Source organism: Shewanella benthica KT99 (assembly GCF_000172075.1).
GTDB lineage: Bacteria > Pseudomonadota > Gammaproteobacteria > Enterobacterales > Shewanellaceae > Shewanella > Shewanella benthica_A.
Genome location: NZ_ABIC01000003.1, coordinates 115,343 through 167,569, shown reverse-complemented (window position 1 = coordinate 167,569; position 52,227 = coordinate 115,343). Strand labels below are relative to the sequence as shown.

Here is a 52,227-nt window from a genome sequence, read left to right as displayed (position 1 = left end):
GAGAGAAGGTAAACGCGGACGTGGAGCCGCAGGGAAAACACCTGTGTTAATTGCTGTTGAAAGCAAAGGGAAACGCGCGGGATTTATCGCTATGCAGGCCGTCGACAGTGTTTGTCATGAAGCCGTTAACGATTTTGTTGCTAGGCACTTAAATGCACAGCAAGAAGTTCATACTGACGGACTAGCCGCTTTGAATATCATAGATAACACTCAACAGCATGAAGCTAGGGTTACACCGAGTGAGTTGGTCGATGAATGGTTGCCTTGGGTTCATATTGCAATAGGTAACTTAAAAGCCTTTTTACTCGGCACATTTCATGGAGTTTCGGGAAAATACCCTCAAGAATACCTTAGTGAGTTCTGTTATCGGTTTAACCGAAGAAAAATGGAAAAAGAAATCCCTAATAGGCGGTTAAATCTGGCAATAATTCATGCGCCTGTACATTCGTACTGAGTGAGGTACATAAGCATGAAAACCAATGAAATTACTGCCATTCCTGAGCTGCTGGCGATGCTAGATATAGAAAACAGCATCATCACGCTCGATGCTATGGGATGTCAAAAAGAGATAGCAAAGCTAATCGTTAAGCAAAAGGCTGATTATATTCTAGCGCTTAAAGGTCATCATTCTGGTCTACAGGGTGAATTAGAAGCTTGGTGGCACAAGTGCCAGCGTGAAGGTTTTACAGCCGATAATTTTGATGAACATACGACCATAGACAGCGGTCACGGGTGAATTAAAACAAGACGTTGTCAGCAAGTGCTGGTTAATAAAAGTTGGTTAAATAATAAATATCAGTGGGTTGGCTTAAAAAGCATTATCAAAGTGACATCAGACGTACATGAAAAAACGACAGGTAAAGAAACCACTGAAACACGTTGGTACATTAGCTCATTAGATTTAAATGCAGAGCAGGCGTTATCTTCTGTGCGAAATCACTGGCAAGTAGAAAGTATGCATTGGGTGTTAGAGATGACATTCAGAGAAGATGAATCACGGGTCCGTAAAGGCCGAGGTCCGCTTGCTTTTAATGTGATGAGAAAAATAGCAATGACCTTGTTCAAGCAAGACCAGACAAAACGCGCGAGTATAGTGGCTAAAAAGAAGATGGCAGGGTTGGACGACGAGTATCGCTCAACCCTGTTAGAGTCAGGGATTAAAATGCGCTAGCCGTGTATGATGATCACAATTAGATCATATTTTTACTTAGAATGGTATTATAGTGAAAAAGCCACCTGAATAAGGTGGCTTTTTTGTACAGGAAGTACTTATCCTTGAACGCCAAGGATGGCGTAGGAAAGGGTTTGCGTCTGGGATTTAATAAAGTTTTGGCTGTTTAGCTCGAGCTTATCAGTACAGATATCAGGTGACTTATCCACTTAGAAAGGCATGAATGCCTACCCCCGATGAGCTTGGTCAGAAATTGCATCCATGCATTTCTGACATTCACCACATCCATGTGGCTTGCTCCCCAGTTCAGCAACTACGTTGCTTCTCGCTACAAAACAGTTGAATGCTGCGCATTCAAAGCACTGGTTTTTTCACCCCCATGTGTTCACTTCGTGGATCGAGTAGGGTGAAGACCTTGTGCTTATCAAACGTAGTTTGATGCAGGGTTGGTAGAAAAACGTTCCAGACATTTTCTACATTCCTCACATCCTTGTGAGTCAACGCGAAGGGCTTCGATAACTGCTCCTGCGTTATTCTACTTACCGCCATCCTTGGCGGCATATCCGAAGCCGGGCCATTGGCAGGCGCCTGCGTTTTTTGTTCCAAACTACTCATGCTGCGCATTCAAAAAGCACTGCTTTCGGCCCTCATGTACAAGGTTGAGATTTTATCCTCGTCCCTAGCATCCAGCTCTACCTTTTTATGTCCTATATCTTTGTAGATCTTCTATACAAACATTGGCTGACAATGTACTAGGCCTATAAAAGGGAGTTATTACAGGATATTAGTTGATTGTTTAACTGCATCTGCAACATTTCAATCGATAAATAGTGTATCTTGCTATAGCTTAGCTTGTTAAAATTTACCGCTTCTTAGTAGAGCGTTTGTTCGTATCTGTTTTTACTTTAGTTTTAGGTGCTGTTAGATTTGTTAAAAATCAATCGACCCTCTTTGGTTTTTGTTGTGCCCATATTCGCGTTTATTCTATATCTCTGTTTAATGTCTGCAGATTTTTTTTATGAGCGTAGTGAAAGTCAGGCGAAAGCTCTATCTCAAAGCCAAACTAGAATTGAGCAGCATCTGATTCGAATGAAGTATATTGTCGAGTCGGCATTGGCTATTCAGGACACTGGGCGTATAGAGCAAGAGATCTCCTTGGCCGCCACAGATCTTGATGTGGTTGTTTTCACTGTTTTATATCAGGATGGCGAGATCCGGTTTGCTAATCATCTGGTGTGGCGTGGGAGTCATGCTCAATATGTCATCGATGGCTATGAGCCAAGTGTCCACAGTAAAACCACTCAAGCTGATACACCGACTGTTCTGTTTAATCCTGCTCGTCTGTCTATTCAGGCATATTACCCTATCGATAACATCACGACTCTGACTAAAGACCTGGGTAATATTATCTATCTGGAATACGATGTTTCTCCTTTGCTTTCAGAAGTTAAAGAAGCAAGTTTTCAGAGTGCTATTCGTTCATGGGCTGTCAGTCTTCTTGGTTTAGTACTCTTCCTGTTTTTCCTTCATTTATATCTGATACGTCCCTTGAGGCTTATGGCCCTGCAAGCTAACAAGGTGAATGATGTTAATGGCTCTTTGCCTAAGTGGCAAGCTTCTCCTGTTACTGTGGCATTTAGTGAATTAGAGGCGATTAGAAATCACTTTATCAATTTTTCGGACAAGCTTAAACGCAGTGAAAAGCAATTGGAGGATAGCCAGCAAAGGTGGTTATTTGCCATTGAAGTGTCTAGAAATGGCATATGGGATTGGAATTTTGCCACCGATGAGGTGTTCCTCTCTGATCGCTGGAAGGAGATGTTAGGTTACTCTGAAGATGAATTAGCCAATGAATTGTCGACTTGGGAAGCTTTATTACATCCGCAAGATAAGAAGGATGCATTATTTAGCCTAAACCAATATCTAAACAACGAGGTGGATGAATTTGAGAATGTTCATCGACTCAGACATAAGCTGGGCCATTATATCTGGGTTTTAGATAGAGGCATGATTGTTGAGTGGGATGAGAAAGGCAAGGCCACTCGAATGATCGGCACGCATACCGATGTAACCAGTGACGTGATAAATAAACAGGTCATTCTTCACCAGGCAAAGCATGATTTGTTAACAGATTTACCAAATCGTAGCAGCTTACTGGATGCACTATATTCTCTTAAGGAGAGTAAACAAGAGGTGTCAGCGGGTCTGTTTCTTATCGATTTAGATAATTTCAAGATGATCAATGATGCCCTGGGGCATCACTATGGTGACAGGTTACTGATCCAGGTTGCAGCGCGTCTCTCCAGCTTTTTTGCTACTAATTCATTGATAGTTAGATTAGCTGCCGATGAATTTGTCGTCTTGGCTAAGAATCTCCCTCAGGATAAAAACTCTGCTAAGCGTCGAATTCATGCGTTGGCCAGCCAAGTGCGTCAGATTATCGGTCGTAGTTTTCATATTAATAATCAGACCTTCAGTGTCTCTGCCAGTGTCGGAGCTTGCTTCATCGATAGTCAGATTGAAATCGAGCCTGAGTTATTACTCAAACAAGCAGATGTGGCCATGCACCAGGTAAAGGAGCGAGGAAGAGATGGGTACTTGCTTTATAGTGCCGAGATGGAGGAGGTTGCCCAACATAGTCTGTTTATACAGAGTGAGTTACGCGGTGCTATAGCGGAGAAGCAACTTTCTTTGGTTTACCAACCGATAGTCGATTGCAGGGGGCTGGTCGTTTGCGTAGAAGCTCTTCTCAGGTGGAATCACCCTCAGATGGGCAATATTCCACCATCGACCTTTATTCCTCTTGCCGAGGGTAGTGGTTTAATTGAAGAGTTGGGCGAGTGGGTACTGCTAGAGGCCTGTGCATTCATCAATACTCTTCAGGAGACAGGTGTGCTCTTAGATGCGGTTGCTATTAATGTCAGCGCCAGACAGTTTAACCAAGGAGAGTTTGCTGAAGATCTGTTAAAGGTTCTACACAGGCTTGGTATTAAGCCTAATGCTATCGAATTAGAACTGACTGAGTATGCCCTATTGACTAATTTAGACGTCGTTAAGCAGGCGATGGATAAGCTGAGGCAGGCTGGAATATCCATCGCGATAGATGATTTTGGCACCGGATACAGTTCATTAAGTTATTTGCAGAGTCTTCCTTTGTCTAGGCTGAAACTTGATGCGTCTTTCGTCAGTAAGATAGATGTAAACGAGTCATCAAATGCCATCGTCAAGGCGATCATCGACATGGCTCATGGCCTGAATTTAAACGTCGTTGCTGAGGGAGTAGAGACCCAAACGCAATATGAGTTTTTACTGCAGCATGGATGTGATTCATTTCAAGGCTACCTCTTCTCTCGGCCATTAAAGCAAGCTGACATCGTTAATTATATAGAGTCGGTTGCTGTTAATGGGCACGCTATGGCTTAGTGGCAGTGGTGTGAGGCTAAGAACTTAAGCAGTTTATCTATGGCAAAGTTGCGGCTTTCATCCATCTCCATAAATATCTCATGACGGGCATCGGGAATATTGATCAGTTCGCACAAACCTCCTACAGCATGATACTGGGCGAAATTATCGACAACCATGTCCTCATCGGCCTGAAGGATCAACATAGGTGTCTTAGTTGCTTTGGCTGCTTTTATCGTTTTTGCACCGGCGTCGATAGATTCGACTAGCCAGTGGTTGGTGGGCGAGCCAAGTTGCAGCTCCGGACGTTGCTGATAAAGCTTACGATAATCTTCATAACGTGCCTGGCTCTTAGTCAGATCATTGTTGGCGAACTCATCGTCGTGATAGTCCTTACCGCCCAATACATAGTTAGGCTCAGCGCCATTTTTCGTGTCCAGTTTATTCGCTAACCAGCGGATGAAACGGCTGCTGACTGGCAGTTTGATGCCGTACATAGGTGCAGAGAAGACGGCCGCGGTGAAGGTGTCAGGATGCTTGTCCATATAGAGAGTGCCGATGGTTCCCCCCATAGAGTGGCCCACTAGGAAAAGCTCTTGATACTGCTTAGGGGCAACCACAGTGTCGATAAAAAAAGCGAAGTCATCGACATAAGTACTGAATTTATCGATATGGCCGTGATGAGGATTGCTTGTGGTGCGAGTGGATAACCCCTGGCCGCGATGATCCAGCGCGAAAACACTGTAACCCTGATGGTAGAGGTCGAAGATAAGCTCTTTATATTTAAGGTAAGACTCGATGCGACCACTGCTGATCACTATGGCTCGTGCACTGCCAGGATGTTCAATGTACATGTAGGCGAGAGAGATATTGTCATCAGTGTTTATATCAGACTCTGTCACCTTATCCCAGAATGCGACCTGCTCATGGGTGTTGAGCATCAGCTCAGAGGAGAGTGGTTTAGTTTGAACGTTAACTTGATCATTTATTTGTGATTCGACGGCTATCGACATGATATCTACTGTGCTTATGTATGCTGTTTGCCAGTGTAGCACAGAGTAAAAAGCCGCCGCGAGTCACGTCTTGAAGCTGAAGCTCCCATTGACGGAATACCCGTTACTCTGTAGCTTGATTAACTTTTTTCTGCGCTTTTTTCAGAGTAGATAAAGTCTATGATCTGTTGCTCTAGCACTGACATGGGCACAGAGCCATTGGCTAAGATGGCATCATGGAAGGCTCTGATATCAAACTTTTCACCTAGCTCCTCTTCAGCCTGAACTCGCAGACGCTTGATGGTGAGTTCGCCAATCTTGTATGACAAGGCTTGGCCCGGCCATGGGATATAACGTTCTATCTCTGTGGTGACATTGTGCATGGACAGAGCCGTGTTATCGGCCATAAAGTCCAGCGCTTGCTGTCGATCCAGCCCTTAGCGTGCATGCCTGTGTCGACGACTAGGCGAGCCGCACGCCACATCTCATAGGTCAGGCGGCCAAAGTTGCTGTAGGGGTCTTGATAGAAGCCTGCTTCTAAGCCCAGATACTCTGAATAAAGACCCCAGCCCTCACCGAAGGCCGAAATATAGCTATAACGGCGGAAGTTCGGCAGATTGGTGAGCTCTTTATTGAGGGAGATCTGTAGATGATGACCGGGTACGGCTTCGTGCAAGGTCAGGGCTTCCAGTTCATATAGAGGCCGTTTATCTAAGGCATAGGTGTTGACCCAGTAGTAACCCGGTTCATCGTCTCTGCTGGAACCTGAGTAACGTCCGGTGGTGTACTTAGGCGCTATCTCGGCCGGAACGGCTTGAATGCCGTATGGGGTTCTTGGTAGTTTGCCGAAGTATTTAGGTAGCATGGCATCGGCTTTCTTGGCGATGAATGCAGCTTCTTTCAATAGTTCTTCGGCCGTTTTAGGGTAAAACTGAGGATCGGTACGCAAAAAATGTAAGAAGTCGGCGAAACTGCCCTCGAAACCGAGATCGTCGATGATGGTCTGCATCTCTGCGCGGATACGTTTTACTTCTTTAAGGCCAAGTTGATGAACTTCATCGGATGTCATATCGAGAGTGGTGTAATAACGGACTCGGTTTTCATAGAAGGCGGCGCCATCGGGGAGGCTGGCACTGGCGATATATGTACGGGAACCTGGAATGCACTCCTTGGTCATGAAGTCATAAAACTGCTGATAAAGCGGCAGTACCTTGTGTTCTATGATTTGTTTGCCTCTGGCCGTTAGGTCATCTTTCTGAGCCTGAGTAAAATGCTTCGGATAGTGAGTGAAAGGCCTGAAGTAGCTGGGGAGGTTTGATAATTTGGCTATATAGTGTTGGTAATCTTGCTCCGTTGCGAATCTTGCCTTAGCAATGGAGGCGATATAAGCATGAAAACCGCTCTCGGCGGTGATGGGCAGATAGTGATCCTTGTATCGATACAGGTCGACACTGTTTTGCAGTTGTCCCTGAAGGATCTGGGCATTAATTTTGTCCTCTTTCGAGAGGGTATCTCTGTCTAATGCTTTGAGTATGGTGAGCAGCGCTTGCTTTTGATGATTGAGTGAGGCTAAGTTAGCCGGAGATAGATCGGATAATTTACTGGCTGCACTGGCATCACCCTCGGAGAAAGCCAGTGATGGGTCACTATCGAGTTGAATCAGCCAGTCAGCCTCGATTATGCCTCAGACTAGTTAGTGAATAAAATGGTATATAAAAAATTTTACAAAATAGAGAGACAAAAAAGCCGACTAGATGTCGGCTTTCATTTAGCTATCTCGAGACCTTGAGAATTGCTGCTGACGAGCCTTCTCTTGGTTAGATATATTGAGCCCGCTATTAAATCACCCTTGAGAATTGCTGCTGACGAGCCTTCTCTCGGTAATAGACATCGAAACAGATACAGATATTACGGATTAACAGTCGGCCTGTGGGGCTGATGGTTATTTTCCTGTCGGTGATGTCGACTAGCTTATCATCGATAAATGTTTGTAGTAGCTTGAGATCTTCTGCGAAGTAGTCTTCGAACTTAATCTCTAGCTTGTCATCGATTTGAGCCATATCTAATACGAAGTGGCAGATAAGCTGTTTAATGACCACGCGGCGGATTTCATCGTCACGGTTTAGGCCACAACCTTTCCACAACGCATGACCATTAGCATCGATAGACTCGAAGTAAGGACGGATATCTTTCTGGTTCTGGGCATAACAGTCGCCAATCTGGCTGATCGAAGAGACGCCCAGGCCTAATAGGTCACATTCTTCTTGGGTGGTGTAGCCTTGGAAGTTTCTGTGGAGTCTGCCTTCATTTTGCAAGATAGATAGCTCATCATCGGGCTTGGCGAAGTGATCCATGCCTATGTACTGATAACCAGCATCGGTTAAGGTTTCGATTGTCTGGTGCAACATCTCTAGTTTCTGCTGTGGTGAAGCTAGATCTTCATCTTTTATCTTACGTTGAGCCGCGAAACGAGAAGGTAGGTGCGCATAGTTAAATACAGAAAGACGATCCGGATCCAGATCCAAGACTCGCTGCATGGTTTCTGCAAAGGTTTTCGGTGTCTGGTGAGGCAGACCATAGATCAGATCTATGTTGGTTGAGACGAAGCCCAGCTCTTTGGCCTTAGCCATAAGATCGAAGATGAACTGCTCGTCTTGCTCGCGGTTGACGGCAATCTGTACTTTCTTGTTGAAGTCCTGAACGCCGATAGAGATGCGGTTAAATCCCGCCTCTTTAAGCGTATCTAACATGGTGAGCTCGATTTCACGGGGATCGACTTCAATCGAGTATTCGCCGACTTCGGCTACGTTGAAGTTGGCCTTGATTAGCTCTGATAGCTTGAGGATCTGATCCGAGCGCAGGAAGGTCGGCGTTCCACCGCCCCAATGGATCTGGGTGACGAGGTAGTCCTTAAATAGCGGTGAGCGTTTGACAATTTCAGTTGCCAGATACTCAAGATATTGGTCGGCTTTATGCTGATGACGAGTGATGACCTTGTTACAACCACAGTAGTAACAAAGCTTGGCGCAGAATGGAATATGGATATAAAGAGAAAGCTTATCACTCTTGCTGTTCTTAATCGAAGTCAGCAGTTTTTCTTCGGTGAATGAGTCATCGAACTCAAGCGCCGTCGGGTAAGAGGTATAACGGGGACCGCTGTAATTGTATTTTTCGATCATTGACTGATCCCAACTAATTTGGGTGGGCTGCTTCAAGGCGTGTCCTCCAGAGTAATAGTCTATACCAATCCCGCTAAATAGGTGATTAATTCAGAGCCATTCAGGCTTTTCAATTCAAGGCGCATTGATGAGGAAATGGTTATTCCCTTTTAAGTCAATGCAACGCCGAAGTGGAATGCCTGAGAGGCTCACATAGTGCGGGTTTCAAGGCCCTTTATTCTGCGTTAGATGCTTTCGATATAGAATAACTATTAGCTTCAAGCATCCGCCTTGCCTACAGCGCTTTGAACTTCCGCTGAAAGATCACAGTATTAGTGGGACTGGTATTAGCAAGATGTGAAGTATGCAAGGTTATTGGTTAAATAACCTTGATCCATGTTGTATAAATTGAAGCTGAATAAGCAATTCGAAGGAAATATCTACGAAAAGAGTACGTTTGTCTGTGCTCTTATGGAGATTTTGTGCACAGACTCACGGGATAGGGCTATTTAGGCTTATATAGAACCTGCTGAGTAGCAGAGCTTAACCGAGTTAATGCAGTGGGCTTGGTGTAAAACTGCTAAGTTGTTTCGCTTCTTCGAGAATATCGGCTTCGAGTCCGGCTTCGGAGCGCATGCGGGCAAAATCCAGTTTCATGCGTTGTTGCTTCTGCAGCTTTTTTCGTTGAGTCATGATGGGGTGAGCTTGGATCACCGAAAAATGTTTGAAAATAGCTGGATATTGAGCTTCTACCTGTTCCGACATAGATAAAATATTGAATAATTTGGCTATTCTCATTACGCCTTCTGAAAGCTCACAGCGATCTTCTAACATCGCGGTGGCAATGTAGCGGATGCTGTTCAAATGCTCGTCCAGGCGTGCCTGGTTTATGTCTTTAAATTCTTGTTGATGCTTCTTCTTGTGGATGCTTTGCTTACGCAGCTTAAGCAACAAAGCTGTGGCGTAGCCCGCAAGGGCGGTAATTAACAAAAAACCTATGACTATAAGCGCTGTTGTCATGCTCTGTCCCGTCGGTATAGATAGCGAATACTAAAAAAAGGCACCGATAAGATGCCGTTTTAATAGAGCACTAAGCGTTAATCTTTATTCTGATAGTCTTTTAGCAGATCTGCACCGGATTCAAACCTGTCTAACAAGTCGTCGTCGCTAACCGCAGCTGCTGACTCAATAACCTGACCAAGGTCGTCTTCCTCGGTGATCCCTAAGCGCTCCATGAGTGCTTCAATCTGATTAAACGTCTTATTGATCCATTTCTGCTCGTCTTGGCTTAGATCTTTACCTTCTTCGAGCATATCGAGTAGTTGATTTAGTCTTGGATCTTCTTCGAGCTTAAATAGTTTCTGCTCATCGGTCAGTTTTGGACCTTGCTCTTTCTTAGGGGCGATCACTTTGACTTGGCTTGGAAGATCAAGTTTTATTGCCTTCTTGCTACCATGTCGTGGATCTTTCTTGCTGGCAGCCGAACCATCTTTGCCACCGACAATATTTGAATTGTGACGGCTTCCTGCCTTGTTTCCTGATTTGTTCTTCTTGCCTGCAAGAGCACGATCACTCTTCTTGGTTCTTGGAGCTAACTTAGGCGCATTTTCATTGGCTTTACGGGATTTCTTAGAGTGTGACATGGCTTTTCTCAATAACTGGTAATACAAATTTAGATGTAAATGCGCTGATTACAGATCAATAAGCGAACTTGGGTCGCGTTTTATAGCAGATCCTGATGGTTTTTGCACCAAAATGAGATCATTTGCTGCGAATAATAGCCTAAAACCTGCCTGCTCGGCTAGAAACTCGAAGGTCTCTGGCTGATAAAAGCTGACATGTGTCAGGTTGTTCTTATGATGCCACCTTTCGAAAGCGTGGATTTCGGTGAGTAACTTAGTGTTTATTGCCAGCCAGGCGCCGGGTTTCAACAGTTTACACAGCAGTGACCACTCCTTGGATGGGAAGCGGAAATGCTCGAATACCCGATAACAGCAGATAAAGTCATATTCTTGTTTCAGCAGCCTATGATCGGGGGCAAAGTAAGGGTCATACTGACATAAGTCATGTCCCTGCGCTCGTATTGTGTCGAGTGTCTGAGAGTCGGCTAAACGGCCAAAGTTAAGCCCGATTAATGCTTGATCGGTTTCTTGTACGATCTGCTGTATCAAGCTGAGCAAAAACTGCTTCAGGGGCTTTTGGTATTTGCTGGCGCTCCTTTGGTATCGCTTTTTCTCTACCTGGGGCGGGAGATGAGAGTTAGCATCAGAAAATACCAGCTGACAATGGTGACAGGTATAGATACTGCGTTTCCTATCTTGATTAAATAGTGAGGTGTTTTCGTTGTGACAAAGAGGGCATCTAAGCATATAGGTATGGATCTGCTCACCATGATAAGAATAGTAATATTTTGCCATAAAAAAAGGCGACAGTACGACTGTCGCCTTCAAAAAGTGTCAGAGACACCAATTCTTATTCCAAGTATCCGTACTTGCTATGCGACTTTCCCGGTCAATTTCCATCTTTTTTTAGTCTGCTTTCCATGCATATTTTTTAGTTTTCGGTCTTCCAGACGCTTTCTTAATAGTCCTGAGTCTTCCTGACTACAGCTTCCGTAGATGGTCTTCATGACACATCACAATCCTATCGTCATCTTTGACGCCTAAGTTAACCATCCATGTTAAGGTTTACTGTTGCTTAGGGCTAGTGTTCTAAAACTGATACTAGGTATCGGCGGAACAACTTTCTCTAAACCTGCAAGGGAGTGCTATTATAGCTAAATGGCCTTCCTAACCAAGTTCCTTACAAAAAATTATTCTGACCTAGATTTCAATCGAAATCACGACTCATATTTTAGTGAGTGGTCTTAATTATATTATTGTTATTGAATCTATTTATTCTTATATCTTAAATGTCACTAATACCGAAAACTGTAAGTTATTATTTAATATTTTATACAAACAGATGGGTTCATCTCGGTACGGGCTTAATTAAACCTAAATCTGTGATCTCTGTCAAGTACATTTTTGCGGGCAGTTTACGTAAAGGTCAATCTGTGGGTATTAAAAAAAGGTGGGAGCACCACCTTTTTTAATATGCCTAAAGTTACTTAAGACTTGATATATAGCTAGATAATGCCTCGATATCATCGCTGGTAAGCTTCTTTGCGATATCTTGCATCATGCCATTTAAGTCGTTGTTACGGTTTGTATCGCTAAACTTGTTAAGCTGTATTTTTAGGTAATTGGCATGTTGACCACCGATAGCCGGGAATCCTGCTAGCTCAACCCCCGCACCTTCAGGGCCGTGACAAGCAATACAAGCGGTAATCCCGCGAGTCATGTCGCCACCCTTGTATAGCTGCTCACCTAGAGCCGGAATATCTTTTACTTCTACTACAATTTTTGTCTGTGAAGAGTAATATGCTGCGACATCTTCGATATCTTGATCGCTGAGCATAAGAGCCATCCCCCCCATAATCGGATCGTTACGACCCTCTTTCCCACCTGTTTTAGCCGCACTACGGAAATCGTGCAGTTGCTTAATCAGGTAGGTGGCTTGCTGTCCAGCAAGTTTTGGGTACATGTCTATCATGCTGTTACCATCAACACCGTGACAGGCAGAACAAACAATGGCTTTAGTTTTTCCCGCTTCAGCATTGCCTTCAGCCATTGCAGGCAATGAGATACAGGCTAAGACTGATAGCGCAAGAGCTAACTTTTTCATGGCGTTCCAACTTATTGTTAAATTTTTTGTCCTGAGCTTACTAGCTGAGCCCGCAAGCGTGATAAAATGCTACTTATGTGATCGGGGTAATATTTTACACGAAATTGTGAAAATGTAAGCAACTCTTCGATATTTATAATGCAAAACCTAATATTTTTGGAGTCAGTAGTGACTGAATCTCGTATTGATTTTCGTAAAGCTAAGTTTTTAATCAGTGCCCCCGACATCGCACACCTAAATGAGTATTTGCCTGGAGATGCTGGAATCGAAATAGCCTTTGCAGGGCGTTCGAACGCGGGGAAGTCTAGCGCTCTGAATCTTCTCACAGATCAAAAGAGTCTGGCACGAACCAGTAAGACACCGGGAAGAACCCAATTAATCAATGTATTCGAACTGGATGAGCATCGTAGATTGGTCGATCTTCCTGGTTATGGTTTCGCTCAAGTGCCTCTAGCCCTTAAGAATAAGTGGCAGAAATCTCTGGGAGAGTATCTACAGGAACGTCAGTGTTTAGGTGGCATGGTGGTCTTGATGGATATCAGGCACCCATTGAAAGATCTCGATATGCAGATGATTGAATGGGCCGTCGAGAGTGACATTCCTGTACTAGCTCTGTTAACCAAAGCCGATAAGATGAAGCAGAGTGAGCGCATGAAGATGGTTAATGAAGTCAGAAAGCATCTGGGTGATTTTGATGATCGGGTCAAGGTAGAGCCTTTCTCATCGCTTAAAGGCATAGGTAAGGCCAAGGTTTTAGACATCTTAAATACCTGGTGCCATCCTCAATGGTTGGTTGACGCATTAGCCGAAGCTGAGGCGGCGGAAGCAGAGGACGACAGTTCTGCTACTAAGGGTTAAGCCTTACCTTTAAAGTCGAAAGCTAGTAAAACAGCGCCTGCCATTTTTCATGGTAGGCATTTTTTTTGACTATCACTTTTTAGCTTGTTTAGAATTAAGTCGATAATTGAGGAGTTACAGGCAAAAAAATAGCCGACGGAATAACCATCGGCGCAATTAGCTCTTTTGGGGAGAAGCTAAATTCAACAAGACTCAAGCGCCACTAAGATAGACTCAATGACTCTTAATAACGACAGCATAGCGCGAATCAAATCACATTTAAAGTAAATACTCTAAAATTTATTTTTGGCGAAAAAAAGCCTCAGCAAATAAATTACTGAGGCGCCATAATTTGGCTGCTCATTTAAAAAATGAACTAAAAAGGTTTGAAAGATAGAACATCTTAACCTCTGTACCCTACGCAGAGAATAATACTCCATTGGGCGTTATTAGGAAAACAGTTTTTTATAAAAGGAGTCAATATTGTGACTCAGATCTAACATTTCCGTAGATAAAATGTTGTTTTTTGATCCAAAACTATCATTTTAGTGATTGTAATTGAATCACTTAGCGTATTAGGGGTGATAAATAATCATTTATTGATCTTTTTTCAACATTTAGAGTATTTGGCTAGTGCGCCTGTTCCCAATTGTCACCTATTCCAGCTTCAGCAAGCAGCTCGACATCCAGGCTGACCGCATCGGCCATCAGCTGACAAACTTTTTCTCGCATCTCCTCAGCCTTATCGCTGTCGACCTCGAACACGAGTTCATCGTGTACCTGCATGATCATCTCGATCTCACCCCGTGTCTCGGTAGCAATCCAATGGGCTATGTTGATCATGGCCTTCTTGATGATATCGGCAGCCGTGCCTTGCATTGGCGCGTTAATCGCCGCGCGCTCTGCTGCCTGACGTCTCATGGCATTTCTATCTTTAATAGCGGGTAGATAAAGTCGGCGACCGTAGAGCGTCGAGACGTAACCAAGATCTGCGGCTTCGGCACGAGTCTCTTCCATATATTTGAGTACACCCGGGTAACGTTTAAAGTAGGTGTCGATATACTTTTGTGCCTCAGGGCGAGAAATATCTAACTGCTTAGCGAGTCCAAATGCCGACATGCCATAAATGAGTCCAAAGTTTACCGCTTTGGCGCGACGGCGTTGCTCCGTGGTGACTTCATCGAAGTCCACATCGAATACTTCGGCTGCGGTTGCCCGATGAATATCCTTTCCTGCGGCGAAGGCGGTGAGTAGCCCCTTATCTTGGGACAGATGAGCCATGATACGCAATTCGATTTGTGAGTAATCTGCTGCGAGTACCTTCTTACCTTCTCGCGCAATGAAGGCCTGACGTATTCTGCGGCCCTCTTCGGTACGAATAGGGATGTTTTGCAGGTTAGGCTCACTGGAAGACAGGCGTCCGGTTGCCGCGTTGGCCTGATGGTAACTCGTGTGTATCCGGCCACTCTGAGCATTGACCATGAGGGGCAACTTGTCCGTATAGGTACTCTTCAGCTTAGCTAAGCTTCTGTGTTGCAGTATTATCTTAGGTAGCGGGTAATCTAAGGCTAACTCGACTAATACGTCTTCGGCAGTCGAAGGTGCACCCTTGGGCGTTTTCTTGATAATGGGATAGCCCAATTTTTCAAAAAATAGTGCCTGAAGCTGCTTAGGTGAACTTAAGTTGAATTTCTCACCGGCGATCTCGAAGGCTTTTTGCTCTAATTCATCTATGGTCCTGGCGAGCTCTTCACTCTGCTGGCCTAACATCATGCCATCGATTAACACGCCGCCACGCTCAATATCTGACAGTATTTGAATGAGGGGTAGTTCAATATCGGTAAATACTGCAGCCAGTTGCGGCTCTTTTTCTAATCTTGGCCATAAGTGCTGGTGCAATCTAAGGGTAATGTCGGCGTCTTCTGCAGCGTATGGAGCCGCAATTTCCAGATCGATCTGATTGAAAGTGAGCTGTTTGACACCTTTGCCCGCGATCTCTTCGAAGCTGATATTCTTGTGACCTAGATATTTAAGTGCCAGATCATCCATGTTGTGCTTAGTTGCGACCGAGTTGAACACATAAGACTCGAGCATAGTATCGAAGGCTATACCTTGTAGCTTAATGCCCACATTGGCAAAAATACTGATGTCGTATTTAAGGTTTTGGCCTACTTTTTTAAGTTCGGGATTTTCCAACAAAGGCTTGAGTTTTGCTAAGGCTTCAGCTTGATCCAGTTGCTTTGGTGCATCGAGATAGTCGTGGCCTAATGGAAGGTAGGCGGCCTTACCCGCTTCTATTGCGAAGGAGATACCGACTAGCTTGGCTTCCATATAATTGAGACTGGTGGTCTCTGTATCTATGGCGATAAGGTCTGCATTGGTTAGCTTATCGATCCAGAGATCTAATTCCTCATGGGTGTAGATAGTGGTGTATTCGGTTTTAATATCTTGTTTAATCACCTCTTCATCGGTTGTTTTTTCGTCTTTACCCGAGCCTGTCTTATTATCAAGCACTTCGGCCAACCAACGTTTGAACTCCATTTCAGCGAAACATTTAATCAATTCATCCCTGTTTGCTGGCTCGATAGTGAGATCTTGCCAGTCTTGTTCGAGTTCAACATCTAACTTAATTGTCGCCAGCGCATAGGATAACTCGAGTATATCCCTGTGCTCGGCAAGCTTGGCAGGCATGGTCTTAGAGCCTCTGAAGCCAAGCTCCGGCATCTTCTCCGGAGCGGCAAGGATCTTATCTATGCCGCCGGCTCCGGTTAACATGGCTACGGCGGTTTTCTCGCCGACACCTGGAAGCCCGGGAATATTATCGGCCTTGTCTCCCTGTAGGGCTAATAGGTCGATAATGAGTTCGGGTCCGACACCAAATTTTTCGGTGACTTCGTCCGGCCCCATGATGGTATTAGTCATGGTGTTGATCAGCGTGACATTGTCATCGACGAGCTGGGCCATATCCTTATCGCCAGTGCTGATAAGCACGGATCTACCCTCTTTACTTGCTTGGGTTGAGATAGTGCCGATAACATCGTCGGCCTCGACTCCGGAAATACATACTAGAGGCAGTCCCATAGCACGTATAATTCTATGCAGAGGCTCTATCTGAGTGCGAAGATCATCTGGCATAGGTGGCCTTTGGGCCTTGTAATCTGCATACATGTCGTTACGGAACGTTTTACCTTTCGCATCGAAAATTACCGCCATCTGAGTCGGTTTATACTGTTTTAGAAGGCTGCGTAACATGTTAATTACGCCATAAACAGCGCCGGTGGCTTCACCCTTAGAATTGGTAAGATGTGGTGGTGAATAATAGGCACGATAAAGGTAGGAGGAGCCATCTACTAGCACTAACGGATTTTCGGCAATTTTAGGCATAATTTAGGTTTCGATTTAGGTTTCGAGAGCGGTGAATGACTCTGATTTTGAGTGCATTTTTGATAGTGACGCTAGCATGCCACAGAAGGGGATTTTCAGCCACGTCAAATAACCCGTAGCCTGTGGATAAGTCTGTGAGTTAAACTTTTCATTCGTTGCGAAACTGGCTGGTATAGTCGAAGTGCTATAGTTGTAACTGATTGATTATAAAGTTAAACTAAAAAAAGCGTGAACTGGGCATTAGTTCCTTGAAAATCATCCTGATTTGTGGACTTAATTATCCCCCTGCCTTTCTTGACTCGATTCTTGGCTAAATATTCAGCGCTTGGTAAAGTCGATGCACTAACCTAGCACGAAAAATAATCGGATCAAGGGCTTTGTAGTCATATTGTTAAAATAAAAAGATATATGGGGATTAGTTTTAATGAAAAAAAATAGCGGTCTTATTGAGTGGCTCCGGTGTATTCGATGGCATCGATAAGTTAGTGAAGCAAGTGGTTGAGATGGTTTAACGAAGGTTCTAGAACCTAGGGACTAGAACCTAGGATCTGCTATCTCTTAATTCTTTTACTATCAATCAGACCTTGTGCGAGTCCGACGAGTAATCCGCCTATGTGGGCACCATTGGCGATAGAGAGTCCGAACATATCGGTAAAACCAAACACTAACCAGACTAGCATGAAGCCCATGTAGGCCGGCGGCAGGCCAATGCCTAATTCGGGGCGCTTAGTGCCCATGATCCAGGTGTAACCGACTACGGCATAGACGACACCGGAAAGACCACCGAAGTTTGGTCCACCGACGAAGTACTGGGCTATGTTAGGTAAGGTTCCCGCAACGATCAGCAAGGTGAGTAGCGGAATTAGGCCTAATTTATTCTCTATCTTGCCTCCCAGGTACCACCACCAGAGCAAGTTGAAGATAATATGCAGGGCGGAGAAGTGCAGTAGACTTGGGGTGAACAGTCGCCAAAACTCACTCAGGCCAGATCCAGGCACGGCATTAAAAAATGACAGATGTTGGTATATCGGCTCGGCAAAGCCCAGATTAAACCCGGCGAATACTAAGATGCAGATGAAGATGATGCCTAAGGTCAACGGGCCTGCACCGGTAATAAATTGTGTGACCAGTTGCAGATAGGGGGAGCCGTAGTCGAGTTTAAGCTTGCTATCACCATTATCCCAGGAAGCCTGCAGATACTTAGGATCGTGAGGATTGTGGGTAAAACGTTCAAATTCCTGTCTGGCACGAGTACTATGATTCTCGTTGAGTACACAGATACTGACGCCCTGTTCTGTAGGCAAGATTTTACACTCAATCTTCTCGCCTTTAAGGTAATCGATCAGCGCTTGAGCGGCTCGCTCGTTGGGGAGCCTACCTATTTCAACCATAGAGTATCCTTAAGGAACTTATCTGTTTATGCGTGAGCTTGGTGCCAAGCTTGATAGCCACCATCTAGGCTATAGACATCATCGAATCCCTGCTCGACTAAATATTCTGCTGCGCCCTGGCTGCTGATGCCATGATAACAGACAACAATAAGAGGTTGATCCATATCGGCTTCTGCTACGAAACTCGCGAGGTTTTCGTTATTAAGATTGATGGCACCTTGCACATGACCCGAGGCAAAGCTGGCTGCGTCGCGAATATCTACGATCTGAATATCTGAGTGACTCTCTGAGAGCTGAATTAATTGATTGACGCTAAAATGTTGGAAGTTAGACATAGAACCTTACAGCAAAAATTGAGGGTATAGATTAATTGTGCGATAAGGAGCCGTAATAGTACAGCCCCTTATATAGCATTCACTATTATACTAATTAATCCCAGCTGAGGATTACTTTGCCAGATTGACCCGAACGCATGGCGTCGAAGCCTTGCTGGAAGTCATCGATCTTGTAGTGATGGGTAATGATAGGTGAGATATCCAGACCCGATTGGATCAGGCTGGCCATCTTGTACCAGGTTTCGAACATTTCACGGCCATAGATACCTTTAATGATCAATCCCTTAAAGATAATCTTGCTCCAGTCGATGGCCATATCATCGCCAGGAATACCTAGCATGGCGATTTTGCCGCCGTGATTCATGGTATCTAACATAGAGTGGAATGCACTCGGTACTCCTGACATCTCCAAGCCGACATCGAAGCCTTCTGTCATGCCAAGCTCAGCCATGACATCTTCCAATTTCTCTTTAGTCACATTGACCGTACGAGTCGCGCCCATCTTCTTGGCCAGTTCGAGTCTGTATTCGTTGACGTCGGTGATCACCACATGGCGCGCACCAACATGGCGACATACTGCGGCAGCCATGATACCGATAGGACCGGCGCCGGTGATCAATACATCTTCACCGACCAAGTCAAATGATAGGGCGGTATGCACGGCATTGCCGAAGGGATCGAAGATAGCGGCAAGATCGTCTGAAATATCATCGGGAATTTTAAATGCATTAAACGCCGGAATAACCAGATATTCCGCGAATGCACCGTCTCGATTTACGCCGACACCTGAGGTGTTACGGCATAGGTGAGTTCGGCCCGCACGGCAGTTACGGCAATGGCCACAGGTGATATGTCCTTCACCTGAGACGCGGTCGCCAAGGGTAAAACCACGAACTTCCTGGCCTATTTCGACAACTTCACCCACATATTCATGGCCGACAACCATAGGTACCGGAATGGTATTTTGCGACCAGGTATCCCAGTTATAGATGTGTATGTCGGTACCGCAGATGGCTGTCTTGCGGATCTTGATCAATAGATCGTTATGCCCTAGCTCTGGCTTAGGTGCATCGACCATCCAGATGCCTTGTTCAGGCTTTAATTTGCTTAATGCTTTCATTTAAATAATGCCCATCTCTTTGGCGATGCGAGTAAATGACTCGATAGCTTTATCCAGCTGCTCTTTAGTATGAGCGGCAGACATCTGCGTGCGGATACGCGCCTGTCCCTTCGGCACGACAGGGAAAGAGAAACCAACCACATAGATGTGCTCTTCGAGTAGACGATTAGCGAAGTCACCTGCCAATTTTGCATCGCCAATCATCACGGGAATGATTGCGTGATCGGCGCCACCTAAGGTAAAGCCTGCTGCGGTCATTTTTTCACGGAAGTAGCGGCTGTTTTCCCACACGGCTTCACGCAGTGCCTGTCCTGTTTTTAGCATCTCGAGCACATGGATAGAGGCCGTGACAATCGAAGGTGCTAAGGAGTTAGAGAATAGGTAAGGGCGTGAACGCTGACGTAGCCAGTCAACGACCTCTTTCTTGGCCGCGGTGAATCCACCCGAGGCTCCACCTAATGCCTTACCTAAAGTGCCAGTGATGATGTCGACCCGATCCATCACTTGACAATATTCGTGAGTACCTCGGCCATTTTGACCGATAAAGCCTACTGCGTGAGAGTCGTCGACCATGACGAGTGCGCCATATTGGTCGGCAAGATCACACACACCTTTGAGGTTAGCGATAACACCGTCCATAGAGAACACGCCATCGGTAGCGATCAAAATGTTACGTGCGCCAGCTTCTTTGGCTGCCTTAAGCTGCTCTTCGAGGGCGGCCATGTCGTTGTTGGCGTAACGGAAACGTTTCGCCTTACAAAGACGAACACCATCGATAATAGATGCATGGTTCAGGGCGTCAGAGACAATGGCGTCTTCCTTGCTAAGCAAGGTTTCAAACAGACCCGCGTTGGCATCGAAACAAGATGAATAAAGAATCGTGTCTTCCATACCGAGGAATTCGCTGAGGCTAGCCTCAAGTTGCTTGTGTATGTCTTGGGTGCCGCAGATAAATCTAACCGAAGCCATACCGAAACCATGTTTATTTAAGCCGTCTTGCGCCGCCTTGATGAGTTCAGGATGATTCGCTAAACCCAAGTAGTTATTTGCACAAAAGTTGATTACTTCGGTGTTATTAACTCGAATTTCGGTCTGCTGAGGAGAGACGATTATGCGCTCGCTCTTATATAAGCCTTCGGCTTTCACTTCAGCAAGTTGTTGATTGATCTGGTCGTAGAATGAGGTCGTTGCCACCTGAATTCTCCTTAATTAGCATTATTTTGAGTATTGGAGTGGCGGCATTTTAACCTTAAATCCGCTCGCCCTACAGCCTTTTTTTACCTGTGATGGCAAGATGAATTAGTTTAGGCTCAGTGAAACTGTCACATTAATAAAACTAATGCATAACAAATGGACTGATTCGGTGGGGTGTATCAATATAAGTCTTGATTGTAGAAGGGGTTTAAACGTGTTAATGACTTTATTATCATTAACATATCGAGGAGGGTATCGCCGACATCTAGTCGGCAATATGTATATTACCCCAATTGCGATTAGGCTTGTTTTTCGGCCGGGGCCGTGGCTAACGCTTGATAATGCTGCTCGAGTCTGACAAATGTCGCGCGCGAACTTGGCGTCGAATAGGCCTTAGACAGCATCAAGATCCTCAGCAGTCCTTCATAGATGGATGATTTAGTGATCTTGGTATCCGGGGAGTGGGTCTGCTTATAGCTGATCCAGAAGCAAACAATCATTCTGATTGTTTCTGCCAGTGGGGGGATCTCATTTTGCTCGATAGCGATCACACCATCTTGCTCGAGTTTACTCAGTACATGGCTGCAACGGGTGAGTACTTGTTGCTGCACCTGTAAATATTGCCGCTTAAGTTCATCATCACGACTCAATATATCGGTGAGGTTGGCATACATAAACCTAAACTCCCACATGGCATAGAAGATGGCATCGAAGTAGCCGATCAAGAGGTCGATAGTGACGGGTTTGCCTTCATAGGGCTGAAAGCTGGTCTCAAGGTGACTCTTGTAAAGGGAGAAGATAGAGCGAATAATGTCCTCTTTATTACGAAAATGGTAATAGAGATTACCCGGGCTAATGCCTAAGTGTGCGGCGATATGATTGGTGGTGATAGTCCTTTCACCATGCTCGTTAAACAGCTCCAGGCTGGCATGTATAATTTTATCGCGGGTTTTCATTTTCGTCCTAATGGCATTTTACTTAATAACTTAGTTGACAAACATACTAGCACTGACGGAATTCATCAGGCAAAACTCATTTGTCAGCTACTGTAATATTGGTTGTAACTAGTGCGTCTGATGTAAAGGATATTAGGTGAGATTATCGCTGGGTTTAGTGCTGTGATAGCATGACACATTCAACTGCCAAATATTTTAAGTACCTGATCCTATGAATCGTTTTTTCTACTCTGCCTTACTTTACCTGTTACTGCCGTTATTGGTTATATATCTAGCCATTCGTGGGGTGAAGGGCGCTGACTATCGTGGCCGTTGGGGGGAGAGGTTTGGCCTGACATCACTTAAGCAAAGCGATCTGTTAATTCATTGCGTGTCCATGGGGGAGACATTAGCGGCGGTGCCCTTGATTAAAGCGATTCAGCAAGCATTTCCCCTGCTGACCATTACAGTGACCACCACTAGCCCTACCGGCTCTGCCGAAGTGGTAAAAGCCTTTGGTGAGAGTGTGCAGCACTGTTACTTACCCTTCGATATCTCCATCTGTGTCAGGCGTTTCCTCAAGCAGCTTGCGCCTAAATCTTGCATCATAATGGAGACAGAGCTCTGGCCTAATTTGCTCCATCAGGCATCGAAGTCTGGAGTGAAGTTGATGCTGGCGAACGCCCGCTTATCCGAAGAATCGGCGGGGAAGTATCGAAAACAAGCCAGTCTGAGCTTGCCCATGTTACAGAGCCTAGATCGGATCGCGGCTCAATCTAAGCAGGCGGCGGCACGTTTTATCGATTTAGGCGTCAAGCCTGAAAATATCAGCGTCTGTGGCAGCCTAAAGTTCGATCTCAATATATCGGCAGATAAAATAGCGCAAGCAAAGGCATTGCGCCTGGAGTGGCAGAGGGGCAATAGCCCTATCTGGGTGGCCGGCAGTGTACACCCTGGGGAGTTTGATGCCATCTTGAATGCGCACCGTCAGGTTTTAGCGGATAATCCCGATGCCTTGCTTATCATGGTTCCCCGTCATCCAGAGCAGTTTAATGCCGCCGCAGGTAAGATTGCCGATGCTGGATTTAACTTAGCTCGTCGCAGTTTAAATGAGTCGGTACAGCCAAAGACTCAAGTGTTATTAGGCGATACCATGGGGGAACTACTCACCTTCTATGGCGCCGCGGATCAGGCTTTTGTCGGTGGCACCCTAATCGATAACGGTGGCCATAACCCATTGGAGCCTGCTGCATTTGGATTACCGGTATTCGTCGGCCCACAGCATTGGGATTTCGCCGAGATAACCGGCTTGCTCGAAGACGCCGGGGCTTTGCAGGTGATTGCTGCGGATAGTGAACTAGCCGATGGTTTGATCAATAAGTTCAATGACGAGTCTGCCTATGACGCTGCCAGCGAGGCTGGGCTTAAGGTTATCGCCGCTAACAGAGGCGCGCTGAAGCTGCAGTTTGAGCTGGCGAGACAGTTGATCGACTCTTAAGGTTTCGAGTAACCTTTTAATAACTCTTGCCAGTTGGAAGTGGTGAATGCCAAAGCCGGGAGTTTTCCCTTCTCCTTATTGAACGAGCGTAATAAGCGCTCAAGGTTTGCAGCTTGCCACTTAGCATTCGGCGTTCGGAACTCTCCCCTGTCGAAGTCGATAAGATAAAACTCATCATCTGTGATGAGGATGTTTTTGGCATTGAGATCGGCATGATAGACGCCGCGCTGGTGGAACTTAGCTATGCAAGTCCCCAGTTGTCGCCACTGCTGGTCCGTCATTATTTCTGTGCTTAGCTTAGCCACCAGATCTTGTGCGCCCGCAACCCGCTCGATAATGATATCGGCGCGGTAGTGCAAACCGCTGCGCACAACATTGGCGGCAATAGGCTTAGGCACGGCAAAGCCTTCATTAAACAGTTGAGTCAGCAGAGTTAGCTCTGCCATCGCTCGCGTCTGGTGTAATCCGGTGAACAGATATTTGTCCTTGCTTAGCTTCTCTATCAGGCCGCCGCGATAGTAATGGCGTAACACCCATTCACTGTCGCTATCTACTTGTGCTTCGCTCTGAGATGCTTCCGGAGCAGGCTTTACAAACCAGGTGGTATAGCGCCCCTTAGATGAGCCAGTGACTGCCGCCTGTTGCTGCCAAAAACCAACATCGAACCATTCCGTGGTGATCGCTTGTGCCGCGGCGACGCAATATGCGATAGCGCCTCGGCTGGTCTGTTTTATCTGCATGGTCATCTTGGGTTGATCTGTTTGCACGTTAGCTGGCATAGAGTCTGACTTAAGTGATTAAAAATAAAGTGAAGCCTTAGGGCTGGGCTCATTCTACATCAAGTTATATGATTCGAAAAAATTATAGCTGTTGCAGCACCGCCGTAAGATTTTCTTGCCAAGGTTTTGCCGTCATTATCTGCCGTGAGGCCGTTATATCGAGCAAGCTAAATTTGGGACGTGATGCCGCACTGGAGAACTGACTGGATGAGATAGGCTCAATCGGGATGCGAGTATCGAGTTTACCTAAATTCAGTGCTATATCTTGAATGGCCAGGGCGAATTGATACCAACTCGCGGTACCTGTATCGCTCCAGTGATAGATAGGGGCTAACTTTGCTTGTTGGCTTAGACTCCAGATAAACTGGCCTAGTTCAAATGCCGACGTTGGACAGGATGTCTGGTCATCAATAACCGATAATTTAGGCTGCAGTGTCATTAGCCTGAGCATGGTCTTGACGAAATTAGTGCCAAATGGAGAGTAGAGCCAGGAGCTGCGTACTATGCAGGCTTCCTCATATTCGGCCGCTATGACTGCTTGCTCACCGGCGAGCTTAGAGGCGCCATATACATTGATCGCACTTGGCTTATCGTCGATGCAATAGGCCTTGCTTTGCTGGCCGTTAAATACGTAATCGGTTGAAAGGTGGATCAGGCGAGTCTGGGTCATTTTCGCCGCCAATGCGATATTGCCAGCACCATCTCGATTGACTGAAAATGCTTGGTCTTGCTGAGATTCTGCCAAGTCGACTTGGGTATAGGCGGCGGTATTGATGATGAGCTCGGCGCGGGTTAGTTCAATCGCGGCCATGATTGACTCTAATGAGCCGATATCGACATCGTCTCGGCCCATGGCCGTGGCAATAATCTTGTTTGGCTTACTGGCGATTAAGGCCTGAGCCAGTTGACCATGTTTACCTATGATGAGGGCCCGTGATACCGACGTCATCGAGTCTGGCCATCGAGTTTGGCTGCTGAACTCATAAGCCCTTGGTACCATTCTGGGTTATTGATATACCAGTTTAAGGTGCTGGCTAAGCCAGATTCAAAATTCTGCAGCGGCTGCCAGCTCAGCTCTTGCTCTATTTTACTGGCATCTATGGCATAGCGTCGATCATGACCCGGCCTGTCAGCCACAAAAGTGATCAGTTGTTTGAAATCATCAATACCTGGGGGCTTATCTAAGATGCATGTGTTTAACCGTTCACAGATCTCAGTCACCACCGCCAGATTAGTCTTCTCGTTACCGCCACCTATGTTGTAGGTTTCACCTAGCTTGCCCCTCAAGGCCACAAGGTAGAGTGCCCGCACATGATCTTCCACATGGAGCCAGTCTCTGATCTGTTGTCCATCTCCATATATGGGCAAGGACTCGCCAGCTAAAGCCTTGTGCAGTACTAGGGGGATGAGTTTTTCAGGGTATTGATAGGGGCCATAGTTATTCGAGCAGTTACTTAGCACGACCGGCAGTTTATAGGTGCGACTCCAGGCCCGCACAAGATGATCTGCAGCCGCCTTGCTTGCCGAGTAGGGCGAGCTTGGTTGGTAAGGGCTGTTTTCGGTAAATAGCCCTGTGTCGCCTAACTCACCGAAGACTTCATCGGTTGAGACATGATGAAATCTAAATGTCGCCTGTTTTTCGGTATCTAATCGAGCAAAATAATTGCGGCAGGCTTCGAGGAGGCAGTAAGTGCCGACAATATTGGTCTGGATGAATTCAGCCGAGCCGTCGATGGATCGATCCACATGGCTTTCGGCCGCCAGGTGCATGACGATATCCGGATTGTATTGGCTCAATAACCGCTGGATAAGCTCGCTATTACAGATATCCCCATGGATAAAATGGTAGCGCCGATTGGCACTGATACTGGTCAGCGATTTAAGGTTGCCGGCATAGGTCAGCTTGTCTAAGTTGATGACCGTGTGTGACGTCTCGTTTATCAGCAAGCGTATTAACGCCGAACCGATAAAGCCTGCGCCGCCGGTGACTAAAATGGTTTTGTTGCTATGAGTATCCATGATCACACGCCCTTAGTGATGGCATCGAAGGAGAGACCCATATTATCTTTGCTGGATAATATGGGGACTTGCCCCTCTAAAGGCCAGTTTATGGCTAAGCTTGCATCGTCCCAGGCGAGGATTTTCTCGAACTCGGGGGCATAATAATCGGTACACTTGTAGATTATTTCCGCAGCATTTGAGGTGACATAAAAGCCGTGGGCAAAGCCTGCGGGGAGCCACATCTGCTGACGGTTGTTTGCCGAAAGATAGGTGCCGAACCATTGGCCTAAGCTTGGGCTATCTTGGCGTAGATCGACTGCGACATCGAATATCTCGCCAACAACTACACCTATCAACTTGCCTTGGCTGCGTGGCGATTGAAAGTGTAAGCCTCTCAAACAGCCTTTTATCGAACGGCTATGATTCTCCTGCACGAAAGTGACATCGGCTATCTGCTGCCTAAACCAGGAGTCACGGAAGGTTTCGCAGAAACTGCCGCGCTCGTCTTCATGGACGCGAGGTGAGAGTAGTTTTAAACCCGCAATGGGTGTGTCGGTGATATTCATAGGGCCATTATGTTCTGAGCTGAGTGTCGCTGTATTTATAATAAGGGACTTTGCTGTCAATGTTGAGGGGCATATGGGTGAGAGTTAAGATTTTAGCTATATATCAATGGAACTTGATTGAAATCTTGGAACCTAATCCAGAACTCAATTAAACTCTGTGGGTGCATCTCTAATTCTCGGATCCTATGAGCTTAAAACTAGATAATATCAATTCCTTGTGTTTGTTGCGCTTGTCTGCAATCGGTGATGTGTGCCATGCCGTGGCTATGGTACAGGCGATACAGAGGCAATATCCCCAGCTTAAGATCACTTGGATTATCGGTAAGGTTGAATATCAGCTGCTTAAGCATCTGCATGGTGTCGAGTTTGTCATTTTTGACAAGTCACTGGGCTGGCGTAGCTATGTTAAGTTACGCAAGGATTTGGCGGGGCAAAACTTCGATGTGCTCTTGCACATGCAAGTGGCCTTGAGAGCGACAATTGCTTCACTGGCAATATCCGCTAAGGTGCGGATTGGCTTCGATCGCGCACGAGCGAAAGAGGGTCAATGGCTGGTGACTAACCAGAGTGTAGAGCCTCTCGCCACTCCCCATGTACTCGAAGGCTTCATGGGCTTCGCTAAAGTGATAGGGGTGACAGATCTGACCCCCAACTGGGAGATCCCCGTGCCTCTCGTCGATAGCGAATTTGCGCAGAAGATGATCCCCGATGGCGATAAGACCTTAGTTATCTGCGCCGCCGCCAGTAAGGCGGAGCGCAACTGGCTACCTGAGCGCTACGCCGCAGTGGCAGAGCATGCGATATATCAAGGTTTCAGAGTGATCTTGTGTGGTGGACCTGCGTCCTTGGAAGTAGAGTTAGCCGAAGCCATCGAACAGGCTTGCTCCCAGACTCTTGAAAACCAGGTGGGTAAGACGTCTCTCACTCAGTTATTGGCCGTATTGAAGCAGGCCTCTATAGTTTTGGCTCCCGACACTGGCCCAGCGCATATGGCCGTGACTCAAGGCACGCCAGTAATAGGGCTATATGCCCATTCAAACCCAGGACGCACCGGGCCATACACCAGTCTGGATAATGTGGTGAGTGTTTATGATCAGGCCATTAAATCTCAGCATGAAGGGGATATCCCTTGGGGTAAACGAGCAAGGGGGGCCTCTTTGATGAAGATGATTCACCATGAAGCTGTCATTAAGCAGTTTGATATACTCTCAAGTGAGCATCAACCTCACTCAAGTTAAAAAATCACTTGAACTGATTTGAAGTTGATCAGTTTATAAACCAGTAATTTTTGTTCGAGTGTAAATGAGTGGCTTGATATGTAGTCCCACTTAATTTACTCGGTATTACCCATCAAGTGCTTTTTTAACCGTTTGAACTCAGGCTTATCCAGATAAGCCATACGCAGCATATGATAAGTCGTAGGGAACAATTGATGCCAATTGAAGATTCTCCCTATGGAACGAGGTAGTTTGTTTGACTTTCCGGTGAGGAACCTAACTAATCTGTTCTCATGACCTGAAATATAGCTTTGTAGGTTATTTTTCTTATGAGTCTAGCTATATCCTTACTCCAGTAAGTATTCCCATAGATAGTGACGTGGCTGTTATTATGTGCAGATAATATTTCTGTCGCTCGCTGATGAATGTTGTCTATAGAGGTTCGCGGAGACATAATTTTTAAGGGCGGAGTGATTTGTCTGAGTATCATATATTTTTGCTCAAATTTATTCTATGTACATAAAAATCACTTGGGCTAAGCCGTATCTTTAAGTAGGCATTATACTGTTGGATACCCATAGAGTTTAACGCTCAGAATTATGCGAGTTAGTGTCGCATCGGGAATGGGTATAGTGGTAAAATGATGGGGCGCAACTGCATGAGCAAACTAATAAACTCGCTTTTTCATGAAGGATAAATGGATGTTGTCGGCACCAAAATTTTTGTTTGTTCCTGTTTCTACTCCCGAAGGGATTGGGGAGTACATGCGCTCTAAAATCATCGCCGATGAGGTGATGAATCGCTGGCCGGAAGCGCAAATTGATTTCGTTCTCAATCGACATGTTTCTTACATCGATGATTGCCCATATTCAACTCACCTGGTCGATGATACGCCAACTAAAAAAACCCGTGAAGTTAACCAGCTAATAACAGAACTTAAGCCTGATGTGGTTATTTTCGATGCCGCGGGTCGTAAAGCCCAACTTAAGCACGCCCATCGCATGGGGGCAAAAGTTATTTTTATCAGTCAGCACCGTAGAAAGCGGTCGCGGGGGATGAAGATTGCCCGAGCACGGGTGACTGATAGCCATTGGGTCGTTCAGCCTAAGTTTATTATTGGAGATATCAGTCGATTCGATAAATTTAAATTAGCCATGATAAAGCGAGAGCATCCGATATATACAGGTAGTATCTTTACCTCTCCAACGAATGAGCAGAAAAAACATCTCTTTGATAAATATGAGATTAAGCAAGGAGGATACTTGCTGTATAGTGCCGGGTCTGGTGGCCACAGCTTGAAAGAGGGTTTGGCAGCCGATCTATTTGCTCAAGTGGCTAAGACTATTTTCCGAGAAACAGGGATCCCGAGTCTAATGGTTTTTGGTCCAAACTATCCGAAGTCTCTACCAGATATGGAAGGGGTCATTGCCATTCCTCATCTTAATACCCGTGAGTTTATTAACCTACTGGACGGTGCTAAGGCTGCTATTTTGAGTGGCGGCGATACTATGCTGCAATCCATTGCCCTGAAGACACCAGCACTCGCTGTGGCAATATCTAAGGATCAACCGCCTCGTATCAATAGCTGTGCCGCTGCTAACTTGATCTTAGCCTGCGGCAGTGACCAGCAGGAGATGCTGACTAAGACGCGTAAGTTGATCGATGTCCAATCTCTCAATCGCTTACAAGAAACAATGGCTGGCTTGGATGATACCAATGGCTTAGATATTGGTATGGCAGAGATTGCCCGCCTAATAGGGAGCCTTGAGAGCTAAGTGGTAGGCTATAAAGTGATTATTTAGCTGTATATTTTCTTTATATGTGTGTTGCAAAATACTTGTCACATATTAGCTAATTCTTCAAAATGAAAACCATCTTTTGAAGAGTGGATGGTCTTCATTGATTGAATGTCCAAGTGCTCTGCTATAACCATTTTTTCCCAATAAAGGGGGTGACAAGAGTGTTAAGTAACCTATAAGGCAGTTTTGTTCTTCTCTGAAGCTTAGCTATATATAGGCTCCAAGCATCCTGTTTTAGCTGTTTTTTCTGGCTTTCTGAAATTTTATCATGAAACATTTCACAGTAATCGGCAATATATCTAACTTCTCGTAGTGGGCACTTATCTCGGAATCCTCGGCCTGCATAATGAATAAAGTCGGCCTGACGGTAATTATCTAGCCCTAAAAGATCCATACGATTAAATTTAGATTCTACGCATTTATAACTTATTTTATGCTTTTGGATCATGTAGTTAGTTAGTGTCTGTTCGTAAAACTTGATCTTGTTACATACAGATTGTAGCTTTTCGACTGACAGGTGTTCAAAAAGCGGGCACTGTTTAGAGATTAACAGCATTCCCATGTTGAAATAAACGGGTAGATTGGACTCTGAGTCCCAATTAGGTACATCACCAAGCAGGTCGCAGGCTTCTTTTATTACAGGAGTTCTATCACGATATCGACCTTCATTGAACATGTATACAGAATTAAGGTCATCTAGTGTGTCAAAAACATTTTCTGCCTCTGGAGTGATAATAAAGTCTGCATCTAGATAGAGAACTCGATCATACCTCTTTAGCAGTTCACCTATGTATAACTTTTCACTCCAAGCTGGGTTGGCATCGTATTTAGGATTTTTTATATCTACTTGATAGTGAAGTGCATCGGATATAATTAGATCTGCACCGACTTTTTCTGCATAGGCGCGGAAGCTTTCAATTGCTGCCTTATACATAGGGTTGTCGCCAATCGCGAGCGTAAATATCGCTTTTTGCATGATAAAACCTTGGTGAAAGTTGTAATATTGAATTCGGTTAAATACGTAAAGAAGGTAAGATTTATCAGGTATTGATTAGAGTCGTAAACCTTCATTGGGAAATGTCAATGTAGGTATCTAGAACTTGTTTGACACAGATGTCGCTCACGTATCCTTTCCCCTTGCTTGCGTATAGCACTCTAGAAGTCTGGCTACTTGGCGGTGCCCAGTAAGGCTTCTTTTGACGCATCATAGCTATAAGAGGCCTGTTCGATGCAGTGGCAAAATGCATTATCGCTGTCTCTACAGTTATGACCAGATTGGCACTTGCAATCATAGAGGGTAATTCAAAAAAGTGCTCATTAATTGTGAATACGGATACTTGCAGATTTGTTAAATGTATATTATTTTTTATCGCATCAGATATTTTGTTATAATTTTCTTTAGTGACATTTACGACGAAACGACTACCGGGACTTTTATTGCCAATCAACTGAATTAATTCGAATAGTTGGGATTCTTGCCAGTCTCGTTTATTATTGGTTGAAAGGTGATTAAGGAATATCAATTGGCCCTGTCGATTGCTATCGGTAAAATGTGTCTTTAACCAGTTTTGAGTGATTACGGCGATCTGATTAGGAATGGTTAAGCTTGGCATAAAATCATCTTTATCCAACTTAATACCCGCAATCCTATTCAGCAACTGATAGTACCTGTCGGTGATGTGATGCTTGCTTGGTAAATCATTTTCTTTAAGCTTAAATAGTTGGTCGCTATTTCTAAACAGAAAGCGGTCAATTAGCCCGAAATACTTGGATTTCCCTATGCTTGAGACAATAAAAGCATCTGGACCTATCTCTCTGGCAATATTAGAAAATTGCTCACTCTTACTTCCTGAGTGGGTGATAATAAGATCGTAATTGAGCGCCTGCGCGTCGAGAATCTGTGCTCGTTGTTGCTTCTCCGACGAGCAACATCCATAACTACGTGTAAAGCAACCTTCTGTTTCGATCCACTGCTGAAGGATCTTACTGCGCGATAGACGCCAACTCTCTGTATTAAACCTGTTATCATCTAACCAAATATCGAGTTCTATATGGGGATATTGTTTCTTTAATGCAATAAGAAAGGTTTTTAGGTATAGAAAATCTCCTAAGGCTACAGGAGAGATAAATAGCAACCGTTTGGCGCTTTCTAGTTGTGTAGATGAGATGATTGACATTGAAGAGAGCCATGATAATGCTGAGTTAGATATAGGATACAGGTGTTTAAGTTCTCTGAAAACTCACATCTGTATTATTGCTTAGGTCAAACAGATGTAAAGGCATTTAGGTATGCTTTTTCAAGATGAGCTTTAGGTATCGAGTCTACTGATTCTAAAAAAGTGATTCTCCCTTGCCGCATGCTAGGACTGATGAATAAAGCTTCAAAAAATTCACTTTTACTAATACTCAAAGTTTCAGGGGTACTGCGAATTTTAAAGCCATCAATACAAGCTAAAACCGCATGATTTAGACCCGGTAAGTTCAACAGCAATCTTAAGTGATGGCAAAACTTCATGCCTAAAGCAACTTGCTCGCCATGTAAGCCATTACCAAAATTTAAAAAATCGAGGGCATGGCTTATCAAATGTTCGGCCCCAGAACAGGGACGGGAGTCTCCCGAAAAGCCCATAGCTAAACCAGACAAAATTAATCCTTCGGCAAGTTGAGTTATCACTGTTTGATCGTTAAGCGCTAAATGCTGTACGCCTAAAATCTCATTTGCCGCTGACTTCGCAAGAAGATAAGAGAAGCCATCGACCTCAGATCTATCTTTTGCATAGTCCATATCAAGCAATGCAGAATAATTAGAAAGTAGATCGCCAATTCCTGCTTGAGTTAAGCGTGTCGGAGCCTGTGAGCAAAGTTTTGTATCGACTATAATAACATTAGGAATGGCTGCCGGAAGGCTGAGTTTTTTCCCTGAATCATCGAAAATAACAGCGATAGGTGATGAAATACAATCACTTGAAAGTGCTGTAGGGATCACAATCAGCTCAATGTGGCGTAGACTTGCTAGTCGTTTACATACATCGAGAACTTTTCCTCCACCGAAAGCCACTACGGTCTGGATTTGTTGTTGAGCACAAATAGCATCAATTTGAGAGACATTTGAGAAATCAGCTTTCTCGATAACGTGTATGGTACTGCTTTGACTAAGCCAAATGTCGGACAAAACTTGTTTGGCCAAACTTTTCACGCCTTCATCAATAGCGAGTAAGACCCTTTTGGGGAATTGTAGATTCGATAGCAATTGAGTATTGGCTATCGCGTCTTTTTCAACAAGCAATTGAGCTGGAAACTCTAAATGCCGGGTGCTGAGCTTCCTGGTGGCGTTTGACAATTATGCTTCCTTTATTTGTTTTAGTATTGCGCTGGTACTGACGGATTTATGATATTGAGTATAAGCTAAGCTTACACCATGCTCTTCGAGATAAGCAGGTGTACAACGAATTTGCGCAAGATACGATTCATGATCCCAGTCATCACCATGAGCAATGATGTCGATGTCATACTTTTCTATAATAGGTTTAATATCAAAACTATTAGTCACCTCAACCTGGGAAACACAAGCCAACGAACTCAAGATTGCAGCCCTATCATCTTCATTGTAAATGGGACGACGTTTGTATCTCTCTGTCATCTCATCGCCATTAATTAAAATAATGAGCTCATCACCAAACTCTGAAGCTTTTTTAAGAAATTCCACATGGCCTCGATGAAAAAGATCGAATACACCGACAACTAACACTTTTTTAGACATTTAACACCATAGATTTAAGGTTAAACCGTAAACATATTTATGCTCTACGGAATTCTCTTTATGAACGAATCGCTATGATAAAGCAAACACAGTTGTTGAGAAACCATGATATGCAGGCGAACTTTAGTTACTCTAGCTTTAAGTGCGTCACTTATCAGTTAGAAATCGGTCTTTTAAGGCTAAGGATGAATAGTCACTAGTGTTAGGGCTATGTGCTACAATCATCGCCATTATTTTGTATGAACTCTAACGGGTAACGATTGTCTAGATGTACTCTATGATCTCGTTTTCGAAGCATTTTTAAGAAGGTTCACAGTGATTTGTTTTGATGTTTTACATCCCTATTATCTCCCACAGTACTTACCCGTCAAGGATGAGTTGAATAAGCGTGGAGAGTCTGTACATTTCATCGTATATCGAAATCTTGAGCAGCAAACGGCATTAGATGCCTTAGTGTCAGAACATCAGTTGAATGTCCATTGGGTGGATGATGCCGAGCAAGCACTAGCGTTTTACCTAAAAAATAAGCCTAAATGGATCATATTTGGTAATACTTTTGATCATGCAGCGAAACTGAAAGGGATATGTAGAACGGCCTTAATGCAGCATGGTATCGGCCCTAAATCCTGTTATTACACCGTATCTGAATCAGATATGGATGTTCGCTTTGTCGAAGGAGATTATCGACTCAAACGTTTACAGCAGCTGTTTCCAGCTAAGACGTTTGTCGATACTGGCTATGCTAAACTCGATCCTATTATTCAAGGCGTAGAAAATGGATTGGATATTGGGTCGCTGGGTTTAGATCCTGTCAAGCCAACATTGCTCTACGCTCCTACATTTTACCCTAGTAGTATTGAAAAAATGGGCCTGGATTGGCCAGCAGAATTTGCTGAATATAACATCTTGCTTAAACCGCATTATTTCTCGCTGAGTAAGTCTAATTATAAAAAGCAGAAGCAATTACTTGAGCATTGGGGGCGATTCGATAACGTCTACCTTGCACCTGTTGAACAGGCAAATTTATTGCCTTTCATGGCGAGTGCGGATCTGCTCATTAGTGATGCATCTTCTGCTTTATTTGAATTTGCGGCACTCGATAAGCCTGTTATTTGGTGTGATTTCTATCATCTGCGTTGGAGCTATAGAGGGATTTTCAAGTTTCGTTTCAATAATCGTATGGATGAAGATCTTTATAAATATGCAGGTGTCGCTATGCATGCGGCTTCGTACAAAGAGTTGAAGTCAGTGGTGGATGAGCAGATAGCTAATCCTGAGTCATTTTCGGCGCAAAGAGCAAAATATACCTATGAGCTTGCGGGTAAGGTCGATGGCTTGTGTAGTCAACGGATCGTCGATTACCTTTTATCAGAAAAGAGTTCGTGAAATTAAGATCGTGATAGTTCGCCAAATAGTTTATAGACTATATTGGCGATTCACCAGATTGGATTATTGGCCGATAAAGTGTTGTGCCTTAAGCCAGTCCAGATATTCAGGTACTGCTTGCTCTACCGTTTTAAATGCCTCAGTGTAACCAGCTTGACGAAGCCGAGTTAAATCGGCTTGAGTGTAATGTTGATAAGCGCCCTTCAACTTCTCAGGGAAGGGGATGTACTCAATTTTGCCTTTGCCGTGATAGTCAATGACGGCATTAGCCACATCGTTAAAGCTCTGAGCCTCACCCGTTCCGCAATTAAACACACCCGATATCTCAGGGTTCTGCCATAGCCACAAATTTACCTTAACTACGTCTTCGACGTACACAAAATCACGTAACTGTTGGCCATTCTGATAACCTTCAACGCCCTCGAAAAGTCGACAGACTTCAGTCGCGTTAATTTGATTATTAAAGTGAAATGCAACGCTGGCCATGCCACCTTTATGCTGTTCACGGGGACCGTAAACGTTGAAGTAACGCAGGCCTGCGACTTGAGTGGTTAATTTCTGCTGCCTAACATATTGATCGAAGAGGAACTTAGAATAAGCATAGACGTTTAATGGCTTCTCGAATTCGCGCTGTTCAACGAATTTATCGCTGCCACCATAAACAGAGGCCGAAGAGGCATAAATAAACTGACAAGTATTCGTCTGGCAATAATGGAGCATGCTCTTCGAATACTCATAGTTATTTGCCATCATGAATTTGCCATCCCACTCAGTAGTTGATGAGCAAGCACCTTGATGGAATATCACTTCAAGTTGACCGTCGAAGACGCCAGATTTTATCTTGGCAAGAAAATCATCTTTATCAAGATAGTCGGCGATTTCACAGTCGGCTAAATTGAACATCTGTGTACCATCGCTGAGATCGTCAACGGCAATAATGTCGCTGCGTCCCATATCGTTGAGTGCTTTGACTAAGTTACTGCCGATAAATCCTGCGGCACCTGTGACAACAATCATATTCATCTTCCAATTTTCAGGCGAGTTGAGCCGATCTCAAGTCGCGATAATTATTCACTACTTGCTTGATTTAAGCATAATGAGTATCTAAGTAAGCCACTACATCTTTTTCGACCGCGTTAAAATCGATTAGCGCCATGTTTCGACCCGTTTTTTTACCTATTGGTGGCGTGTAAGATAAACGTTTATGTCTATGAGACAGTGTTTGCCAGCGAACTATGGGTGCGGAACGTCTGCCGGCATAAAAACCAACGGTTGCTATATTATGTAAGCCTGCGATATGTAGTGGACCCGTAGAGCCCGCTATAAACATATCTGCTGCAACGATAGATTTTGCAAAATAAGCCAGACTCGAAAGCGGTTTTGCCATGACAACCTTGACTGATTCTTGGTCGAGTTTGTCGAAAATCTCTTGGGCTAATCGCTCTTCATCTCCGCTAAACGTCAAAACGAATTTGCAGTTAACTCGTGTTTTACGGTTAATATTGATTAATAATCTTGCAAAATCAGCAGGTGACAAGCTTCCAGATGAACCGCCTGTTCCTGGATGCGCGAAAATTAATTTTTCATCGCCTTGGTGGTGGTAATAACTTTGCCACTTTTCACGTTCGGCACTCATGTCCCAATATTGCTGAGGTAGTGTTGGGATTTGGTAGCCATGCTGTGTTAGAAAGTGCTCCACAAGCATGCATCCACCACGCCAACAAGGCTCTCCGGTCTTGTATCTCGCGTCTGCCGTATGTCGGTATAAATATTGGTACCAGTTGTGTTTCGGAGCCAGCTTATAGGCGGTATCGAGATGGTGTACCATCTTGTAAATTCTAAACTCTGAACATGAGACGATCACAGCGTCGTATTTGCGAGCAATAAATTTTTCGGTAATGGCTTTATCATCACCAGTATCGACAATGACATGATCTACATATGGACAAGCTTCTGCGAGTGCTTGTACCGCGGGAGCAACGAATACCTCAATACTGGCTTCTGGCATTGCTGTCTTTAACAAACATAATGCCGGCCAATAAAGGACAAAATCGCCAATCTTGTCATGCCGGATAGCTAAAACTCTTTTGATCATATGCAAGCAACCAATTTTTGGGAATTATTCATCATATTCAATATGCAGCTAATATCTGCATCCCCGATAAATATTTAATCTGAAAACGAGAAAATCATCGCAAATGATAACAGTTCTATAGTGGTTAAACTCTACTATTGAGTCTGGGATAAATGGATTTTCAGATTAGATTTCGATTAACAATAGCGATATAACTCTTGTCTTAGTCTTGTGATGCTAAATCTTGTTAAGGAGTAGCGAAATGACATATTTTATCTCGATAAGCAGCCTTAAACAGAAATAGACTGTAAAGGTAACGGCGGCAAGAAAAATTAGGTACAATCTAGGTCTAATTTTGCAAAAGATAAAAGTGTTATGAAGGTTTCTCTGCCAGCATTTGAAAAAGCTAAGGTCTTAGTCGTCGGTGATGTCATGCTAGACCGCTACTGGACGGGGCCTACAGGACGTATTTCTCCTGAGGCACCAGTACCTGTGGTTCGCATCAATCATATCGAGGACCGTCCTGGTGGAGCCGCTAACGTTGCACTCAACATTGCTACTTTGGGTGGTCAGGTCTCCTTAGCTGGCATTGTTGGTCAAGACGAAACTGCCGATGCATTAACCGCTGGAGTGCAAGCTCTAGGGGTTGAACCAAGATGGCATATTGTTGCCGATAAGCCAACGATTACTAAGTTAAGGGTGATGTCTCGTGGTCAGCAACTGATCCGTCTCGATTTTGAAGAACCCTATGCAGCTGTTGAGAGTCAAGCCCTACTAAATGCTGCACTCGAGCAACTGGCTAGCGTCGATGTTGTGGTGCTATCTGATTATGCCAAAGGTGCCCTCGCCGATCCTCAGGCCTTCATTCAACAGGCTCGGGCGCAAGGGGTTAAGGTGTTAGTCGATCCCAAGGGGAGTGATTTTTCTCGTTATCGTGGCGCGACATTGCTTACACCAAATCTGAGTGAATTTGAAATGGTCGCTGGCGAAGTCAGCTGCGAAGCCGATCTTGTCGAAAAAGCCCATAAACTGCTTAAACAGTTTGAACTTGAGGCCATACTGGTTACTCGCTCAGAGAAAGGCATGACGCTCATAACCTCAGATAAGAATGAGCTGCACATACCTACCGTTGCCCGAGAAGTTCATGATGTGACCGGTGCCGGTGATACGGTGATTTCGGCACTCGCTACCGCCATTGCCGCTGGTAGCTCACTTGCCGAGGCTTGCGCTATTGCCAACACGGCTGCGGGAATCGTGGTGGCTAAACTGGGTACCTCTACGGTCAGTCGCATCGAGTTAATCAAAGCTATGTCTCTGAGCAATGGCGAGATGGGCTTTGGGGTGATTTCTGAAGACCAGCTTGCTTATGCTCTGGAACAGGCGAAATTACGCGGTGAACGCGTGGTGATGACCAATGGCTGTTTCGATATTCTCCATGCCGGTCATGTGAGCTACCTGCAGGAAGCAAAGGCTCAAGGAGACAGGCTGATTGTCGCAGTCAATGATGATGACTCGGTGAAGCGTTTAAAGGGAGATGGTAGACCGATTAATCCTCTCGATAGGCGCATGGCTGTACTTGCAGGCCTGGCTTCGGTCGATTGGGTGGTACCTTTTAGCGAGGATACCCCTCAAAGGATCATCTCTCACCTGTTACCGAATATGTTAGTGAAAGGTGGCGATTACCAAATAGAGGACATCGCTGGTGGTAAAGAGGTAATAGCAGCTGGTGGCGTGGTAAAGGTACTCTGTTTTGAAGAAGGTATATCTACTACCAAGATCATCGAAAATATTATGGCGAAAGGTTAACTATGCACACAAAAGCTATTTACCCAGGGACATTCGATCCTGTGACCAATGGTCATACGGATCTCATCGAGCGAGCGGCTAGATTATTTAAGCATGTGGTTATCGGTATCGCCGCCAATCCCTCCAAGCAACCTCTGTTCTCATTAGAGCAACGTGTGGAGCTTATTAAGCTGGTCACTGCACATTTGGATAATGTTGAGGTGGTAGGCTTCACTGGTTTATTGGTGGATTTTGCCAAGGAGCAACAAGCCAGTGTATTGGTCAGGGGGCTGAGGGCCGTGTCCGATTTCGAGTATGAATTTCAGTTAGCCAATATGAATCGCCGTTTAAGCCCAGATCTTGAAAGCGTATTTTTAACCCCCGCGGAAGAGAACTCATTTATCTCATCGACGCTGGTAAAAGAGGTCGCCCATCATGGTGGTGATGTCAGTCAGTTTGTACATCCGGCAGTCTCTAAGGCTCTGTTAAAGAAGGCTAAGTAGTTAAGTCATGATTAAAATTGTTAACTCTTCTCTTGCCAAACTAGGATTAGTTTTTAGTCTGGTTTTCTCATCCACTCTGTTGGCTGCACCTTGGGTCGATGTCTCCGATATCTATCTCAGAGCAGATATTCAAGCCCTTGCCGATGCAGGTGTTATTACCGTGCCCGTCAATACCTATCCTTTGATGTGGTCTGGTATTGGCGTCGATCTAGCTCAAGTAGAACCATCAGTTTTGACTCCAGCTTTGGCCGAGGCATATGCGAGGGTGAACTATTATTACCGCAGCGCCGTCGGCAATCGGGGTAATACTCGTATCAAGGCCGCTGCGGCAACAGATGCGGCGCGCTTTCAACATTTTGGCTCAGATTATCGTGAACAAGGTGACCTTCAAATTTCCCACGAGTATATGGGCGAGCGTTTTGCCTTTAAGGTGTCGGCATCGGCTCATTACGATCCCGCAGATGAGGAAGAATTTCGCCTCGATGATTCATATTTCGCTATGGCTCTGGGTAATTGGATGATCACTGCCGGGGCTGTCGAGCAGTGGTGGGGACCAGGTTTCGACTCTGCATTACATAGGTCGAACAACGCCCGACCTATGCCGTCAGTGATGGTGAGTCGCAATAATGCCGCAGCCTTTGAGACTCCTTGGTTGTCTTGGCTTGGCCCTTGGACACTCACCGCAGGTATCAGTCGGCTGGAGGAAGAGCGCGCCGTCGCTAACCCGCTGTTGTGGAATTTCCGCAGCTCGATTCGTCCATTGCGTCAGTTAGAGATTGGCTTCTCCTGGTCGACTCAGTTTTGTGGTGAGGGCGAGGAGTGTAGCTGGGAGAGTGCGCTTAAATCGATAACCGCTCAGCGTGATTGCCGCGGTGCAGGTGAGGGCGGGTGTAGCAATTATGGTAACCAGATGGCGGGCTATGATATTCGTTTCAGCGATACCTGGTTTAATATCCCATTTGGTGTCTATTACGAAAAAACCTGTGAAGATGCCAAAGGTTCAGCGCCTTGGGATATTGTCGACTGTGGTCATTTTGGCGGTATAGATACTCGTTTCAATTTTGACAATGCTCAGTATAAGTTATTTTTTGAGTATACTGATACCCTGGTTGCCTGCGGTGAAGATGATAATGCCTTCAACTGTTTGTATGAGCATTCAACTTATCAATCAGGCTCACGCTATTATGGTAAAACCTACGGCAGTACCTATGAAAGTGACGCGACTGTCTATGCCCTGGGCCTCATTGGTCAGTTCAAAGATAGCAAGGGGATCACTTCGATACTCAGATATGCCCAGTTAAATAAAGATGGCTCTAGCCCTGGAAGCGCTTGGGTGGCACAACGGCCGCAAGAAGACCTGTTGATGTTGGAACTTAGCTATCGCATGCCTATCTGGAAGGGCATGATGAGTGTCGGCGGTACTGTGTCACGTTCCGAGTTTGATACTCAGGAGAGCGAGTCCGATGCCAGCTTGTTCGGCATTTATGAGTATAGGTTTTAGAAGGCTTGAGTTCCTAGGTACTAGTACCTAGGAACTTGAATCCTGCCTAAGCTTTATCGCTGTTGGCATATGCCGCAAAATACTGTGGCCCGTTGTCCCAGCCTTACCTCACTGAGTAGATTGCCGCATTGGGTACAGGTCTCTCCGCCGCGACCATAGACATGCAGTTTTTGAGCAAAATAGCCTGGTTTACCGTCGGCATTAGTGAAGTCTTTCAGGGTCGTGCCGCCTTGTTTTATGGCACTAGCGAGTATCTGCTTAATGTCGGTGACTAAGATGGTTAAGCGTTCGATATCTAGTCTTCCGGCCTCGGTCTGAGGGTGGATCCCCGCCGCAAATAGCGCCTCATTGGCGTAAATATTACCTACACCGACCACGATATGGTTATCCATCAGGCAGAGCTTTATCGCTTTTTTCTTGTTCTTTAGCGAGTCAAACAAATATTTGGGGGTAAAGTCATCTTTTAGCGGCTCAGGCCCTAACTTTGATAACAGTGGATGGGCTTCTTCCGGCAGTTCACTCCAGAGCCAGGCCCCGAAACGGCGGGGATCGTTAAATCTGAGTATCTTACCGCTGGCAAGCTCGAGATCGATATGGTCATGCTTCTCCACTGGGGTACTTTTAGGCACTATGCGTAAACTGCCCGACATGCCTAAGTGTATAATCGTGGTGCCGGCGTCGGTGTCGATAAGTAAATATTTAGCCCTACGACGCACATTACGTATTACCTGGCCGACTATTTGTTGGGCTATTTGGGGGACTGGCCAGCGAAGGCTAGCATTGCGCACCACTAAGCCGATGACTTCTTGCCCAACTAGGTGGGGAGTAATTCCTTGACGAGTGACTTCAACTTCGGGCAGTTCGGGCATAATGAGTTCTCTGGGGAAAGATTGGGGGGTTAATGGTTAACCGACACTTTAGCCTTGATAATGGGTGATAGGGCTTCACGTTGACTGGGGGGGATCAGATACCAGTTTTTGGCAGGCGACTCTAGTAGCCCTTGCTTAGGGTAAAACTGCCATAATTGCGGCTGCTGCTTATCGGCTATCTGGATAACGACTCTCTGTGCACTGTGTTTATCAATATCGTCCTCAATAGCCGTAAGGATATTAATATCTTGGCCTAGGGCTGACAAATGAATTTCACTCCATGCCTTAGCCCAGGACTGGCAGTTGAGTATATCTGGGTGGCATTGCCAGGCTTTACTGCCCTTGTTGAGCCAGAGAGTATCGAGTTGTAGCTGCACTAAGGAAGAGTTGTTGTCGAATAGTGGCAGGGCATCATCGGGGAGTGTCGCGGTTTTATTCTTTAACAGGGTGAGGATAGATATCATCATGATCGATGCGAGAATAATGATATTGTTCCACTTTTTCCGTGATAGCGCCATGATGTCTGGTTTCAGTCTTGAGGTGACAATAAGAGATAAGCGCAGTTTAGCATGTCATAAAACCAGCGGCTAATGCCGCTTAGTCACTTGCCCACCCATGCCAGTTCTTCAAGACTAATTATCTACAACAGGGTGCTACGGTGCAAATTTTTGCTTGATTTAGACCATATATAGAGCATATGGTCAATTATAGAAGATCGGCAAAGGGTTGAATATAAGCGGTATCACCGGGATTTAACTGCTCATCTTGCTCACCTATGATGATAAGACAATTGCCTTTAACCATAGAGCTCAGCATGCCTGATCCCTGTGCGCCTGTTGTGGTTACGTGTAGCTTGCCATCCTGACCTAAGTGGTAGACACCGCGGATAAATTCAGTACGTCCCTCGCGGCTGCGCATCTTGCAATCGGCAATCGCGGGAACTAGGCTAGGTTGCCAGTCTTTCTCACCGGCGAGTTTACGTAGTGCCGGTTGCACGAATTGTATGAAGGAGACCATGACTGCAACTGGGTTACCCGGTAAACCGAAGAATAAACAGTCGCCAATCTGACCGAAGGCCAGAGGTCGCCCCGGACGCATATTGATACGCCAGAAGTTAATTTGACCGACTCGTTCTAAGGCAAGCTTGATGAAGTCGGCATCGCCGACCGAAACGCCGCCAGAGCTTATTACCATATCCGCATCCACAGCGGCCTGTTGTAACGCCTCGGCGAGGGCATCTTCTGAGTCATGAATGATGCCTAAATCGATCACCTCACAACCCAGTTTACGCACCATAGACTTGATGGTGAAACGGTTAGAATCGTAGATACAGTTGTCTTTTAATGGTTCACCGGGTTGACAAACTTCATCACCGGTGGAGAAAACGGCCACCTTAGGGCGTCTGAATACCGGCAGATGACCGAATCCTAAGGATGCCAGCATGCCTTGCTCTGGCGCCTGCATACGCTTATGAGCTGCTAGTGCTGTCTTGCCTTTAGCGATATCTTCTCCGGCTAAGCGCACATGTTGGCCTAAGGTTATCTCTCCCTGGAAGCTGACCTCTGCGCCTTGTTCAATAGCAAGCTCCTTCGCCTGTATAGTGTCGGCGCCAGCGGGTAAGGGGGCACCGGTCATGATGCGCACGGCTTCACCGTCTTGTAGCGTGCCTTTAAAATGATGTCCGGCCATCACGTCGGCGACTATGGTGTAGCGCTCGAGCCTAGGCTCGGAGAGCTTGAATGCATAGCCATCCATAGCAGAATTGGTATTTTGTGGCACATTTACCGGAGAAATAGCATCTTCGGCGAGCACCCTACCGCTAAGATCATCTAATACTAGCTGCTCGGTGTCGGTGATCGGTTTTACGCAGGAGAGAATATTATCAACACCTTGCCTGACGGAGAGCGTCTTACTCATCTCGAATTCACAGCCAGCAGAAGGGGCTAGCGGTAGAGTGACAGGAGCGACTTGCCACTTGCCGATATATTCGATGACAAAGTCGGCTATCTGAGCGACATCGTTGATATCCAAGCGAGGTAATCCATCGGGTACTTGGGTGTTATCACAGCAGGCAATAGCCTGGATATTATCATCATGAGTGTGAATAAAGGGTTTGCCATGGACGGCTCTATGTAGCTCAATTTTTGGTAGCTCAAGTTTCTTGAAGCCTTCGACCAAAACGATGTCGACCTTGTCTTGTTCTATCTGTTGCAACAGATGTGGCAGCTGAGGATCGTCTTCGAGCGCATCTTCGGTCATAAGAGCCCAACGAACGTGGGAGGCGACCAACACCTGACGAGCACCCGCTTTGCGCATCTCGAAGCTGTCCTTTCCCGGAATATCCACATCGAAGTTATGATGGGCGTGTTTAATCACCGCCAACTTAACCCCGCGACTATTTAACTCTGGGATCAGTTTTTTGAGTAGGGTGGTTTTTCCTGTGCCGCTATAGGCACAAAATCCGAGTACCGGGATCGATAGCGGATTGGTAAAAGGAATGCTCATTTATACCTCGAAATTTACTTGGCAATTGCTTCAGCAAGTTGTTGTTTTTGTTCTGGCGTGTTGACGTTAACAAAGGCATTGGGTTGATCTGAAAACTCAGTGACAACACAGTTATGTTTGGCGTACCAAAAATCTATTTTGCGTTCACCAGCATCTAAGAAGGCTTTCATCGAGTCTCTTAAGCTGGGCTTGAGCAACAAGACCACGGGTTGCTCCCTCTTACCATCACTGGCGACGGCAAGTTCGGCACCTTGGCTCTCTATTTGTGCCAGCATGCGTGATACTAGGTCGGTTGGTAGCAGGGGGCAGTCACAAGGTACGACTAATAAATAGTCTGCCTGGGTATTGCCCATGGCGGTGATCATTCCTGCCAGTGGACCTAAGTAACCAGTATCTTCATCACTGATGACAGGGTAACCAAACTCAGCATAACGGCTTTGATTACGATTTGCGTTGATCAGGATCCCCTTAACTTGAGGTTTTATCCGATCGATTGCATATTTTATCATAGCTTGTTCATTTAGTTCGACTAAACCTTTATCGTTTCCACCCATGCGCCTAGCCATTCCGCCGGCTAAGATCACGGCATCAATTTGCAATGACATATTGAGAGTCCTGTATGTTTATTGGGCCTGTATGCGTTGGATTAACACTTGCTGCCGACGATATTATCGTCTGGTTTTTTATAATCCAGGTCTGATTGCATAAGCTGGTCAGCACGCAAGCCTGATGGCTACTGATCAACATGCCGGTACCAAACTCTTGCAGCTCACTGATCATGGTGAGCACTAGTTGTTGAGAATATTTATCCATGTTAGAGGTGGGTTCATCTAGCATTAATAATTGAGGTCGCATGATCCAGGCTCTGGCAATAGCAAGCCTCTGCCTCTCACCGCCGGATAGGCTGGAGGCCGCTTGTTTACATAGATGTGTCAACTGGGCCATCTCGATCGCGGCAAGAGTGCGTTTATTGAGGTCACTGGCTGTCATATCGCTGAATGGATGTGGGTAGCGCAAGTTATATTCGACGCTACCATCGAACAGGTAAGGGTGCTGATGTAAGTAAATCGCCTTACCCAACAGAGGATTGGAACGCCACCAAGGCAGTGGCGCGAAACCTTCGGCGGTGATAGTGCCGCGGCTTGGTTTCAGCAAACCTGCGAGCAGCTTCATTAAGGTGGTTTTGCCGCTGCCGTTATCACCCTGCAAATATATGGTGTTTCCCTCTGACAGTTGTACCCTGTCAATGGTGAATAACTGCCTGTCATCGAAGCACATCTCAATATTCTGCGCAATCAAGTTGGCCATAAGTTAGTGGCTCCTCGGTTCGGCTTTGCCTCTGAGAATACCTAAGGTGAAGTTAAGCACAATAGAGAGTATGAGTAAGACTAAACCTAAGGCTATCGCCTGGGAAAAATCACCTTTACTGGTTTCCAAAGCGATAGCGGTGGGGATATTGCGAGTCACGTCGGCAATATTACCGCCCACCATCATGGAGCAACCGACTTCGGTCAAGATACGACTGAATCCTGCCACAATAGCCATCAGCAAGGGAACTTTCAGCTCCCGGCACAAGGTCCAGATCGATCTTAACCAGGAGGCGCCTAAGGTACGGGATGTTTCCCAGGCTCTGCGGTCAACACTGGTAAAGGCGGCTTGACTGATGGCTACCAGCACAGGGGCGCAGATTAGCATCTGGCCTAAGATCATGCCTTTTTGAGTGAACAACCACTTGAGATCACCCAGAGGCCCCATACGGGTTAGCATCAGATAGACGAGTAAACCTATGACCACAGTGGGGATAGATTGTAGGGTTTGAATGAGGTTGGTGATAAGCCAGCGGCCGGGAAAACGTCCGAAAGCCAGCACAAATCCTAGTATCATAGAGGGCAGCAAGGTGATCACTAGCGCTGCAAAAGATACAGAAAAAGAGACGGAGACGATGGACCACACTTCGGGGTCCAATGAAAACAGCAGGTTCAAGGCCTGCTGTAAAAGGGCTAACCAGCCTTCATTCATTCGCTATAAGTTGCCTTAAATAGTTGCTCACCTTTAACTTTATAACTATTGATCATGCCTTGAGCTTCGGCGCCGATCAACCAATCACTCAGGGCTCTCGCGCCTTTGTGGTTCAGATCTGGGTATTTAGCCGGATTAATTAGCATGATCTGATATGGGTTAGCTAATGCTTGTCCGCCTTCGAAATCGATGGCCATATCCAACTTGGCCTTATAAGCCACGAAAGTACCTCGGTCTGATAGAGTATAGCCTTGTAATTCATTAGCCATAAGTAAGGTCTTACCCATGCCTTGGCCTACTGACTTATATCCTGCGAAAGAAGGGACGACCTGGGCATTTTTCCAGATGATCAGCTCTTTCATGTTGGTGCCTGAATTATCTCCACGAGAGATAAACAGCTCACCAGACTTAGCTATTTTAACAAATGCTTGTTCGACTGTCTTACTATTACGGATCTTTGCCGGGTCATTTTTAGGGCCCAAGATCACAAAATCGTTCATCATGATGCCACGAGGGAGCAGACCATAGCCTTCTTCGACAAATTTTGCTTCGGCGGCAGGAGCATGAGTCATGATGACATCGACATCACCTTGGCGAGCTAGCTTTAATGCCTTGCCTGTGCCAGTCGCAATGACCTGCACCTCATAACCCGACTCGGCTTCAAATTTTGGCAGTAAATATTTCAATAAACCGGAGTTTTCGGTACTGGTGGTGGTGGCTAATTTTATTATCTCTGTGGCGTGGGCTGGTATGCCCGTTATTAAGGTCGCGGCTAAGGCAATACTGAAGATAGATTTTAGGTTTAACATGCTTACTCCTTGGCTATTCTAATAAGAGGACCCATTGTCATGTGTAGTCATCCAATAATTTATCTAAATATAGCAATTACAATGCCAAGTAACAGCTTATTACATTGGCCTCACAAAATGGTTAAAAGTGCGAGTGGAGTCGCAAATTTTATCGGCACTAGACAGACATATTGTCCCTATCGTCGCATACTTTGGTTCACAGTGACCTTTTTGGCTAAATTTGATGCTAGAATCAGCATTAAATGAGTCAAAATGTCCTAAAGTAGACAATATGAGCCAATTAAAGAAAGATTCCAAACCACTTCCTTCAGCGGTTTCTGTGCTGATTGTAGATGATGAGCCGGGAATGCGTAGTTTCCTAAAAAAAGCCTTATCGAAGAAATTTGCCCTAGTGGAGACGGCCGCGAGCGTCGAAGACGCCGAACAGCTGAGGAGTCGTTGCCACTTCGATCTGCTCATTGTCGATATACGCTTACCAGGACGCTCAGGCATCGAATGGCATGAGGCGCTCGATGATCGGGACCGTCGCTCAGATATCATCTTTATGACAGGCTACGCCGATATGGATGTTGCCATTAGGGCTCTGCGAGCCGGTGCTGCCGATTTTATCATGAAACCATTTCACCTCGAGCAGATGATGAAGGCGGTTGACCGCTGCATAGAGCGCCGTCTACTCAAGCGTGAAAATTTGATGCTGCGCCGTGAAGTCTCAATCGGTCAATCTTCTACCATAATAGGTAGCAGCGTTGCCATGCAGGAGGTGAAACACGTGATCGAGCGCGTCGCACCAACCAATGCGGTGATTTTGATCGAGGGAGAATCTGGCACCGGTAAAGAGCTGGTGGCCAGACAGTTGCATCTGCTCAGTGGTAGACAGGGACCCTTCGTGGCGGTGAATTGTGGCGCTATCGCCCCAGACCTGTTGGAGAGTGAGCTATTTGGTCATTCAGCCGGTGCTTTTACCGGTGCTAAGGGCAGTCGCGAGGGCTTGTTTAGCTTCGCCTCTGGTGGGACACTCTTTCTCGATGAAATTGGTGATATGCCACTCAAGATGCAGACGGCCCTGTTAAGGGTGCTGGAGCAGAGAACGATACGTCCGGTAGGTAGCGAGAAAGAGATTAATATCGATGTCAGGGTGCTAGCCGCGACGAACAAAAAGCTGGTGGAAGAGGTTGAGCAAGGTAACTTCAGACGAGATCTTTATTACCGTATTAATGTGATAGAAATTGTCATCCCGCCACTGAGGGAACGACCCGAAGATGTGGTCGAACTTACTCATCATTTCACCCTGAAACTGGCGGCCGAGCTTGGGGTCAAGGAGGTGGTCTGGAGTCATGAGGACATGCTTAAGCTACAGCAATATAGCTGGCCCGGTAATATTCGTGAGTTGCGCAATATGATCGAGCGTTGCATCTTATTAGGTAAGCCGCCGGCAGAATATTGGAAGCAGCAACCTAAGATTGAGTCGTCAAACGAATCGGGTTATCCACTGGACTGGAGTTTAAAGCAAGTAGAGAAACACCATGTGATGCAAGTTGTCGATATACATCAGGGTAATAAATCTGCTGCTGCCAGAGACTTGGGAGTGTCGCGCAAGACCTTAGATCGCAAGTATAAAGAGTGGTTCAGTACAAATAAAGAAGAGGAAAATTAAGGTGTCTTTTTTTCCTCGGGTATTCGGTGTTAACTGGAAACAGATGCAGGCTAAGGTACGCTATCGAATTCTTATTCTGACTCTGTTACCTATATTACTGACCTTAGTCAGTTTGGTGTTTATTACTATCTACTGGAATATTAGTTATACTGGTAAGCAGTTGTTTATGAAGGTTAAAGCTGATCTTGCGGTGGCTAGTAATACTTTGATTTCGGTGCAAAAGAGTCAAGAGAAACAGCTAGAGTTAGTAATGAGTTCCTGGGCATTCCAGAATGATTTTAGGCAGTTCGACACCAGCCAAGTAGACTCTCGTCAGCGGATAGATGTCTTCTTAGAGACGCAAAAACGAAAGTTGGATTTGGATTTTCTAAGCTTGGTCAGTTTATCTGAAGCCGCTGCGGATGCGGATCTTCGCTTTATGTTGCCTAAGGTGAAGGGGAGTGATGCCTATTCAGGTCTGATGGTGTTGGGCCCCAATCGGCTTGCCAGAATCGACCCTGATCTGGTTACGGTAGCCAATATTCTTCTGGTTGAAACTCCCAGATCCCAGAAGCTCACTAAGACGGTTGAAGATAGGGGCTTACTCAGCCGTAGCTTGTTACCTATTCCTGATGCTAATGGCAATATCGCTTGGTATCTGGATGGTGGCATTCTATTTAACCGCGACACTCGCATAGTCGATCATATTCGTGATCTGGTTTATGACAAAGGCACCTTGCCTGAGCACTCTATAGGCACGGTGACCATCTTCCTCGATAATATTCGCATCAGTACCAATGTCCCGTTACATTTCTTTCCCCAAGATGGTGAAACCCAGGGACGTGCCGTGGGCAGCCTGGTATCGGAAGAGGTGAAACAGCAAGTATTGTCTCAGGGGCAGCTCTGGGTCGATCGGGCCTTTGTGTTTAATGATTGGTTCATCTCGGCATATTCGCCATTGGTGGATATTCAGGGTAACCGCATCGGCATGATCTATACTGGTTTCTCAGAATCGCCATTTATTCATAACTATCTTCTGAATATCATGGAGTTGGGTACCATCTTAATGTTGGTTCTTTTGGTGTCTGGACTCTTAGTCTATCGCGGCGCTTACAGCTTGCTACAACCGATAGAGCGAATTCACCATGTGGTTAAAGCGGTCCAGTCCGGGCGTAATCTACGCATCGGCTCTTTAGGTTTAGAGCGGGATAATGAACTATCTAACTTAGCCGAACAGTTTGATCGTATGTTAGATCTGCTGCAGCGTAAAAATTCGCAGATACAGGCGGCATCAGAGCTATTAGAGGATAAAGTCGAGGAGCGTACCCGTAGCCTGCAGGAGAAGACCGAAGAGCTACAGAACAACCTAGTCCTATTAAATGAGACTCGACAGCAGTTGGTTACTAACGAAAAGCTGACCGCCTTAGGCGAATTGACCGCCGGGATAGCACACGAGATCAACAATCCGACAGCGGTGATCTTGGGTAATATGGAGCTACTTAAGTCTGAACTCGGTGATAATGCAGCAATAGTCGAGGAAGAGATCGAGCTGGTTATTCAGCAGGTCGGACGTATTAGTACGATTATTCGCAGCCTACTACAGTACAGTCGCCCCGGGGAGTTCAATGCGCCGCTGGAGATGCACCAATTGACCCCTATTATCGAAGAGATGCTGGTGTTGGTGAGGCATTCGATTCAGGAGAAGGAAGTTATCTTGAGTCAAGAACTCAATGCCAGTTATCCCATCGAGGTGAACCGGCCTCAGCTGCTACAAGTTTTGATTAATCTGGTGGTTAATGCAGCCCATGCCATGGATGAGCAGGGACGGATCTGGATCCGGACCTATGATTGGGTTCATATGGATGAACCTATTGGTGTCAAGATAGAGATTGAAGACGAAGGCAGGGGGATACCTCAGGAGCTGCTGAGTCGAATCTTCGATCCCTTCTATACCACTCGAAAGGACGGTACAGGTTTAGGTCTATCTCTAAGCTACGGCATCATCAAACGTATCGGTGGTACAATCGAGGTAACCTCTACAGTAGGTAAGGGCACCCTATTTACCATAGGCTTATATCATAATGCCAAAGAGGAGAGGACTGATACGCCCTATGAGGGGCTACACTTCAATGGTACGTAATTGAAGTCAGGCATCTAGACAAAACCTCGAAAAGTTTGACAACAGCTAGCGTTTGAAGGGGGGGAGTGTAGAAGCTAGCGCGTAACAGACAAAAAAAAGCCTGGAAAATATAATCCAGGCTATAAAGAGTGTGTGAGCAATGTCGTGCTATGCGAAACTCGCTTAACTTTCCTATTTAGTTAACTCTTTAACAAAAACCAACTAAATAGTGAGCTAATTTAAACAGAGATGAAGTGTTTACCTTAGCTGTTGTAGAGTGAGTCTTTGGAACGCACGCAAATAGTAATCATTATCATTAAGATTAGCAAGGTGTTTTATTGTAAAGATTAGGATTTCGATTATAGTATTGCGGTGAGATCTTCATAAGCTATTGTAAATGAATACTATTACTTGAATTTCTTCATTGCTGTTTTTTATCTTCTCATATCGACGATTCTTTGCTCTAAGACTTTTAATAAAATGCCGTACGCAGGTAGGAACAGGCATAAGCTTACAATAAGTTTGAAACCATAATCAACACTGGCAATCTCAGGCCAGTTCTCTGCCATAAAGCTATCGCTGGAGGCGTAAAAAGCGATGCCAAAGAAGACGATAGTATCGATCAGGTTACCGACTAATGTTGAAGCGGCAGGAGCTACCCACCAGGACTTAGTATCTCTTAATTTTGCAAAAACAGTGATATCCATTAATTGGCCAACAAGATAGGCCGCAAAACTCGCAAATGCGATCCTAAATACAAAGCTATTAAATTCTGCTAAAGCGCCAACCCCTTGAAAACTAGTCTGGTGAAACAGGACACCTATTAAATAAGAGATCACTAAAGCGGGGAGCATGGCCTTAAAAATAATTTTTCTCGCATTACTTTGACCGAAAATTCTTACGGTCAGATCGGTAGCAAGATAAACGAACGGGAAGCTAAATGCTCCCCAGGTTGTATGTAAGCCAAATACTTGAAATGGCATCTGAACTAAATAGTTACTGGCGCATATGATCAATATGTGGAAGCCGACGAGCAGAAGCAGCGCACGACGAATTTGCGTTGTCGATAAGGATAACATTTTGTGACCTTTTTATAGAATAGCTTCGAGGCGGGGTGAGGGAACCCGCTAGTTATGGGTAACACAGTATTAAGTGACTAATGCAATAGGCGTCTTAGTGAGTGTTTGTTTGATTATTTTGCCCCTGTGTAGGGGCGCACAGTATATAGGTGAAAAAGTGACTGGCAAGTAAAAAACCCGGTTTAGTGATTAATAATAGATCTAGGTTCTGAAATCATATGCTTTTAGATCTCCGTTAATATGGAGAGTATCGTGGCAAGCTTATTTTCCAGCTCTACCCACTCAGCATCAGCCTCAGAACCAGATACTATGCCTGCACCGGCAAACAAATTAATTCGACCGGGTTCAATCAGCGCGCTGCGAATAGCGACGGCAAATTCACTTTCATATTTATTAAAATATCCACACGCGCCAGCATACCAACCTCTATTATAGCCTTCTCGCTGACGAATAAAGTTCATTGCCGGTTCTTTGGGTAATCCTCCCACGGCTGGGGTTGGGTGCAGGGCAAGTAATAGTTGGAAATCATCCACACCAGGTTTTAACTCGGCGCGAATGGAGCGATGTAGGTGCTGAATATGACTTAATTTAAATACCTTAGGTGTCTCTTCAGCGCCGACATAGTTACTTAAGGGGGTGAGAACATCGACGATATGCTGTTTTACTAACTGGTTTTCATG

At 45.4% G+C, this 52,227-nt stretch carries 42 protein-coding genes and 4 pseudogenes (1 of these 46 running past the window's edge); 13 read left to right on the top strand and 33 right to left on the bottom strand.

The features are described from left to right. From KT99_RS02245 to KT99_RS02225, 3 genes and pseudogenes are all read left to right on the top strand, one after another. A pseudogene (locus KT99_RS02245) lies at positions 1-454 on the top strand (IS1595-like element ISSbe2 family transposase); the annotation flags it as partial. A 9-nt stretch (positions 455-463) separates the two neighbouring features. After that, positions 464-1,171 (top strand): annotated as a pseudogene (locus KT99_RS20360) (ISAs1 family transposase); the annotation flags it as partial. Positions 1,172-2,260: 1,089 nt separating this feature from the next. Then, positions 2,261-4,594 carry a putative bifunctional diguanylate cyclase/phosphodiesterase gene (locus KT99_RS02225; protein ID WP_232504227.1) on the top strand — a complete coding sequence of 778 codons (2,334 nt, stop codon included), beginning with the start codon at positions 2,261-2,263 and terminating at the stop codon, positions 4,592-4,594. On the opposite strand, the gene KT99_RS02220 is transcribed toward KT99_RS02225, so the two are convergent. From KT99_RS02220 to KT99_RS02190, 7 genes and pseudogenes are all read right to left on the bottom strand, one after another. Further along, on the bottom strand, positions 4,591-5,586 hold the full coding sequence (locus KT99_RS02220) for an alpha/beta fold hydrolase (protein WP_005496575.1): 996 nt from the start codon (positions 5,584-5,586) through the stop codon (positions 4,591-4,593). The genes KT99_RS02225 and KT99_RS02220 overlap by 4 nt on opposite strands. Positions 5,587-5,705: 119 nt before the next feature. After that, positions 5,706-7,246 (bottom strand): annotated as a pseudogene (locus KT99_RS02215) (DUF885 domain-containing protein); the annotation flags it as partial. A 157-nt stretch (positions 7,247-7,403) separates the two neighbouring features. Then, positions 7,404-8,780, bottom strand: a complete 1,377-nt coding sequence (gene hemN, locus KT99_RS02210) for an oxygen-independent coproporphyrinogen III oxidase (protein ID WP_005496564.1) — start codon at positions 8,778-8,780, stop codon at positions 7,404-7,406. A gap of 495 nt (positions 8,781-9,275) precedes the next feature. Further along, positions 9,276-9,743 (bottom strand): DUF2489 domain-containing protein, encoded by a 468-nt coding sequence (locus KT99_RS02205; protein WP_005496563.1) that lies wholly within the window; start codon positions 9,741-9,743, stop codon positions 9,276-9,278. A 77-nt stretch (positions 9,744-9,820) separates the two neighbouring features. Then, the gene (gene yihI / locus KT99_RS02200; protein ID WP_005496561.1) at positions 9,821-10,366 is read right to left on the bottom strand and encodes a Der GTPase-activating protein YihI; all 546 of its coding nucleotides are present in this window, start codon (positions 10,364-10,366) and stop codon (positions 9,821-9,823) included. 48 nt (positions 10,367-10,414) lie between these two features. Continuing rightward, the gene (locus KT99_RS02195) at positions 10,415-11,092 is read right to left on the bottom strand and encodes a class I SAM-dependent methyltransferase (RefSeq protein ID WP_040571507.1); all 678 of its coding nucleotides are present in this window, start codon (positions 11,090-11,092) and stop codon (positions 10,415-10,417) included. A 736-nt stretch (positions 11,093-11,828) separates the two neighbouring features. Beyond that, on the bottom strand, positions 11,829-12,449 hold the full coding sequence (locus KT99_RS02190; protein ID WP_005496558.1) for a c-type cytochrome: 621 nt from the start codon (positions 12,447-12,449) through the stop codon (positions 11,829-11,831). Between the two features lie 168 nt (positions 12,450-12,617). Between KT99_RS02190 and yihA the strand changes: the two genes are divergently transcribed. Continuing rightward, positions 12,618-13,307: a ribosome biogenesis GTP-binding protein YihA/YsxC gene (yihA, locus tag KT99_RS02185; RefSeq protein WP_040571485.1), complete on the top strand. Its 690-nt coding sequence runs from the start codon at positions 12,618-12,620 to the stop codon at positions 13,305-13,307. A 609-nt stretch (positions 13,308-13,916) separates the two neighbouring features. Here yihA and polA read toward each other — a convergent pair. From polA to KT99_RS02155, 6 genes are all read right to left on the bottom strand, one after another. Continuing rightward, positions 13,917-16,670: a DNA polymerase I gene (polA, locus tag KT99_RS02180; RefSeq protein WP_005496554.1), complete on the bottom strand. Its 2,754-nt coding sequence runs from the start codon at positions 16,668-16,670 to the stop codon at positions 13,917-13,919. 551 nt (positions 16,671-17,221) lie between these two features. Continuing rightward, positions 17,222-18,061: a rhomboid family intramembrane serine protease GlpG gene (glpG, locus tag KT99_RS02175; protein ID WP_005496552.1), complete on the bottom strand. Its 840-nt coding sequence runs from the start codon at positions 18,059-18,061 to the stop codon at positions 17,222-17,224. Positions 18,062-18,087: 26 nt separating this feature from the next. Then, positions 18,088-18,396 carry a thiosulfate sulfurtransferase GlpE gene (gene glpE, locus KT99_RS02170; protein WP_005496551.1) on the bottom strand — a complete coding sequence of 103 codons (309 nt, stop codon included), beginning with the start codon at positions 18,394-18,396 and terminating at the stop codon, positions 18,088-18,090. A gap of 94 nt (positions 18,397-18,490) precedes the next feature. Then, positions 18,491-19,516 carry an L-threonine 3-dehydrogenase gene (gene tdh / locus KT99_RS02165; protein ID WP_005496549.1) on the bottom strand — a complete coding sequence of 342 codons (1,026 nt, stop codon included), beginning with the start codon at positions 19,514-19,516 and terminating at the stop codon, positions 18,491-18,493. After that, the gene (locus KT99_RS02160) at positions 19,517-20,710 is read right to left on the bottom strand and encodes a glycine C-acetyltransferase (RefSeq protein WP_005496547.1); all 1,194 of its coding nucleotides are present in this window, start codon (positions 20,708-20,710) and stop codon (positions 19,517-19,519) included. 299 nt (positions 20,711-21,009) lie between these two features. Next, positions 21,010-21,666, bottom strand: coding sequence for a TetR/AcrR family transcriptional regulator (locus KT99_RS02155; protein ID WP_005496546.1), 657 nt, complete (start codon positions 21,664-21,666; stop codon positions 21,010-21,012). A 211-nt stretch (positions 21,667-21,877) separates the two neighbouring features. Here KT99_RS02155 and waaA point away from each other — a divergent pair, with 211 nt between their 5' ends. Further along, positions 21,878-23,143, top strand: a complete 1,266-nt coding sequence (waaA, locus tag KT99_RS02150; protein WP_005496544.1) for a lipid IV(A) 3-deoxy-D-manno-octulosonic acid transferase — start codon at positions 21,878-21,880, stop codon at positions 23,141-23,143. On the opposite strand, the gene KT99_RS02145 is transcribed toward waaA, so the two are convergent. The 4 genes from KT99_RS02145 to rfbC all read right to left on the bottom strand — a co-directional run bounded on the left by KT99_RS02145 (position 23,140) and on the right by rfbC (position 26,489). Then, positions 23,140-23,922 (bottom strand): 3-deoxy-D-manno-octulosonic acid kinase, encoded by a 783-nt coding sequence (locus KT99_RS02145; protein ID WP_005496542.1) that lies wholly within the window; start codon positions 23,920-23,922, stop codon positions 23,140-23,142. The two genes, waaA and KT99_RS02145, sit on opposite strands and share 4 nt — an antisense overlap. A gap of 82 nt (positions 23,923-24,004) precedes the next feature. Continuing rightward, positions 24,005-24,871 (bottom strand): dTDP-4-dehydrorhamnose reductase, encoded by an 867-nt coding sequence (gene rfbD, locus KT99_RS02140; protein WP_005496533.1) that lies wholly within the window; start codon positions 24,869-24,871, stop codon positions 24,005-24,007. Next, complete coding sequence (rfbB, locus tag KT99_RS02135; RefSeq protein WP_005496531.1) at positions 24,868-25,941, bottom strand: dTDP-glucose 4,6-dehydratase; 1,074 nt, start codon at positions 25,939-25,941, stop codon at positions 24,868-24,870. The genes rfbD and rfbB overlap by 4 nt, the downstream gene beginning before the upstream one ends. 2 nt (positions 25,942-25,943) lie before the next feature. Next, entirely contained in the window at positions 25,944-26,489 is a 546-nt protein-coding gene (gene rfbC / locus KT99_RS02130) for a dTDP-4-dehydrorhamnose 3,5-epimerase (protein WP_005496529.1), read from the bottom strand. Positions 26,490-26,674: 185 nt separating this feature from the next. On the opposite strand from rfbC, the gene KT99_RS02125 reads away from it, so the two are divergent. Further along, complete coding sequence (locus KT99_RS02125; RefSeq protein WP_005496528.1) at positions 26,675-27,727, top strand: glycosyltransferase family 9 protein; 1,053 nt, start codon at positions 26,675-26,677, stop codon at positions 27,725-27,727. Between the two features lie 95 nt (positions 27,728-27,822). On the opposite strand, the pseudogene KT99_RS23460 reads toward KT99_RS02125, so the two are convergent. Then, positions 27,823-28,023, bottom strand: a pseudogene (locus tag KT99_RS23460) (hypothetical protein); the annotation flags it as partial. Between the two features lie 384 nt (positions 28,024-28,407). Between KT99_RS23460 and KT99_RS02120 the strand changes: the two are divergent. Beyond that, positions 28,408-29,481 (top strand): hypothetical protein, encoded by a 1,074-nt coding sequence (locus KT99_RS02120; protein ID WP_040571484.1) that lies wholly within the window; start codon positions 28,408-28,410, stop codon positions 29,479-29,481. A 148-nt stretch (positions 29,482-29,629) separates the two neighbouring features. Here KT99_RS02120 and KT99_RS02115 read toward each other — a convergent pair whose 3' ends face one another. The 4 genes from KT99_RS02115 to KT99_RS02100 all read right to left on the bottom strand — a co-directional run bounded on the left by KT99_RS02115 (position 29,630) and on the right by KT99_RS02100 (position 33,265). Beyond that, positions 29,630-30,481, bottom strand: a complete 852-nt coding sequence (locus KT99_RS02115; RefSeq protein WP_005496526.1) for a glycosyltransferase — start codon at positions 30,479-30,481, stop codon at positions 29,630-29,632. 91 nt (positions 30,482-30,572) lie between these two features. Beyond that, positions 30,573-31,682, bottom strand: coding sequence for a glycosyltransferase family 9 protein (locus tag KT99_RS02110; protein WP_005496524.1), 1,110 nt, complete (start codon positions 31,680-31,682; stop codon positions 30,573-30,575). An 86-nt stretch (positions 31,683-31,768) separates the two neighbouring features. Continuing rightward, positions 31,769-32,845: an iron-containing alcohol dehydrogenase gene (locus KT99_RS02105; RefSeq protein WP_005496523.1), complete on the bottom strand. Its 1,077-nt coding sequence runs from the start codon at positions 32,843-32,845 to the stop codon at positions 31,769-31,771. Further along, entirely contained in the window at positions 32,846-33,265 is a 420-nt protein-coding gene (locus KT99_RS02100; protein ID WP_005496521.1) for an adenylyltransferase/cytidyltransferase family protein, read from the bottom strand. A 315-nt stretch (positions 33,266-33,580) separates the two neighbouring features. On the opposite strand from KT99_RS02100, the gene KT99_RS02095 reads away from it, so the two are divergent. Beyond that, positions 33,581-34,651, top strand: a complete 1,071-nt coding sequence (locus KT99_RS02095; RefSeq protein WP_005496519.1) for a CDP-glycerol glycerophosphotransferase family protein — start codon at positions 33,581-33,583, stop codon at positions 34,649-34,651. A gap of 63 nt (positions 34,652-34,714) precedes the next feature. On the opposite strand, the gene rfaD is transcribed toward KT99_RS02095, so the two are convergent. Next, entirely contained in the window at positions 34,715-35,668 is a 954-nt protein-coding gene (rfaD, locus tag KT99_RS02090) for an ADP-glyceromanno-heptose 6-epimerase (protein ID WP_040571483.1), read from the bottom strand. Positions 35,669-35,738: 70 nt separating this feature from the next. Next, complete coding sequence (locus KT99_RS02085; protein ID WP_005496515.1) at positions 35,739-36,746, bottom strand: glycosyltransferase family 9 protein; 1,008 nt, start codon at positions 36,744-36,746, stop codon at positions 35,739-35,741. Positions 36,747-37,100: 354 nt separating this feature from the next. Here KT99_RS02085 and hldE point away from each other — a divergent pair, with 354 nt between their 5' ends. Genes hldE through KT99_RS02070 form a run of 3 tightly spaced genes read left to right on the top strand, consistent with a single transcriptional unit; the run spans position 37,101 to position 40,514 of the window. After that, entirely contained in the window at positions 37,101-38,531 is a 1,431-nt protein-coding gene (gene hldE, locus KT99_RS02080; RefSeq protein WP_005496513.1) for a bifunctional D-glycero-beta-D-manno-heptose-7-phosphate kinase/D-glycero-beta-D-manno-heptose 1-phosphate adenylyltransferase HldE, read from the top strand. Between the two features lie 2 nt (positions 38,532-38,533). After that, positions 38,534-39,013 carry a pantetheine-phosphate adenylyltransferase gene (gene coaD / locus KT99_RS02075; protein WP_005496511.1) on the top strand — a complete coding sequence of 160 codons (480 nt, stop codon included), beginning with the start codon at positions 38,534-38,536 and terminating at the stop codon, positions 39,011-39,013. Between the two features lie 7 nt (positions 39,014-39,020). Beyond that, complete coding sequence (locus KT99_RS02070) at positions 39,021-40,514, top strand: capsule assembly Wzi family protein (RefSeq protein WP_005496509.1); 1,494 nt, start codon at positions 39,021-39,023, stop codon at positions 40,512-40,514. A gap of 53 nt (positions 40,515-40,567) precedes the next feature. Here the strand turns inward: KT99_RS02070 and mutM are convergent, their stop codons facing one another. The 7 genes from mutM to KT99_RS02035 form a co-directional block, all read right to left on the bottom strand. Further along, positions 40,568-41,383 carry a bifunctional DNA-formamidopyrimidine glycosylase/DNA-(apurinic or apyrimidinic site) lyase gene (gene mutM, locus KT99_RS02065; protein ID WP_005496508.1) on the bottom strand — a complete coding sequence of 272 codons (816 nt, stop codon included), beginning with the start codon at positions 41,381-41,383 and terminating at the stop codon, positions 40,568-40,570. Positions 41,384-41,412: 29 nt separating this feature from the next. After that, entirely contained in the window at positions 41,413-41,901 is a 489-nt protein-coding gene (locus KT99_RS02060; RefSeq protein WP_005496506.1) for a hypothetical protein, read from the bottom strand. Positions 41,902-42,088: 187 nt separating this feature from the next. Further along, entirely contained in the window at positions 42,089-43,888 is a 1,800-nt protein-coding gene (locus tag KT99_RS02055) for a bifunctional molybdopterin-guanine dinucleotide biosynthesis adaptor protein MobB/molybdopterin molybdotransferase MoeA (protein ID WP_005496504.1), read from the bottom strand. Between the two features lie 14 nt (positions 43,889-43,902). Continuing rightward, positions 43,903-44,493, bottom strand: coding sequence for a molybdenum cofactor guanylyltransferase MobA (gene mobA, locus KT99_RS02050; RefSeq protein WP_005496503.1), 591 nt, complete (start codon positions 44,491-44,493; stop codon positions 43,903-43,905). Beyond that, positions 44,477-45,196: an energy-coupling factor ABC transporter ATP-binding protein gene (locus KT99_RS02045; RefSeq protein ID WP_005496502.1), complete on the bottom strand. Its 720-nt coding sequence runs from the start codon at positions 45,194-45,196 to the stop codon at positions 44,477-44,479. Before KT99_RS02045 ends, mobA begins: the two co-directional genes overlap by 17 nt. A gap of 3 nt (positions 45,197-45,199) precedes the next feature. Next, positions 45,200-45,907 carry an ABC transporter permease gene (locus KT99_RS02040; RefSeq protein WP_005496501.1) on the bottom strand — a complete coding sequence of 236 codons (708 nt, stop codon included), beginning with the start codon at positions 45,905-45,907 and terminating at the stop codon, positions 45,200-45,202. Continuing rightward, complete coding sequence (locus KT99_RS02035; RefSeq protein ID WP_005496500.1) at positions 45,904-46,716, bottom strand: substrate-binding domain-containing protein; 813 nt, start codon at positions 46,714-46,716, stop codon at positions 45,904-45,906. Before KT99_RS02035 ends, KT99_RS02040 begins: the two co-directional genes overlap by 4 nt. Positions 46,717-46,939: 223 nt before the next feature. On the opposite strand from KT99_RS02035, the gene KT99_RS02030 reads away from it, so the two are divergent. Together KT99_RS02030 and KT99_RS02025 are read left to right on the top strand one after the other, a co-directional pair. Then, positions 46,940-48,370, top strand: coding sequence for a sigma-54-dependent transcriptional regulator (locus tag KT99_RS02030; protein ID WP_005496499.1), 1,431 nt, complete (start codon positions 46,940-46,942; stop codon positions 48,368-48,370). A gap of 1 nt (position 48,371) precedes the next feature. After that, on the top strand, positions 48,372-50,489 hold the full coding sequence (locus KT99_RS02025) for a sensor histidine kinase (protein WP_040571482.1): 2,118 nt from the start codon (positions 48,372-48,374) through the stop codon (positions 50,487-50,489). 413 nt (positions 50,490-50,902) lie between these two features. Here the strand turns inward: KT99_RS02025 and KT99_RS02020 are convergent, their stop codons facing one another. Both KT99_RS02020 and KT99_RS02015 read right to left on the bottom strand, forming a co-directional pair. After that, complete coding sequence (locus KT99_RS02020; protein ID WP_005496497.1) at positions 50,903-51,547, bottom strand: 7-cyano-7-deazaguanine/7-aminomethyl-7-deazaguanine transporter; 645 nt, start codon at positions 51,545-51,547, stop codon at positions 50,903-50,905. Positions 51,548-51,771: 224 nt separating this feature from the next. Then, positions 51,772-52,227: the end of an isochorismate synthase gene (locus tag KT99_RS02015; RefSeq protein ID WP_005496495.1), read on the bottom strand. 891 nt of this gene lie beyond the right edge of the window; 456 of the gene's 1,347 nt are visible here — the last part of the coding sequence; its start codon lies beyond the right edge, outside the window — the gene reads right to left on this strand; it ends in the stop codon at positions 51,772-51,774.

Excerpts from the sequence above, each read along its gene's own strand:
- coaD (WP_005496511.1), top strand. The coding sequence starts at position 38,534 with ATGCACACAAAAGCTATTTACCCAGGGACATTCGATCCTGTGACCAAT.
- KT99_RS02190 (WP_005496558.1), bottom strand. The coding sequence starts at position 12,449 with ATGAAAAAGTTAGCTCTTGCGCTATCAGTCTTAGCCTGTATCTCATTG.
- KT99_RS02035 (WP_005496500.1), bottom strand. The coding sequence starts at position 46,716 with ATGTTAAACCTAAAATCTATCTTCAGTATTGCCTTAGCCGCGACCTTA.
- KT99_RS02100 (WP_005496521.1), bottom strand. The coding sequence starts at position 33,265 with ATGTCTAAAAAAGTGTTAGTTGTCGGTGTATTCGATCTTTTTCATCGA.
- KT99_RS02145 (WP_005496542.1), bottom strand. The coding sequence starts at position 23,922 with ATGCCAGCTAACGTGCAAACAGATCAACCCAAGATGACCATGCAGATA.
- rfaD (WP_040571483.1), bottom strand. The coding sequence starts at position 35,668 with ATGATTGTTGTCACAGGTGCCGCAGGATTTATCGGCAGTAACTTAGTC.
- glpE (WP_005496551.1), bottom strand. The coding sequence starts at position 18,396 with ATGTCTAACTTCCAACATTTTAGCGTCAATCAATTAATTCAGCTCTCA.
- KT99_RS02060 (WP_005496506.1), bottom strand. The coding sequence starts at position 41,901 with ATGGCGCTATCACGGAAAAAGTGGAACAATATCATTATTCTCGCATCG.
- rfbB (WP_005496531.1), bottom strand. The coding sequence starts at position 25,941 with ATGGATACTCATAGCAACAAAACCATTTTAGTCACCGGCGGCGCAGGC.
- KT99_RS02070 (WP_005496509.1), top strand. The coding sequence starts at position 39,021 with ATGATTAAAATTGTTAACTCTTCTCTTGCCAAACTAGGATTAGTTTTT.
- KT99_RS02125 (WP_005496528.1), top strand. The coding sequence starts at position 26,675 with ATGAGCTTAAAACTAGATAATATCAATTCCTTGTGTTTGTTGCGCTTG.
- polA (WP_005496554.1), bottom strand. The coding sequence starts at position 16,670 with ATGCCTAAAATTGCCGAAAATCCGTTAGTGCTAGTAGATGGCTCCTCC.
- hldE (WP_005496513.1), top strand. The coding sequence starts at position 37,101 with ATGAAGGTTTCTCTGCCAGCATTTGAAAAAGCTAAGGTCTTAGTCGTC.
- KT99_RS02120 (WP_040571484.1), top strand. The coding sequence starts at position 28,408 with ATGTTGTCGGCACCAAAATTTTTGTTTGTTCCTGTTTCTACTCCCGAA.
- KT99_RS02225 (WP_232504227.1), top strand. The coding sequence starts at position 2,261 with ATGAAGTATATTGTCGAGTCGGCATTGGCTATTCAGGACACTGGGCGT.
- KT99_RS02155 (WP_005496546.1), bottom strand. The coding sequence starts at position 21,666 with ATGAAAACCCGCGATAAAATTATACATGCCAGCCTGGAGCTGTTTAAC.
- yihI (WP_005496561.1), bottom strand. The coding sequence starts at position 10,366 with ATGTCACACTCTAAGAAATCCCGTAAAGCCAATGAAAATGCGCCTAAG.
- KT99_RS02055 (WP_005496504.1), bottom strand. The coding sequence starts at position 43,888 with ATGAGCATTCCTTTTACCAATCCGCTATCGATCCCGGTACTCGGATTT.
- KT99_RS02195 (WP_040571507.1), bottom strand. The coding sequence starts at position 11,092 with ATGCTTAGATGCCCTCTTTGTCACAACGAAAACACCTCACTATTTAAT.
- KT99_RS02030 (WP_005496499.1), top strand. The coding sequence starts at position 46,940 with ATGCTAGAATCAGCATTAAATGAGTCAAAATGTCCTAAAGTAGACAAT.
- rfbD (WP_005496533.1), bottom strand. The coding sequence starts at position 24,871 with ATGACGTCGGTATCACGGGCCCTCATCATAGGTAAACATGGTCAACTG.
- KT99_RS02045 (WP_005496502.1), bottom strand. The coding sequence starts at position 45,196 with ATGGCCAACTTGATTGCGCAGAATATTGAGATGTGCTTCGATGACAGG.
- KT99_RS02220 (WP_005496575.1), bottom strand. The coding sequence starts at position 5,586 with ATGTCGATAGCCGTCGAATCACAAATAAATGATCAAGTTAACGTTCAA.
- KT99_RS02020 (WP_005496497.1), bottom strand. The coding sequence starts at position 51,547 with ATGTTATCCTTATCGACAACGCAAATTCGTCGTGCGCTGCTTCTGCTC.
- glpG (WP_005496552.1), bottom strand. The coding sequence starts at position 18,061 with ATGGTTGAAATAGGTAGGCTCCCCAACGAGCGAGCCGCTCAAGCGCTG.
- KT99_RS02085 (WP_005496515.1), bottom strand. The coding sequence starts at position 36,746 with ATGATCAAAAGAGTTTTAGCTATCCGGCATGACAAGATTGGCGATTTT.
- rfbC (WP_005496529.1), bottom strand. The coding sequence starts at position 26,489 with ATGAATATCACCGACACACCCATTGCGGGTTTAAAACTACTCTCACCT.
- tdh (WP_005496549.1), bottom strand. The coding sequence starts at position 19,516 with ATGAAAGCATTAAGCAAATTAAAGCCTGAACAAGGCATCTGGATGGTC.
- mobA (WP_005496503.1), bottom strand. The coding sequence starts at position 44,493 with ATGTCATTGCAAATTGATGCCGTGATCTTAGCCGGCGGAATGGCTAGG.
- KT99_RS02110 (WP_005496524.1), bottom strand. The coding sequence starts at position 31,682 with ATGTCAATCATCTCATCTACACAACTAGAAAGCGCCAAACGGTTGCTA.
- waaA (WP_005496544.1), top strand. The coding sequence starts at position 21,878 with ATGAATCGTTTTTTCTACTCTGCCTTACTTTACCTGTTACTGCCGTTA.
- mutM (WP_005496508.1), bottom strand. The coding sequence starts at position 41,383 with ATGCCCGAACTGCCCGAAGTTGAAGTCACTCGTCAAGGAATTACTCCC.
- KT99_RS02040 (WP_005496501.1), bottom strand. The coding sequence starts at position 45,907 with ATGAATGAAGGCTGGTTAGCCCTTTTACAGCAGGCCTTGAACCTGCTG.
- KT99_RS02115 (WP_005496526.1), bottom strand. The coding sequence starts at position 30,481 with ATGCAAAAAGCGATATTTACGCTCGCGATTGGCGACAACCCTATGTAT.
- KT99_RS02205 (WP_005496563.1), bottom strand. The coding sequence starts at position 9,743 with ATGACAACAGCGCTTATAGTCATAGGTTTTTTGTTAATTACCGCCCTT.